Raw genomic sequence first — 57,671 nt, forward strand, 5'->3', positions numbered from 1 at the left:
AGCCGGCTGCTCGGTGGCGGGCGGCTCCTCGACGGCAGCCGGGGTGGCCTTCTTGCGCCTGGTCCGGGTCACCTTGACCGGCGGGACCACCTCGGTCGAGGCCGCCTCCGCGGAGGCGGCGACCAACGGCTCCTCGGCGGTGGTCTCGACGGGGGTGGCCTTGCGGCGGCGCCGGGGGGTCTTCGGTGCGACGTCCTGGTCACCGGAGACCGGGGCGAAGACCTCCGCCTGCGGCGACTCGACGCTGCCGGACCCACCCGTGGACGCCTCGATCGGCGCGTCGGTCTGCTCCGGCTGATTGAGCGGGGCGGCCCGACGACGGGTCGCCCTCGCACGCCGTACCGGCGCGGCAGGCTCAGCCGTCTCCGCGCCTGCCGGTTCGACCGAGGCCGAGCCGACGGCCGTGGTAGGGGTCGCGACGGCGGCGCCGTCGGTCGTGGTGCTCTCGTCGGCGGTTTCACCGGCCGGCTGTGAACCGGTCCGTTCGCCGCCCTCGGGCTCGTTCTCGAGCATGGACGTTCTCCAGTTCTGGCTAGCCCGGGCGCGGGTGAGCGCTGCCACGCAGGGTCGCCGCAAAAGTGTTTCCGCCGGGCGCGCGTGGTGCGCGACCGCCGAAGTCTGCCTGCCAGAACACCGACCGTCGGTCAGTGCCCAACGATGGCTGCCCCGTCGCGGTCCGCATCCAACGGATCCACGATCGCACCCTGCGCGGTCAACGTGCCCTGAGCCAGCCGGGTCACCCTCGGCGAAACCGGCGGCTCCAGGTCGGCCACCACGCGGAGGCCGGAAAGGACGTCATCGGGCCGTACGGACGGGGTGACCTGCCGCACGACCAGTTCGAGTATCGCACACGGTACGGCCGGCGCCCCGGAAGGCGTCGGTGCCGACGCCGGGACATCGATGGATATCACGGCAGCACGGGCGTCGAACGTGCGTCGGCCCTGCTTGGTCATCCGCTCCACCAGCACCTCGTCGGCCGCGACGAAGGCGTCCACCGCCGCACGCAGCACCGCCGGGTCGACCTCGGGCATCTCGATGTACCAGCGCGACGCCTCGATCCGGTCCGGGAGACTGCCCCCCTCGGCGATCACGGCGTCCAGGACGTCCAGCCCCGGTGAGAGCGCGGCGTCCAACGCGGCGCGCAGCGCCTCCGGGTCGACCTCCGACTGGAGGGCGATCTCCAGGTATTCCGCCTCGCTCGCCACCCCGGTGGGGGCGGCGCTGGCGTAGGAGATCTTCGGGTGCGGGTGGAAACCCTGGGAGAAGGCGATCGGCACGGCGGCCCGGCGCAGCGCGCGTTCGAAGGCGCGGGCGAAGTCCCGGTGCGAGGTGAACCGCAGCGGGCCGCGCTTGGCGTATCGGATGCGGACGCGCTGGACGACCGGTGCCTGGCCGCCCTCGGGTTGAGGCTTCTTGGCGATCGTGGGCTCCTCGGGGGTACCTGCGTGTGCACCCATCCTGGCGCAGTGTCCGTGACGGTACGCAGCCGGGGCTGTCGCCTCGCCCCGACGAACCGGGTGGAAACGGTCGACACGGCCATGATCACTCGCCGAAGACGCCGATGGCCGGCCGGTGACGCGTAGGTCACCCGGCCGGCCATCGGCGATCAGGACCGGTTGTCGTGCCCCGGTGGAGCCGACGGGCCCCCGCCAGGCGGGCCGTAGCCCGGCGGCTGCGGCGCGTACCCGGACGGTGGGGCGTACCCGGACGGTGGGGCGTAGCCCGGGGGTGCGGGGTAACCGGGTGGCGGGGCGTAACCAGCACCCGGTGGGGCGTACCCGTCGGTGGCCGCCTGGTCGAGCAGGTCGTCCGGCAGGTCGGCCGCCAGGGCCGCCTCACGGCGGTACCGACGTCGGTTCCAGATCAGGAACACCGCCAACCCCAGTAGCAGCACCAGCACCACGGCGATGCCGATGACGACCACCATGACCTGCTGGTCGGTGGGGCCACCGCGGTCGCCGTGCTGGGTGACGTCGAACTCCTCGACCGCGTCCGCTGTCCGCGTGGGTGCCGGGTTGGCCGCGGCAGCCGGGTCGAGCAGCGGATTGGCGCTGACCGGCGGCACGTTCGCGCTCAGCGCGGTCACCGGGTCGATCAGGCCGAACCCGTACTGCGGATCCCGGCCGGCGGGGCCGGCGTCCCGGGCGGTCCGGATGATCCGATTGATCACATTGGCGGCGTCGAGGTTCGGGTACTTCGATCGGATCAACGCGGCCACACCGGAGACGATCGCCGTGGAGTCGGAGGTGCCGTCACCCCAGCCGTAGCCCTTGTTGCGGCCGGCGTTGTAGATGTCATCGCCGGGTGCGGCGACCACCGCCTCGGGGCCCTGGACCGAGCCGGACCAGAAGCTGCCGCCCCGGGTCGTCCCGGTCACGGCGATCACGCCGGGGACGTTGGCGGGAGCATTGACCCTGACGCTGCCCTTGGCGGTGTTACCGGTGGCGACCACCACGACGACGTCGCGCTCCAGGGCGTACTGGATGGCGCTGACCTCTTCGGGGGTGACGGCCGACGGCTTGCCCAGTGACACGTTGATCACCTTGGCGCCACCGTCGACGGCCATCCGGATGCCGCGGCTGACCGTCACTTCGTCGTACGGCGCGTCATCCGCAGAGGCGTCGAGTCTGATGGGCAGGATCTTCGCGCCGGGGGCGATGCCGTCCACGCCGTCGGGGCTGGCGTTCGTGGCCGCGATGATGCCGGCCATGTGCGTGCCGTGCCCCTGCGCGTCGACTCGTCCATCTCCGCTGCCGCCGTCGCTGCGGCCACCGGCCAGCACCTGGCCCTTGAGATCCGGGTGATTCGCGTCGACGCCGCTGTCCACCACTGCCACAATCACGCCCCGCCCGGTGGACAGCTTGTGCGCCTGCGCGATCCGGAGCTCATCCAGATACCACTGCTCGGCCCGCCGAGGCGCGGCGGCCGCCGGTTGGGCGGCCCCCACCACCAGGAGACCCGCCAGCAGGCAGGCAGTCACCGGCCGGAGCGCTGCAGCATTCACCCTCATCCGTCCGTCCTCATCGAAGGACGCCCGGGGACGCCCCGTCGCCAGGGCCCCACGGATCGTCATCCTCAGTCAACCACGACGAGTGTTCGGAGCCGGTGCCACCGCCGTGCCCGGCACCGCCCGCGCCGCCCATCATGCCGCCGCCCATCATCCCGGCGCCGCCCATCCCGGTGCCTCCACGCGCGCCGCCCGGCATGCCGGCGCCACCGGCACCCGCGCCAGCGGCGGTACGCAGGGCGTTGGCCGCGCTCGTCACCGGCGGAATCTTTCCGTTGCCGCCACCCACCATGCCGGGGATACCGCCGACACCGATCCCGCTGGCGGCACCCAGACCACCGCCGGATCCGAGCCCGCCCGCGCCGCCGCCGACGCCGCCACCGAAACCACCGCCGGCTCCACCGAGACCGGCGCTGCCGACCCCGGCGCTGCCGAGGCCACCACCCACGCCACCGATGGTGGTGGGCGCGGCGCCGGCCAGGCCGGTGCTGTAGCCGCCGTCGCCGTCCGGATAGCCGGAACCGGTGGTCGGCGGCGCGAATGGGCCGGAGCCTTCGAACGAGGGGCCGCCACCGGGGCCACCGGACGTCGTCGGGTCGAACGGGGCCACCGCGGACGTGGGGCCTCCGTTGATGTCGCTGATGCCGGGCGGCCTGCTGCCGATGGACGGGCCACCGCCACCACCGCCACCACCAACGCCGCCGGTCTCAGGCAGCCCCTTCGGGGGCACCCGATCGTCGGGTCGGTAGTCGTCGAGAGAGCGTCCTGGTGGTGGTGGTGGCCGGTCCATCGGACCGGTGACCACCAACTTTGGACGCTCGGTGTACACCGCCGGGGGCAACGGTGACATCGCCGTGTTCGCCGCCTGCTGATTGTCCCGGTACCAGTTGTCCAGATGGGCCTTGGTGTCCCAGAAGCCGCCCCGCTTCTGGTCACCGGCCTGGCCGTCGACCTTCATGGTCGCCTCGAGGTCGTCGGCCTTGTCGCGGAACGCCCCGTCGGCGTACGACGCGGGGTTGCTCTGGTAGTCCGCGCGCAGCGCGGCGAGGAAGCCCGACGAGCTCTCGCCGTCGCGGGCGTCATCCAGCTCGGTGCCGTTGGGCAGGCTCCACTCGTTCCACCCGAAATCGTCCCCCAACGGGATCGGGATCGTGGCCACCACCTTGCGGATGTCGCCCTCGATCCGCGACAACGCGCCGCTGACGTTGCTCGCTTCGGTGATCAGATCCTCGATCTGCTTGCCGACCTTGCCGAGGTGCTCGCGGTACGCGTCACCGCCGCTGCCCTTCCAGCCGGCGAGCATGCCGGGCAGACCACCCACGTGCGGGCGCTCCTGACCCGTCGCGATCGGGCCGACGAACGACCGACCGACGAGCGCGTCCCGCAGATGGCCCAGACCGGCGGAGAGGTTGCTCCACCCCATCCCGACCGAGCCGACCGTTTCCGGGTCCGCGGAGAGCGTCACCTCGCGGACGCACCGCTCCCAGGTTCCTCCAGCCATGACGTCCCCCTCAGGCCGTGTACGGGTAGGTGGGCGTGCCGCCGGCAGGGGGCGGCGGAGCCGCCGACTCCAGCAGCCGCTCGATCTCCTTGCCGTTGGCGCCGTTGCGCGCCTCGGCGTCACGGAACGCCTTGGCGATGTCCTCGGTGCCCTGCTTCAGCGCGGCGAGCTTCTGGGAGAGCGTCTTGAGGTGTGCCTCCATGTTGGCCGTGGAGGTCTCGAGCGTCCGCCACTGCAGGCGGGCGTCCTCGAACGCGCCGAAGGGCGTGCCGTTCGGAACGGCCTGGGCGTTGTTGCTGTCGCCCTTCATCCGCTCCTTGATGCGCTCCATCTCGTAGCTGAGAGTGTCCTCGACATACTGCTTCAGCCGTTCGACGTACGCGGCTGCGGCGTCCAGGTCCTCGACGCTGACGTGCAGATCGCCGGTGTTCGGCGGCGGCAAGCTCCCCATGCGGTTCCTCCCCCGTTTCCGACCCTCGGGGTCGGTCCATGTCAGACGCAGCGTATCGAAGTCTGACCACGTCGGGGCAGCCCTGGTCGCCGTCCGAACGAACCGACAGTTGTCGATGTCGCGTGCGGGGGGCGTCAGGAAGCCCGACCAACACCAACGGGTCCGCGAGGAGCGGACCCGTTGGGTGATGTCGGAAGTGGAGAGTAGTGGGTCAACGCCGCCCGGCGCTGCCCCGGAGGCGCCTCAGTGTGAGTGGCCGGCTGCCGGCACGTTCATACCGTTGCCACCCAGCGGGGTCAGCGGCAGCAGCTTCTTACCGGTCGGGCCGATCTGGATCTCGGTGTCCATGGACGGGCAGACGCCGCAGTCGAAGCAGGGCGTCCACCGGCAGTCGTCCTGCTCGAACTCGCTGACCGAGTCCTGCCAGTCCTGCCAGAGCCAGTCCTTGTCCAGGCCCGAGTCCAGGTGGTCCCAGGGCAGGACCTCCAGCTCCTCGCGCTGCCGGGTGGTGTACCAGTCGAGGTCCACCCCGAACGCCGGCAGCGTCTCGGCAGCCGCGTCCACCCAGCGCTGGTACGAGAAGTGCTCGCTCCAACCGTCGAACCGGCCGCCGCCCTCCCAGACCTTGCGGATCACCGAGCCGACCCGGCGGTCACCCCGGGAGAGCAGTCCCTCGATCAGCGACGGCTCGCCGTCGTGGTAGCGGTAGCCGATGGCGCGGCCCAGAGACCGGTCCGAGTTGATGGCCTGCTTGAGGATCTTGAGCCGGTGGTCGATGACCTCCGGACGCTCCATCGAGGCCCACTGGAACGGGGTGTGCGGCTTCGGCACGAACCCGCCGATCGAGACCGTGCACCGGATGTCCTTGGAACCGGTGGCGGCCCGACCGGCCCTGATCACCTCGTGGGCCATCTCCGCGATCTCGAGGACGTCCTCGTCGGTCTCGGTGGGCAGGCCGCACATGAAGTAGAGCTTCACCTGCCGCCAGCCGTTGGTGTACGCCGTGACGACGGTGCGGATCAGGTCTTCCTTCGTCACCATCTTGTTGATGACCTTGCGGATCCGCTCCGACCCGCCCTCCGGGGCGAAGGTCAGGCCGGTCCGCCGCCCGTTGCGCGACAACTCCTGGGCGAGGTCGATGTTGAAGGCGTCCACCCGGGTCGACGGCAGCGACAGCGACACGTTGGTGCCCTCGTACTGCTGGGCGAGGCCCGAGCACATGTCGCCGATCTCGGAGTGGTCGGCCGAGGAGAGCGACAGCAGGCCCACCTCGTTGAAGCCGGAGAACTCCAGGCCGTCGCGGACCATCTGCCCGACCGTGGTGATCGACCGTTCCCGGACCGGACGGGTGATCATGCCCGCCTGGCAGAACCGGCAGCCCCGGGTGCAACCCCGGAAGATCTCCACCGCGTACCGCTCGTGCACCGTCTCGGCCAGCGGCACGAGGGGCTTCTTCGGGTACGGCCAGGCGTCCAGGTCCATCGTCGTGCGCTTGTGCACCCGGAACGGCACGTCCGCCCGGTTCGGCACGACCCGCTGGATGCGCCCGTCCGGGAGGTAGTCGACGTCGTAGAAGCGCGGCACGTAGACGCTCTCGGTGCGGGCCAGCCGCAGCAGCAGTTCGTCGCGGCCGCCCGGGGAGCCCTCGGCCTTCCACTCCCGGACGATCGCGGTGATCTCCAGGACCGCCTCCTCGCCGTCGCCGAGCACTGCGGCGTCGATGAAGTCGGCGATCGGCTCCGGGTTGAACGCGGCGTGCCCGCCGGCCACGATCACCGGGTCGGCGTCGGTGCGGTCGGCGGCCAGCATCGGGATGCCGGCCAGGTCGATCGCGGTGAGCATGTTGGTGTAACCCAGCTCGGTGGAGAAGGAGATGCCGAACACGTCGAAGCCGCGTACCGCCCGGTGCGCGTCGACCGTGAACTGCGGCACGCCGTGCGTGCGCATCAGGTTCTCCAGGTCCGGCCAGACCGCGTACGTCCGCTCGGCGAGGGTGTCGGGCAGCTCGTTCAGCACCTCGTAGAGGATCTGCACGCCCTGGTTGGGCAGGCCCACCTCGTACGCGTCGGGATACATCAACGCCCAGCGCACGGCTGCGGCATCCCAGTCCTTGGTCACCGCACCCAGCTCGCCCCCGACGTACTGGATGGGCTTGGAGACCTGGGGCAGCAGTGGCTCGAGCTGGGACCAGACCGAATTGGTCGCGGCCGCGCGCGGCGTCGTGGACGGGGCACTCATGATGGCCAAGGGTACGCGCCCGTCCGACGGTGGCGACGCGGTACTAACCTCGGACCGGCGCGAGAGGAGATTGCCGCGATGCCCGAGCCCCAGACGGGAGCAGGGCCGGCCGACGGGAACACCCCGGGCGCGGAGCCGGACCGGGATCCGGCGGCCGCCGACGAGCCGAGCTCCCCACCCGTACCATCGGACCAGCCTGAGCCCTCGGCGCAGCCCACGGCTGCGGACCAACCCGAGCCGTCGGGCCAGCCCGAGTCGACCGCCACCGCCGGCGTTCCGGCGCCCCGGTGGAGCGGCTCGGCCCCGGTGCCGCCTCCGTCGCCGCGCCGACCCGCCTGGGGCGAGTCGGCCGAGCCGACGCCGCCGCAGGCCGTGCCCGTCGGGCCGCCGGAGCACCAGACCCCGGTCGACCCGTGGGCCGGCGTGGACACCGGCGGCTGGGACCTGCCGTCCGCCGAGCTGCCCCCGCTGCCTCCGACGTTGCCCTACCCGTCTCCGCCGTCGACCCGGCAGTGGTCCGGTCCGCCCGCTCCCCCGGTCGGCCCGCACCCGCTGCCGCCGCAGGCCGTCCCGGTGCCGCCACAGGCCGCGAGGCCCACGATGCCGAGTCGGCCGATGTCGCCGCCCGCAGCTCCCCCGACGCCGGTCCGACCGCCGAAGCAGCGTCGCGGCCGGCGGTCCGACCCGCCGCCACCGGCGCCACCGCCGGACTGGCAGGCCCCCAAGGGGTACGTTCCGGTGCCGGTCCGTCGACGCCGCCGCTGGCCGTGGCTGCTGCTGCTCACCCTGGCCTGCTGCTGCGGGTGCCCCGCCTACTACGGGTTCCCGGTCTCGGCCCAGTACCCGGCCCGCGTGGCACTGCCCGTCCAGATCGAGGACCTCAGCCTGCGTCAGGACAGCCGCAGCGCGGAGACCGCCAAGCAGTTGGAGAACGAGGTACGCCAGGAGCACTGGCTGGCCGAGGACACGTTCGCCGGCGTCTACTCCACGAACAGCGGCAAGCGGGTGACGGTCTTCGGCGGCACCGGCTTCCGGCTGAGCCCGGAGTCGGACGCGGAGGCCGAGATCAGCCGGCTCACCGACCGCTACGCGCTGAACGCCCCGGAGACGGTGGACACCGGCGTACGCGGCCGGCACGAGCGCTGCGCGGTCGGCCGGGCGGACGGCAGCGACGTGGTGGTCTGCACCTCTGTCGACCACGGCAGCATCGCCACCGGAGTGTTCACCCGGCTCTCCGTCGGTGACAGCGCCACCCTGCTGAACACGCTGCGCGCCCAGATCGTCCAACCCGAGCGGGGCTGAGTGCCGACCCACCCAGGTTGATCAAGAGGTTTCGGTCAGGATCAGCCCCGCGAACGACGCAAACTTCTTGATCAACCGGGGGTGGGCGGGTCAGGCCGGGGGGTGGGGCGGGTCAGGCTTCGCGGGTCGGGTCCGGGTGGGCGCGCGGCGGGGCGTAGCGGGGCACGTACTCCTGGCCGGTGAGCTTCTGGATCTCGCTCATCAGCTCGTCGGTCATCTGCCGCAGCGAGGTGCGGTCGTCCGGCCGGCCGGTGAAGTCCAGCGGCTTGCCGAACCGGACGGTGATCTTGGCGGTGCCGGGACGCGGCACCCGGGCACCGATCGGCTGCGCCTTGTCCGTGCCGATCATGCCGACCGGGATGATCGGCACGCCGGCGGAGATCGCCAGTCGGGCCGCCCCGGTCCGCCCTCGATAGAGCTTGCCGTCCGGCGAGCGGGTGCCCTCCGGGTAGACCACCACCAGGTCACCGCCCTTGAGCGCCGGGATCGCCGCGTCGAACGCGGACAGCGCGGCCCGACCGCCGGCCCGCTCGACCGGAATGGCGCCCAGACCGGTGAGCACGAACTTGGAGATCGCACCCTTCACACCGGCGCCCTTGAAATACTCCGACTTGGCCCAGAACGCGAGGTGGCGGGGCACGACCGTGCCGAGGAACAGCTCGTCGGCCACGGAGAGGTGGTTGCCGGCGAAGACCGCGCCGCCGGTCGCCGGCACGTGTTCCAGCCCCTCCACGGTCGGGCGGAACGCCAACCGCAGCGTGGGCGCCACGGTGAGCTTGCCGATGGTGTAGAGCAGGGGCACTGGTCCTCCGGCAGATGAGGTGCGAACAGGCGGTGTCACCGTAGCGGACGCCTCCACACTCCGCCGACGGAGGTGTGGAGGCGTCCGTACCGTGCCTACGAACGGCGGACGGCGACCGTCACCCGCTCGCCGTCGCCGACCTCACCGGCGAAGCCGTCGATGCCCTCGGCGAAGTCCACCGAGTCGGCCAGCACCTCCCGGGAGACGAAGTCGACGTACGCCGCCACTGCCGCACGCACCTCGTCGGACGCCGACACCGACACCACGATCCGGTCGGAGACGTCCAGGTCGGCGTCACGGCGGGCCTGCTGCACCACCCGCACCACGTCGCGGGCCAGCCCCTCGGCGGCCAACTCCGGGGTCACGTCGGTGTCCAGCACCACCACGCCCTCGCCGCCGGGCAGTGGCGCCGAGTGTTCGGCGTCGGCGGCGACCAGGCGCAGCTCGTACTCACCCTCGGCGAGGGTGACGCCGGCAGCCACCGGGGCGCCGTCGACCAGCTCCCAGTCCCCCGCCTTGACCGCCTTGATCACCTGCTGCACCTGCTTGCCGACCCGCGGGCCGAGCGCCCGGGGCACCACGGTCAACACCTGCTCGCAGTACGCGGACAGCTCCGCGCTGAACTCCACGGCCTTCACGTTGACCTCGTCGGTGACCAGGTCGGCGAACGGCCGCAACTGTTCCGCCACCGGCGAGGCCACTGTCAGCTTCGACAGCGGCAGCCGCACCCGCAGACCCTTGGCCTTGCGCAGCGACAGCGCCGCCGAGGCGACCGCCCGGGTGGCGTCCATCGCGGCGACCAGGTCGTGGTCGGCCGGGAACTCGGTCGCCTCCGGCCAGTCGGTCAGGTGCACCGACCGCTCCCCGGTCAGGCCACGCCAGATCTCCTCCGCGGTCAACGGCGCGAGCGGCGCCACCACCCGGCAGAGCGTCTCCAGCACGGTCCAGAGCGTGTCGAACGCGTCGGCGTCCCCGGACCAGAACCGGTCCCGGGAGCGGCGCACGTACCAGTTGGTCAGCGCGTCGAGGTAGGACCGGACGGTGGCGCAGGCGCCGGAGATGTCGTACGCGTCCATCTGCGCGCCGACGGTGGCCACCAGCTCGTTCGTCTTCGCCAGCACGTACCGGTCTAGCAGGTGAGTCGAGTCGGTACGTCGACGCGCCTGGTGCCCGTCGGCGTTGGCGTAGAGCGTGAAGAAGTACCAGACGTTCCACAGCGGCAGCAGCACCTGCCGGACGGCGTCACGGATGCCCGCCTCGGTGACCGCCATGTCACCGCCGCGCAGCACCGGCGAGGACATCAGCATCCACCGCATCGCGTCCGAGCCGTACGCGTCGAAGACGTGGTAGACGTCCGGGTAGTTGCGCAGGCTCTTGGACATCTTGCGCCCGTCCGAGCCCAGCAGGATGCCGTGGCTCAGGCAGTTGCGGAACGCCGGCCGGTCGAACAGCGCGGTGGCCAGCACGTGCATCGTGTAGAACCAGCCGCGGGTCTGCCCGATGTACTCGACGATGAAGTCACCCGGGTAGTGGTGCTCGAACCAGTCCGCGTTCTCGAACGGGTAGTGCACCTGGGCGAACGGCATCGAACCGGACTCGAACCAGCAGTCCAGCACCTCCGGCACCCGGCGCATCATCGACTGACCGGTCGGGTCGTCCGGGTTCGGGCGGACCAGGTCGTCCACCGCCGGCCGGTGCAGGTCGGTGAGGCGTACGCCGAAGTCACGCTCGATGTCGGCGAGCGAACCGTAGACGTCGAGCCGGGGGTAGTTCGGGTCGTCGGACTTCCACGCCGGGATCGGCGAACCCCAGAACCGGTTCCGGCTGATCGACCAGTCCCGGGCGTTGGCCAGCCACTTGCCGAACGAGCCGTCCTTGATGTGGCCGGGCGTCCAGTTGATCTCCTGGTTCAGCTCGACCATCCGGTCCCGGAACTGCGTCACGGCGACGAACCACGACGACACCGCCTTGTAGACCAGCGGGGTGTCGCAGCGCCAGCAGTGCGGGTACGAGTGGGTGTAGGTGTCCTGCTTGAGCACCACCCCCCGCTCCTTCAGCTCCCGGATCACCGGCTTGTTGACGTCGAAGACCTGCTCACCCTGATACGGCGGGACCAGCGCCGTGAACCGGGTGTGGTCGTCGACCGTGACGATGGTCGGGATGCCGGCGGCGTTGCAGACGTTCTGGTCGTCCTCACCGAAGGCCGGGGCGAGGTGCACGATCCCGGTGCCGTCCTCGGTGGTGACGAACTCGGCGCCGAGCACCTGGTAGGCGTTCTCCCCGGCCTGCTCGACGAGGAAGTCGAACAGCGGCGTGTAGCGGCGTCCGACCAGGTCACGGCCGTACACCGTGCCGACCTGCTCGAAACCGTCCAGCTCCTTGGCGTACGCGGCCAGCCGCGCCGCGCCGACCACGAACCGCTCCCCGTCGCGTTCCAGCACCGCGTACTCGATGTCGGGGCCGACGGCGAGCGCCAGGTTCGACGGCAGGGTCCACGGCGTGGTCGTCCAGACGCCCAGCTTGACCGGCCCGCGCAGCAGCTCCGGCGCGGACTCGTCGGCGGTCAGCCCGAACCACACCGACAGCGTGGGGTCGTGCCGGTCCCGGTAGACGTCGTCCATCCGGGTCTCGGTGTTCGACAGCGGCGTCTCGCAGCGCCAGCAGTACGCCAGCACCCGGAAACCCTCGTAGATCAGACCCTTGTCGTGCAGGGTCTTGAAGGCCCACATGACGCTTTCCATGTAGTCCAGGTCGAGGGTCTTGTAGTCGTTGGCGAAGTCGACCCAGCGGGCCTGCCGGTTGATGTACCGCTCCCAGTCCTGGGCGAACTCCAGCACCGAGGCACGACAGGCGTCGTTGAACCGGGCCACGCCCAGGTCGATGATCTCCGCCTTGCTGGTGATGCCGAGCTGCTTCTCGGCCACCACCTCGGCGGGCAGGCCGTGGCAGTCCCAGCCGAAGCGCCGCTCGACGTGCCGCCCGCGCATGGTCTGGTAGCGCGGCACCACGTCCTTGACGTACCCGGTGAACAGGTGGCCGTAGTGCGGCAGGCCGTTGGCGAACGGCGGGCCGTCGTAGAAGACGTACTCGTTCTTACCGTCGTCGCCGGCCGGGCGGGCCTCGACGCTGGCCTCGAAGGTCTTGTCGGCCGTCCAGTGCTCCAGGACCCGGCGCTCGACCGCGGGCAGGTCCGGGCTCGCCGGGACACCGGCGGCGGTCGGGTCGTGCAACGGATAGGCCATCGGGGGTCGCTCTCCTCATGCAGCTCACTCAACGTGGGTCTGCGAGGACGAACCGTCCGGGGTACGCCTCGAACGGCGCTCCCGGGTGGTCCGCGGTACCACCCCGCTTGGCGGTCAGGATCGACCGCCCGCTCATTGCCGGCTGTGACGGGCCGCACCCGTCCGGTTCTACTGGGTCGGTTGCCCGACTGTTCTTCCGGAGGCTCACCGGTGATGGCCGGGTCATCGCCTTACAGCGCTCAACGATACAAGACCCAGCCGCCACCCCGCCGCCGAGTAAACGCGCGAACGCACCGGCGCTTGACGCGGGTGGGGCGCTCACGCCAACTTCGCCGGTGCGTTCGCTTCGGTACGACGAGTTCCAGGCGATGCGCCGGTTCCCCGCCCTGGACGGGCTGCGGGCGGTGGCCGCGCGGCTGAGCCACCCGGCGCCACCCGCATGACCCGGATCACAGCCAGGGCTGTCACGGTTGGCCCCGGTCGGTCCGTCGTCACGGTGTCGGAACCGATCAGGGAGGTAGTCAGTCATGCAACGGATGAACACCGCCGAGGTCATGCCGCAGGGATACCGGGCCGTGCTGGGCCTGGAGAAGTACGTCCAGTCGAACGTCGACAGCACCGTCCTGGAGCTGGTGAAGCTGCGCGCGTCGATGCTGAACGGCTGTTCCTACTGCGTCGACATGCACAGCCGGGACGCGCTCGGCGCCGGCGAGTCGAGCCGTCGGCTCTTCGCGGTGGCCGCCTGGCGGGAGGCGCCCTTCTTCGACGAGCGGGAGCGGGCCGCGCTGGCGCTCACCGACGCGGTGACCCGCCTCGGCGACCACGGCGTACCGGACGACGTCTGGGACGCCGCCGCGAAGGTGTGGTCGGAGAAGGAGCTTGCCGACCTCGTACTCGCTATTGCCACAATCAACGTGTGGAACCGACTGGCGATCACCACTCGCACGGAGCCCCCGGCGCAGGTGTGACCACCGAGGCGGCGCAGGCGGCCGGTGCGCTCCAGGCGCACCGGCCGATGCTGCTCGGGCTGGCGTACCGCCTGCTCGGCAGCCGGCACGACGCCGAGGACGTGCTCCAGGAGGCATACCTGCGGTGGCTGGGTGTGGACCGCTCGACGGTGGCCGAGCCGCGCCGCTACCTGTCCCGGGTCGTCACCCGGCTGGCCCTGGACCGGCTGCGGGCCAGGCAGGCGACCCGGGAGACGTACGTCGGGCCGTGGCTGCCCGAGCCGGTGCCCACCGAGCCCTCGCCGTTCGGGCCGTTGGACCGCGCGGAGCTGCGCGACTCGCTGTCCACCGCCCTGCTGCACGTGCTGGAGCGCCTCACCCCGCCGGAGCGGGCGGTCTACGTCCTGCACACCGCGTTCGACCTGCCGTACGCCGAGATCGCCGAGATCCTGGACCGGACCCCCGAGGACTGTCGGCAGCTGCACCACCGGGCGGCCGCCCGGGTACGCCAGGAGCAACGACGCTTCACCGCCACCCGCTCGGAGCGGGAACGGTTGCTGGACGCGTTCCTCGCCGCCGCCCGCGACGGTGACCTGGCGACGCTGACCGGGCTGGTCGCCAAGGACGCCACGGCGTGGAACGACGGCGGCGGCCGGGCGCGGGCCGCCCGCAACCCGGTCACCGGGGCGGACCGGATCGCCCGCTTCTTCGCCGGGATCTACGGTCCGGGAAGCCGGAGCTGGACCCTGCGTCGGCTGGAGTTGAACGGCGAACCCGGCGCCCTGCTCGTCCGCGCGGACGGCAGCCGCTACACGTTGACCGTCACGGCGGCCGACGGCCGGATCACCGGGGTCTACGTGGTGGGTAACCCGGCGAAGCTGCCGTCGGTCGACTGACCCCGCCGCCCGCCAGCCCCGTGTCGACGACCCCTGGTCAGCCGAGCTCGGGGAACCAGAGCGCGATCTCGCGCTTGGCGCTGTCCGTCGAGTCGGAGGCGTGCACCAGGTTCTCCCGGTTGGACAGCGACAGGTCACCCCGGATGGTGCCGGCGACGGCCTTGCGCCCGTCGGTGGCGCCGACCAGACCGCGGACCACGTCGATGACCTGGTCGCCGGAGAGGACCAGGGCGACCAGCGGACCGCCGGTCATGAAGTCCTTCAGCGGCGGGTAGAACGCCTTGTCGACGTGCTCGGCGTAGTGCTCGTCGGCGAGCGCCGCGTCCATCGTCCGGTGCGCCATCGCGTCGATCCGCAGCCCCTTGCGCTCGAAGCGGGAGAGAACCTCGCCGACCAGGCCGCGGCGGACCGCGTCGGGCTTGATCAGAACGAGGCTGCGCTCATCCGGGCTGTTGCTGGACACGCTGGGTTCCTCCTGTACGCGTTGAACGCTCGAGATCGGTACGGTCAGCGTAGCGACCCGGTCCCGGCGCCGGCGCGGCGGCCGGTCTTTCCCCCGGTGGCCGATCCGGCCTAGCCTGGCCCTGACCCCCGGGAGGTCCACTGTGGCGAATGGCGGGAGCCGGCCCATCGCGCCGGTACGCAAACTGATCGGCACGGTGCTGGGCACCGTGGCCACGTTCGTCGTCCTCTTCGGGCTGGGCATGACCAGTTGGGCCATCGTGGCCCTCGGCGTCGCCCTGCTGGTGCTGGCGATCGCGCTGGCGACCGTGCGCGGCGGCGGGCGCACCTGGGTGGTCGGCGTCGGGCACGTGCACAGCGCCTCCGAACCACCCACCCAGTACGCGTTCGGCCGCTGCGAGCTCCAACTGGTGATCGACGCCCCCGGCCTGCCACCGCGATCCAAGAAGATCATCGAACCACGGGTGCCGGTCTCGAAGTGGCCGTCGCTGGGCCAGACCCTGCCGATCCGGGTCGCGCTCGACGACCAGCGGCACGTCAAGGTCCTCTGGGACGAGGTGCCGACCCACGCCGAGACGGCCGCCGCCGTCGCCGACCTCCCGCCGGAGTTCGCCGACGTCGACGCGGTGGACGAGGTGTTGATCCAGCAGGACGCCCCGCCGTGGGCCGACCGTGGGCCGGACGACGATTTCCGGGACGACCTCCGCGACCCGCTCGGCGACCCGTTCCGCGACCCGCTCGGCCCCGACCCGGTACGCAGCGATCACCTGCGCACCGACCCCCTGCACGACGATCCGCTGCGCGACGACCCGGGCGTCGTGCCCGAGGAGCGCGAGCCGGTGGTGATGCACCAGAGCCCGGGCGGCCCGGTGGTGTTGGAGGGCGTCCTCGTCGAGCAGCAGGCCAGTGGTGGGCTGCCCCGACGGGCCACCCCGGCGCCACGCTCACCCGTGGAGGAGCGCTTCGACGAGCCCGACGCCAACCGGTTCGACCTGCCGGAGGACGACCGGGCGACCCCACCCCCCGCTGACCCCGTCGACCCGCCCAGGGCGCAACGCGCCGACCCGCCGCCCGCGCAACGCTCCGGGCCGGGCGCGACCGACCCACTGGACCCCCTCGATCTCCCGCTGGACGACCCCACCCCGGCCGGGGCGGGCCGCGAGACGGTCACCGACGAGGAGTTGGACCAGGCGATCTTCGGGTTCGACTCGGACGCGGCCGCGGATCCGACCGCGCCGATCAGCGGGGTGGGTCTCACCCTGCTGGTGACCGACCTGTCCCGCTCGCTCGGCTTCTACCGCGACGTGCTCGGCTTCACCGAGGTCGACCAGGGCGCCCACAACGCCGTCCTCGCCTCCGGCACGACCCGGCTCGTCCTGCGCGAGGTGACCGGGGCGGCGCCGATCAGCCGCCGACTGGTGCACGTCAACCTCGAGGTGAACGACATCGAAGCGGCGTACGAGCGGCTACGCGGGTCGGGCGTCCGCTTCACGTACGCGCCCCGGGTGGTCAACCGCGGCACGAAGCTGGAGGTGTGGGCGGCGGCGTTCCGTGACCCGGACGGCCATGGCATCGCCCTCACCCAGTGGCGTGAACGCGCCGACGCCTGACCCGTCCCGTCGCGCCTCGGGCTGACGGCTGACGGCGGCCGTCAGCCGAGGATGACCCGGCGGACGTGCAGCGCGTACGCCCAGACCAGGGCGAAGATGATGCCCAGTCCGAGCAGCGACCAGTGCAGCAGACCGCCCAGCATCAGCAGTCCCTGGAGCACGGTGCCGGCATTCCACGCCCACGGGCGGCGCATCATGCCGGCGAGCACGATGGCAGCCACCGCCAGTGCCACCACGACACCGATCGCGGCGCCGCTCAGGTCACCGCCGACCACCCGGACCGGCTGGATCGCCAGCAACAGCACCAGCGCCTCCAACCCGAGGGTTCCCGCACCCAGGCCGCGTACCGCCGCCTCCGGGTTACGCAACCCGGAGCGTCGTGGCTGCCCGGCGACGGGCTCATCCTCGGGTCGATCGGCCGGCGAGCCGGGTACGGCCTGACCAGCCGGGACGCCGGCCGCGGCCCGATCAGCCGGCGAGCCGGCCGGGGCCTGGTCGGTGGGGTCGTCGGTGACGTGCGGGTCCCGCTCCGGGCCGCTCATCGCTTCAGCAGCCGGCGGGCGTCGGCGACCGTCACCACCGAACCGGTAACCAGCACCCCGACCCCGCTGAGCTCACCGGGGACGTCCTCCTCTGCCAGCGCCACCGCCAGCTCGATCGCGTCCGGCATCTCCTCGGCCGTCGACACCCGCTCCTCACCGAAGATCTCGGCGGCCAGCGCGGCGAGGTCGTCTGTGGGCATCGCCCGTGGCGAGCTGTTGCGGGTGACCACCAGCTGATCGATTACCGGCTCCAGCAGCTCCAACAGCCCTTCCGCGTCCTTGTCGGCGAGGACGCCGACGACCGCCACCAACTTGCTGAATGCGAACTCCTCCTGGAGCGCGGTGACGGTGGCGGCCATGCCGTGCGGGTTGTGCGCACCGTCGAGCAGGATGGTCGGGGCGTTGCGCACCCGCTCCAGCCGACCCGGGGAGCTGGTCGAGGAGAAGCCTTCCCGGACCGTCTCGACGTCGAGCTGCCGGCGACTCCCGGCGCCCAGGAACGCCTCCACGGCGGCGAGCGCCACAGCGGCGTTCTGTGCCTGGTGGGCCCCGTGCAGCGGAATGAACACGTCGTCGTAGACGCCGCCCAGTCCCTGGAGGCTGAGCACCTGGCCGCCGACGGCGACCGCCCGGCTCAGTACGCCGAACTCGCCGCCCTCCCGCGCGATGGTGGCCCCGACCTCGGCGCACCGATCGAGGAGGGGGCCTGCCGCCTCCTCGTCCTGCGCTGCCGCGATGACGGTGGCGCCCGGGTGGATGATGCCGGCCTTGGCCAGCGCGATGTCCTGAATGGTGTCGCCGAGCCACTCGGTGTGGTCCAGGCCGATCGGGGTGATCACGCAGACCCCCGCCTGGATGACGTTGGTGGCGTCCTCGGCACCGCCGAGGCCCACCTCGACCACCGCGATGTCGACCGGCGCGTCGGCGAACGTGGCGAACGCCAGCGCGGTGGTCATGTCGAAGTACGTCAACGGCTCGTCGGACCGCGCGTCGATCAGCTCGGCCAGTGGCTTGATTTCCCGGTACACCGACGTGAACCGCTCCTCGCTGACCGGCTCACCGTCCAGGCTGATCCGCTCCCGGACGGTCTCCAGGTGCGGGCTGGTGTACCGCCCGGTGTGCAGCCCGTGCGCCCGCAACAGCGAGTCGATCATCCGCGCGGTGGAGGTCTTGCCGTTGGTGCCGGTCAGGTGGATCGCCGGGTAGGCCCGCTGAGGGCTGCCGAGCAGGTCGAGCAGTGACTCGATCCGGTCCAGCTCGAAGACCATGCGGGTGAAGCCGCGAGCGTTCAGCTCGGCCTCGACAGCGGCGAATTCGGTACGGTCGGTCACGAGGAAAGTGTCTCCAGAGCAGCGTCGATCCGGACCAGGTCGGCCTCGGCGGTGGCGAGCCGGTCGCGGATCTTCGCGACCACCGGCTCGGGGGCCTTGCCGATGAAGGCGGGGTTGTCGAGCTTCGCCCGGGCCTGCGCGACCTCCTTCTCGGCGGCGGCGCGGTCCTTCGTCAGCCGGGCCCGCTCGGCGGCCAGGTCGATCGACCCCCGGGTGTCCAACGCGACACCGACCGCGCCGGGCATGGCCAGCGTGGCGCTGGCCTGGAAGTCGTCCCCGGCCGGGTCCAGCCGGACCAGCGAACGGATCAGCGGCTCGTGGGCGGCGATGCCCGCCCCGGTCAGCCCGTCCAGCCGGGCGGCCACCCGCTGCGTCGGGCGCAGCCCCTGGTCGGAACGGAACCGGCGGATCTCGGTGACCACCCGCTGCACACTGATCAGCTCGGCCTCGGCGGCGTCGTCGATCAGCGCACGGTCGGCCACCGGCCAGGCGGCGTTCTGCACCGTCTCGCCGCCGGTCAGCGCGAGCCACAGCTCCTCGGTGACGAACGGGATGACCGGGTGCAGCAGCCGCAGCAGCTGGTCCAGCACGTGCCCGAGCACCCGGCGGCTCGCCTCGGCCCGCTCACCGCCCTCACCGAGCACCGGCTTGCTCAGCTCGACGTACCAGTCGCAGACGTCGTCCCAGGCGAAGTGGTAGAGCAGGTCACACACCTTGGCGAACTCGTACGCCTCGAACTGCTCGTCGACCTCGGCGGTGACGTGCGCCAGCCGGGACAGGATCCACCGGTCGACGGTGGAGAGCTGCTCGGCGGGCGGCAGGTCGCCAGTGGTGTGCGCACCGTTCATCAGGGCGAAGCGGGTGGCGTTCCAGAGCTTGTTGCAGAAGTTGCGCGAGCCCTGGCACCACTCCTCGCTGACCGGGACGTCCTGCCCGGGGTTGGCGCCACGAGCCAGCGTGAACCGGGTGGCGTCGGCACCGAACCGGTCGATCCAGTCCAACGGGTCGACGACGTTGCCGAACGACTTGGACATCTTCTTGCCGTGCTCGTCGCGGACCATGCCGTGCAGGGCCACCACGTCGAACGGCTGTTTGCCGTCCATCGCGTACAGGCCGAACATCATCATCCGGGCGACCCAGAAGAAGAGGATGTCGTAGCCGGTGACCAGGACGCTGGTCGGGTAGAACTTGGCGAGGTCCGGGGTCTGCTCCGGCCAGCCGAGAGTGGAGAACGGCCAGAGCGCACTGGAGAACCAGGTGTCCAGGACGTCCTCGTCCTGCCGCCAGCCGTCGCCGGTCGGCGGCTGCTCGTCCGGGCCGACGCAGACGATCTCGCCCTGCGGGCCGTACCAGACCGGGATCCGGTGCCCCCACCAGAGCTGGCGGGAGATGCACCAGTCGTGCATGTTGTCTACCCAGGCGAAGTAGCGCTTGGACAGCTCGGCCGGCTCGATGCGCACCCGACCGTCGCGCACCGCGTCACCGGCGGCCTGGGCCAGCGGGGCGGTGTTGACGAACCACTGCAGCGACAGCCGCGGCTCGACTGTCGTCTTGCACCGCGAGCAGTGCCCGACCGCGTGCACGTACGGCCGCTTCTCGGCGACGATCCGGCCCTGCTCGCGCAGTGCGGCCACGATCGCGGGCCGCGCCTCGAACCGGTCCAGCCCCTCGAACGGGCCGGGCACGGTGATCACCCCACGCTCGTCCATCACGGTGAGCGCGGGCAGGTCGTGGCGCTGGCCGATCTCGAAGTCGTTGGGGTCGTGTGCCGGGGTCACCTTGACCATGCCGGTGCCGAACGACGGGTCGACGTGCGCGTCGGCGACGATCGGGATGCGACGGCCGGTGAGCGGCAGCTCGACCTCGGTGCCGATCAGGTGCTGGTAGCGCTCGTCGTCCGGGTGCACCGCCACGGCGGTGTCGCCCAGCATCGTCTCGGCCCGGGTGGTGGCCACCACGACCTCGTCGCTGTAGCGGATCGAGATCAGCTCACCGTCGTCGTCGGTGTGCTCGACCTCGATGTCGGAGAGGGCGGTGAGGCAGCGTGGGCACCAGTTGATGATCCGGTTGGCCCGGTAGATGAGCCCCTCGTCGAAGAGCTTCTTGAAGATCGTCTGGACGGCGCGGGTCAGCCCCTCGTCCATGGTGAAGCGCTCACGGTCCCAGTCGACGGAGTCGCCGAGACGCCGCATCTGCCCGAGGATCGCCCCACCGGACTCGGCCTTCCACTGCCAGACCCGCTCGACGAACTTTTCCCGGCCGAGGTCGTGCCGGGACAGGCCCTCGGCGGCGAGCTGGCGCTCCACCAGGTTCTGGGTGGCGATGCCAGCGTGGTCCATGCCGGGCAGCCACAGCGCCTCGAAGCCCTGCATCCGCTTACGCCGGGTCAAGGCGTCCATCAGCGTGTGCTCGAACGCGTGGCCCATGTGCAGCGAGCCGGTGACGTTCGGCGGCGGGATGACGATCGTGAAGGGGGGCTTGTCGCTGTCGGCGGACGCCCGGAAGTGCCCGTCGGCTACCCACTGCTCGTACCGTCGCTGCTCTACCTCGCCGGGCTGGTACTGGCCGGCAAGGGTCGGGGCTGCGGGGCGGTGGGCATCCAGTCTCTCGGTCACCTGACAAGTCTACGGAGGGCTTCCGCAGACCTGACGTGCGCCACCTGTGGTTCGCGTACGGTGTCGGCTATGTCCGACGCACATCTCACCGAGCGTTCGCTCGACGGCGGTCGCGAGCCGGTCGAGCTGACCGAAGAACCGATCCAGCTGAGCACCCGCGACTCCGGTGGCGACCCGGACGAGCGGTCGGGTGGCTGGTCCCGCCGGCGCAAGATCGCTTGGACTGCCGCCCTGGTGGTCGGCCTCGCCGGCGCCGGGGTGCTGGGTGTCGGTGGGTGGCGGATCGCGCAGCAGAAGGACACCCAACTGACGTCGCCGGACCAGGTGGCGGGTCTGACCCGCGACGACAGTGAACGGGCGAAGAGCACCGCCGACTACCTGCGCAGCGGCCTGGCGGCGGACATCGAACTGGACCGCAGCTTCGGCACCGTCTACCGGGACCCGGCCGACGACAAGCGCTCGGTCCTCATCTTCGGAGGCACCACGCTGCTGTGGCAGCCGGAACGGGACCTGGACAGTCTCTTCCGCCTCATGTCGGATGAGACCGGTGCGGTGAGCGGCCTCCGCGAGGTGCCCGCCGGTGACCTGGGCGGCGTGATGAAGTGCGGCAGCACCAGCGGCGAGGGCGGCGACTTCGCGGTCTGCGGCTGGGCCGACCACGGCAGCGTGGTGATGGCGATGTTCCCGGGACGGTCGGTCGGCGACGCCGGCGGCCTGCTGCGTAACCTCCGCAACGGCATGCAGACCCGGGGCTGACGCGGCCCACCGGCCACCCCATCGGTTTTCCTGATATCGGGCTATGGAGTGGCCGCGGATACCATACCACGGTCTTCTGGGGAAACGCAGAAAGGGCCACCCGATACGGGTGACCCTTTCTGGAAAGATTGTCCGGCGGCGTCCTACTCTCCCACACCCTCACGAGTGCAGTACCATCGGCGCTGGAGGGCTTAGCTTCCGGGTTCGGAATGTAACCGGGCGTTTCCCCTCCGCCATGACCGCCGTAACTCTATCGACATGTCAAACAACACCAACACCAACATGTGTGGTCTGTTGTTCGTTTATCGAGAGTTGCACAGTGGACGCGTAGCAGCTTAGTAGTCAAGTCCTCGGCCTATTAGTACCGGTCAACTGAACCCGTTACCGGGCTTACATTTCCGGCCTATCAACCCAGTCGTCTAGCTGGGGGCCTTACCCCCACAAAGTGGGGTGGGATACCTCATCTTGAAGCAGGCTTCCCGCTTAGATGCTTTCAGCGGTTATCCCTTCCGAACGTAGCTAACCAGCCGTGCCCTTGGCAGGACAACTGGCACACCAGAGGTTCGTCCGTCCCGGTCCTCTCGTACTAGGGACAGCCCTTCTCAAGTATCCTACGCGCACGGCGGATAGGGACCGAACTGTCTCACGACGTTCTAAACCCAGCTCGCGTACCGCTTTAATGGGCGAACAGCCCAACCCTTGGGACCTGCTACAGCCCCAGGATGCGACGAGCCGACATCGAGGTGCCAAACCATCCCGTCGATATGGACTCTTGGGGAAGATCAGCCTGTTATCCCCGGGGTACCTTTTATCCGTTGAGCGACACCGCTTCCACTCGCAAGTGCCGGATCACTAGTCCCGACTTTCGTCCCTGCTCGACCTGTCAGTCTCACAGTCAAGCTCCCTTGTGTACTTGCACTCAACACCTGATTGCCAACCAGGCTGAGGGAACCTTTGGGCGCCTCCGTTACCTTTTAGGAGGCAACCGCCCCAGTTAAACTACCCACCAGACACTGTCCCTGAACCGGATAACGGTCCGAAGTTAGATACCCAAATCAACCAGAGTGGTATTTCAAGATTGCCTCCACCCATACTGGCGTATGGACTTCACCGGCTCCCACCTATCCTACACAAACTAATTCGAGTACCAATGTCAAGCTATAGTAAAGGTCCCGGGGTCTTTCCGTCCTGCCGCGCGTAACGAGCATCTTTACTCGTACTGCAATTTCGCCGGGCCTGTGGTTGAGACAGTGGGGAAGTCGTTACGCCATTCGTGCAGGTCGGAACTTACCCGACAAGGAATTTCGCTACCTTAGGATGGTTATAGTTACCACCGCCGTTTACTGGCGCTTAAGTTCTCCGCTTCGCCCCGAAGAGCTAACAGGTCCCCTTAACGTTCCAGCACCGGGCAGGCGTCAGTCCATATACATCGAATTACTTCTTCGCATGGACCTGTGTTTTTAGTAAACAGTCGCTTCCCCCTGCTCTCTGCGGCCATACAACGCTCCACCCGCGCGGGGCTTCACGTCTCCGGCCCCCCTTCTCCCTAAGTTACGGGGGCAATTTGCCGAGTTCCTTAACCACAGTTCGCCCGATCGCCTCGGTATTCTCTACCTGACCACCTGTGTCGGTTTGGGGTACGGGCCGCTAAGAACTCGCTAGAGGCTTTTCTCGGCAGCATAGGATCACTGACTTCACCTGAATCGGCTCGGCATCACGTCTCAGCCTTAAATGTGTTGCGGATTTGCCTACAACACGGCCTACACGCTTACCCCGGCACAACCACCGGCCGGGCTCAGCTACCTTCCTGCGTCACCCCATCGCTTGACTACTACCCATCAGGTTCCCAGCCTCCCCAACATCCGTCCGAAGACATCAGTCAGTTCAGGTGGTTAGCACAACGAGGTTCATCAGGGACGCTCTTTCGCGGGTACGGGAATATCAACCCGTTGTCCATCGACTACGCCTCTCGGCCTCGCCTTAGGTCCCGACTCACCCAGGGCGGATTAGCCTGGCCCTGGAACCCTTGGTCATCCGGCGGAAGGGTTTCTCACCCTTCTTTCGCTACTCATGCCTGCATTCTCACTCGTGCCGCGTCCACAACTGGGTCACCCCGCTGCTTCACTCGCGGCACGACGCTCCCCTACCCATCCACACACCTGCACAAGGAATCAAGTCCAAGCGAGGTTAAAATGTGAATGCCACAGCTTCGGCGGTGTGCTTGAGCCCCGCTACATTGTCGGCGCGGAACCACTTGACCAGTGAGCTATTACGCACTCTTTAAAGGGTGGCTGCTTCTAAGCCAACCTCCTGGTTGTCTATGCGACCCCACATCCTTTTCCACTTAGCACACGCTTAGGGGCCTTAGCTGGTGATCTGGGCTGTTTCCCTCTCGACTACGAAGCTTATCCCCCGCAGTCTCACTGCCGCGCTCTCACTTACCGGCATTCGGAGTTTGGCTGATTTCGGTAAGCTTGTGGGCCCCCTAGACCATCCAGTGCTCTACCTCCGGCAAGAAACACGCGACGCTGCACCTAAATGCATTTCGGGGAGAACCAGCTATCACGGAGTTTGATTGGCCTTTCACCCCTAACCACAGGTCATCCCCCAATTTTTCAACATTGGTGGGTTCGGCCCTCCACGCGGTCTTACCCGCGCTTCAGCCTGCCCATGGCTAGATCACTCCGCTTCGGGTCTAGGACACGCGACTGAATCGCCCTATTCAGACTCGCTTTCGCTACGGCTCCCCCACACGGGTTAACCTCGCCACATGCCACTAACTCGCAGGCTCATTCTTCAAAAGGCACGCCGTCACCCCGCAAGGCTCCGACGGATTGTAGGCGAACGGTTTCAGGTACTATTTCACTCCCCTCCCGGGGTACTTTTCACCATTCCCTCACGGTACTTGTCCGCTATCGGTCACCAGGAAGTATTTAGGCTTACCAGGTGGTCCTGGCAGATTCACGGCAGATTTCAGGGGTCCGCCGCTACTCGGGAACACCCACAGAAGGTCAGCAACTTTCACCTACCGGACTTTCACCGTCTACGGTCAGCCATTCCAGACTGTTCGACTAGCCACTAACTTTGTAACTTCTCGAACAAGTGTCAGCTTGTTCAGCAGGGTCCCACAACCCCGACCACGCAACCCCTGACAGGTATCACACGCAGCCGGTTTAGCCTCGATCCGCTTTCGCTCGCCACTACTCACGGAATCACTAAATTGTTTTCTCTTCCTACGGGTACTGAGATGTTTCACTTCCCCGCGTTCCCTCCACACACCCTATGTGTTCAGGTGTGGGTGACACCACATGACTGGTGCCAGGTTTCCCCATTCGGACACCCTGGGATCACAGCTTGGTTGACAGCTCCCCCAGGCCTATCGCGGCCTCCCACGTCCTTCATCGGCTCCTGGTGCCAAGGCATTCACCGTTCGCCCTTGACAACTTGACCACAAAGATGCTCGCGTCCACTGTGCAATTCTCAACAAACGACCAACCCACAACCCGATCCGCCCCACACCAAACCCAGTCCAACGACCAGCGGTATGTGGGGCCAGGCCATGCCTGGCAGACTCCCAGCCCCCACACCGGAGGGCTGGCCAAGTCTCTGAAACAACAACCACATGGTTGTTCCTTCAGGACCCAACAGGGTGCTCACATTTCTTCTCAGCCGCACCAGGGACTTCGTTCCCACCACCCGAAAGCAGCTGTACTAGAAGGAACCCGGCCGTTGCCGAGGAAAAACTTGCCAGTGTCTCCGCCATCTGAGCACCCCACCACCACAGACGGGCGGTGCGGGCTCCTTACCGACTTTCGTCGGAAGGTGCTCCTTAGAAAGGAGGTGATCCAGCCGCACCTTCCGGTACGGCTACCTTGTTACGACTTCGTCCCAATCGCCAGCCCCACCTTCGACGGCTCCCTCCCACAAGGGGTTGGGCCACCGGCTTCGGGTGTTGCCGACTTTCGTGACGTGACGGGCGGTGTGTACAAGGCCCGGGAACGTATTCACCGCAGCGTTGCTGATCTGCGATTACTAGCGACTCCGACTTCACGGGGTCGAGTTGCAGACCCCGATCCGAACTGAGACCGGCTTTTTGGGATTCGCTCCACCTCGCGGTATCGCAGCCCATTGTACCGGCCATTGTAGCATGCGTGAAGCCCTGGACATAAGGGGCATGATGACTTGACGTCATCCCCACCTTCCTCCGAGTTGACCCCGGCAGTCTTCGATGAGTCCCCGCCATAACGCGCTGGCAACATCGAACGAGGGTTGCGCTCGTTGCGGGACTTAACCCAACATCTCACGACACGAGCTGACGACAGCCATGCACCACCTGTGACCGCCCCCGAAGGACCTCACATCTCTGTGAGTTTTGCGGCCATGTCAAACCCAGGTAAGGTTCTTCGCGTTGCATCGAATTAATCCGCATGCTCCGCCGCTTGTGCGGGCCCCCGTCAATTCCTTTGAGTTTTAGCCTTGCGGCCGTACTCCCCAGGCGGGGCGCTTAATGCGTTAGCTGCGGCACAGGAAACCGGAGAGGTCCCCCACACCTAGCGCCCAACGTTTACAGCGTGGACTACCAGGGTATCTAATCCTGTTCGCTCCCCACGCTTTCGCTCCTCAGCGTCAGTATCGGCCCAGAGACCCGCCTTCGCCACCGGTGTTCCTCCTGATATCTGCGCATTTCACCGCTACACCAGGAATTCCAGTCTCCCCTACCGAACTCTAGCCTGCCCGTATCGACCGCAGGCTTGGGGTTGAGCCCCAAGTTTTCACGGTCGACGCGACAAGCCGCCTACGAGCTCTTTACGCCCAATAAATCCGGACAACGCTCGCACCCTACGTCTTACCGCGGCTGCTGGCACGTAGTTGGCCGGTGCTTCTTCTGCAGGTACCGTCACTCTCGCTTCGTCCCTGCTGAAAGAGGTTTACAACCCGAAGGCCGTCATCCCTCACGCGGCGTCGCTGCATCAGGCTTCCGCCCATTGTGCAATATTCCCCACTGCTGCCTCCCGTAGGAGTCTGGGCCGTGTCTCAGTCCCAGTGTGGCCGGTCGCCCTCTCAGGCCGGCTACCCGTCGTCGCCTTGGTAGGCCATCACCCCACCAACAAGCTGATAGGCCGCGAGCCCATCCCAAGCCGAAAAACTTTCCACCCCCAGCCATGCGGCCGGAAGTCCTATTCGGTATTAGCCCCCGTTTCCGAGGGTTATCCCAAAGCTTGGGGCAGGTTGCTCACGTGTTACTCACCCGTTCGCCGCTCGAGTACCCCGAAGGGCCTTTCCGCTCGACTTGCATGTGTTAAGCACGCCGCCAGCGTTCGTCCTGAGCCAGGATCAAACTCTCCAACAAAAAATTAGTTGAACAGCATCCTGACAACAAACAAATGTTGCCAAAGGAATCCCAACCAGCCAGCAAAAACTGGCCAGTCCGGGGTATAAATCATAATTGGCACTGGCTTTACAAGCACCCTGTTGAGTTCTCAAAGAACAACCACACACCGACCAGAAGCCCCACCTCAGTGGAACCCCGTCTCGGGGCAACCCCTCAAACATACTTGGTCGAACTTTGGTTGTCAACCTCGTATCCGAGGCGATCAACTTGGTTCGTCCGGATCCACGATGACGCACGCCGTGACCGGCGGTCGTTACTGTCGTGGGAAGCCGCAGACCGGCCGATCGCCGCTTCGCGGCTCTCCGCCCGGCTCCTGCCGGCTTCAAAACTCTACCCGGTCGGCTTCGCGTTCGCAACCCCGTATCCGGAGTGTTTCGCACCGCCCGATCCTCGGTCTCGCTCGGCGTTCCCGCCACGAGCCCGGTGCCCGTTCTCCGCCGGTTTGTCCGGCGTTCCCCGTGCAGAGAGAAAGTTACGCGGACGGCCCGGAGAAGGCAAATCAGGGTTCATCACTGGTTCGACCGACCGGGGCGCGACGGCACCCGGCGCAGCCTCGGGACGCGGGCTGTCCCGACGTGCCAGAGTGTCAGACATGGATGAGTCCGGGCTGGGCACCAGGGTGTTCGCCGAGGAGGCACTACTGGGCCTCCTCCTGCCGTTCTGGCAGGTGGTGATCGGTGCAGTCGTGCTGGTCGTCCTGGTGCTCTCGGTGGGACGGCTGGCCCGACGGGGCAAATCCCGGATGACCACGGCGCTGCTGGTCACCGCCGCGGCCATCGCCGGGTTCGCGGTGATCGGCGTTCTGTTGGAAGGCTGAGACTGCCAGGGCCTGGCATCAGAGCCGGCGGTTGGCCAGGCTGGGCAGCTCGGCCCGGATCGCGGCAAGGCGGTCGAGGTCCAGGTCGACGACGGACACACCCGGGCCGTCCGGCACCTGGGCGAGGACCGTCCCCCACGGGTCGACCACCATGCTGCGCCCGAAGCAGGTGCGACCTGGCTCGTGGTCGCCGGTCTGGCCAGCCGCCGCCACGAAGCACTGGTTCTCGATTGCCCGGGCCCGCAGCAGGACCTCCCAGTGGTCCCGCCCGGTGTGCATCATGAACGCTGCGGGGACCACCAGCAGTTGTGCGCCGCCATCGGTGGCGAGCAGCCGGTAAAGCTCCGGGAAGCGCAGGTCGTAGCAGATCGACAGGCCGACCCGCAGGCCCTCGACGTCCACCACCACCGGTTGCACACCCGGCGCCACGCTCGCGGACTCCAGGTAGGAGACCCGACCGGGGATCTCCACGTCGTACAGATGGATCTTGCGGTAGCTCGCTGCCAGGGCGCCGGTGCGGTCGAAGACCAGCGACGTGTTCCAGGTGTGCTCCGGGTCCGGACCGGCCTCGTGGAACGAGCCGGCCACCACCCAGATGCCGAGCCGTCGGGCGATCCCGGCGAAGAAGCTGCCGACCTCCCCGTCCACCGGCTCCGGCTCCGGCAGTCCGGCAGCGGGGCCGAGGTAGTCGACGTACTCCGGCAGGACGGCAAGGTCCGCGCCGCCGGCGGCGGCGCGTTCCAGCAGGACCTCGGCGGCGGCCAGGTTGGCCTTGCGGTCGTCCCGGGCGTTCAGCTGGCAGACGGCGACACGCATGACCACAGGGTACGGCGGGAGGTGCCGGCGTGGACAGCGTCAGCGGCGGTCGGGGGCCAGGGCACCGACAGCACCTGTACGACCGGCAGCGGGACGCTGGGGAGCCGCGACACCGTGGACAGGGCGATCGAGTCGGCGCGACGGAACGCTTCCCGTCGGACCCAGCCGCGGTAAGCGTGACGACAGCGGCGAAGCGGCCCGGCTGATGATGGTGGCGGTCCCCCGGTCGGGCGAACGGGATCGCCGAACGCGATCACGCCGGCCGCGTCAGGACTGAGCGGCCGGCGTGACACGGGGAGGATCAGGCCGACTTCTCCTCGCGGTCCCGCCGGGCACGGCGCCCGGTGAACTCGCGCGGAACGATCGTCGGGTTGACGTTTTCCAGGACCACCTCGCGGGTGATCAACACCCGGGCGGCGTCGGGGTTGCTGGGCACCTCGAACATCGCGGAGAGCAGAACCTCCTCGATGATGGCGCGCAGACCACGGGCACCGGTGCCCCGCAGCATCGCCTGATCGGCGATCGCCTCCAGTGCCGGCTCGTCGAACTCCAGCTCGACCCCGTCCAGCTCGAACAGGCGCTGGTATTGCCGGACCAGCGCGTTGCGCGGCTCGGTGAGGATGCGAACCAGGGCGCTGCGGTCAAGGCTGCGCACGTTGGTGATCACCGGCAGCCGGCCCACGAACTCGGGGATCAACCCGAACTTGAGCATGTCTTCCGGCATGACCTGGCTGAAGATGTCGTCGGTCGACCGATCGGACACCGACCGGAGCCGGGCACCGAAGCCGGTGCCGCCCTGCCCGGTGCGGGACTCGATGATCTGATCCAGGCCGGCGAACGCACCGCCACAGATGAACAGCACGTTGGTGGTGTCGATCTGGATGAACTCCTGGTGCGGGTGCTTACGACCACCCTGCGGCGGGACGTTCGCCACCGTGCCCTCGAGCATCTTGAGCAGAGCCTGCTGCACGCCCTCGCCGGAGACGTCGCGCGTGATCGACGGATTCTCCGACTTGCGGGCGATCTTGTCGACCTCGTCGATGTAGATGATGCCGGTCTCGGCGCGCTTGATGTCGTAGTCCGCGGCCTGGATCAGCTTGAGGAGGATGTTTTCCACGTCCTCGCCGACGTAACCCGCCTCGGTCAGCGCCGTGGCGTCGGCGATGGCGAACGGGACGTTCAACATCCGGGCGAGGGTCTGTGCCAGGTGGGTCTTGCCGCACCCCGTCGGACCGAGCAGCAGGATGTTGGACTTCGCCAGCTCGACGGCATCATTGCCGGAGCCTGGCGCGTTGGCCGCCTCGGCCTGGATCCGCTTGTAGTGGTTGTAGACCGCGACCGCGAGCGCCTTCTTGGCCTGATCCTGCCCCACGACGTAGTTGTCGAGGAACTGGCAGATCTCCATCGGCTTGGGAAGCTCTTCCCACTTCACCTCGCCGGACTCGGCCAGCTCCTCTTCGATGATCTCGTTACAGAGATCGATGCACTCGTCGCAGATGTAGACCCCTGGGCCCGCGATGAGCTTCTTGACCTGCTTCTGCGACTTGCCGCAGAAGGAGCATTTCAGTAGGTCGCCGCCGTCACCGATCCGTGCCACCTACGTTCTCCCTGCACTCATCGGCCGGAGACCCGGCCCTGACCTGCGGACGCTGCGCGCCGTCCGGCTTGGTTCGCCCCGCCGATCGACCGGCGAAGCGGTACGGACCCGACGTTACCCGCTGGCGGGGCATTCTCCGACCCCCAAAACGGGTGTGTCAGAGGTCGGCCGGGAACGAAAGCCCCGGCCAACCTCTGACCCGGTACTGCTCAGCTAGCGGCCTGGGCGGCCAGCAAGCCCTTCTTGCGGCTGGTCAGGATCGTGTCGACCAGCCCGTACTCCTTGGACTCCTCGGCCGTCATGATCTTGTCACGGTCGATGTCCTTGCGAACCTGCTCGATCGGGCGGTTGCAGTGGCGGGACAGCATGTCCTCCAGCTGCGTACGCATCCGCAGGATCTCCCGGGCCTGGATCTCGATGTCCGAGCCCTGCCCGTAGCCGCCCTCGGTGGCCGGCTGGTGGATGATGATCCGCGAGTTCGGAAGAGCCATCCGCTTACCGGCGGTGCCCGCGGACAGCAGCACCGCAGCCGCGCTGGCGGCCTGGCCGAGGCAGACCGTCTGGATGTCCGGACGGACGTACTGCATGGTGTCGTAGATCGCCGTCATCGCGGTGAACGAGCCACCCGGCGAGTTGATGTACATGATGATGTCGCGGTCCGGATCGGTGCCCTCGAGCGTCAGCAGCTGGGCCATCACGTCGTTGGCCGACGCGTCGTCCACCTGGACACCGAGGAAGATGATCCGGTCCTCGAAGAGCTTGTTGTACGGGTTCGACTCCTTGACCCCGTACGACGTGCGCTCGACGAACGACGGCAGCACGTAGCGGTTGTGCACGGCCGCGAACTGGGGCGGCAGGCTCAGATCGGTCATCGTCAGCTCCTCAGCTCAGGGTCCCGGCGCCATCCGGAACCTGTGCGGCCCCGATGATCACCTTGTCGATGAAGCCGTAGTCCATGGCCTCCTGGGCGGTGAACCAACGGTCCCGGTCCGAGTCCGCCTCGATCTGCGACTGGTCTTGGCCGGTGTGGTGCGCGACCCGCTCCTGGAACATCCGCTTCGTGTAGAGCATCTGCTCCGCCTGGATGGCGATGTCGGACGCCGTGCCGCCCAGGCCACCGGACGGCTGGTGCATCATGATCCGGGCGTGGGGCAGGGCGTAGCGCTTGCCCTTGGTGCCCGCGCAGAGCAGCAGCTGACCCATCGAGGCAGCCATGCCCATCGCCACGGTCGACACGTCGTTGTCGATGAACTGCATGGTGTCGTAGATCGCCATGCCGGAGTAGACCGAGCCACCCGGCGAGTTGATCCACAGGTTGATGTCGCGGTCCGGGTCCTCCGCGGCGAGCAGCAGCAGCTGCGCGCAGATGCGGTTGGCGACCTGGTCGGTCACCTCACTGCCCAGGAAGATGATGCGCTCCTTGAGCAACCGGTTGTAGACCGAGTCGTCGAGGTTGCCAATGGAGTCGCCACCGCGCGCTTCAATCGCCCGGAGCGACTTCTTGGGGATGTGCATGTCGGTCATGGCAGCCCTTCGCTCTCCGTACCGTCTTTCCCGACACTAACCGCTGTGCGGGGCGGCAGAGTCCCGGTCGGGGCACTGTTCGCTCTCAGCGCAGCTGTGTCGGGCGTACCCGCGGCGCGGGCTTCCGGGCCGTACCCCGGAAAGGGAAACGGCCGCCATCCACCGCGCAGCGGCGGACGGCGGCCGCACCCGACGATCAGTGGTTGTGCTCGGCCTCGTTGGCGGCGCGCAGCGCGTCGAGGCTGACGGGGTTGCCGGCCTCGTCCTTGATCGTGATGCGCTCCATGACAGCGGCGAGCGCCTTGCCCCGCCGCACGTCGCCGAAGACCGCAGCGGCCGCGCCGGAGCGCACCAGCTGGTCGTAGTACTGCTGGGGAGCCATCCCGGCGCGCTGCGCCCGGTGCACGATCTCGTGACCGAACTCGTCGTCGGAGACCTGGACGTCCTCGGCGTCGGCCAGCGTGTCCAGCAGGAGCTGGACCTTGACGCCCTCGGTCGCCGCCTCGGTCAGCTCGGCGTCGATCTGCTCCTCGGTCTTGTCCTCGGCCGCGAGGTATTCCTCCATGGAGGCGCCGATCCGCTCGAGCTGGTCGACCATCGCCTGCTTGCGGCTCTCGACCTCCTCGCGGACGACACCCTCCGGGGCCGGGATCTCGGCGGCCTCGACGAGCTGCGCCAGGGCCTTGTCCCGAGCGGCGTAGATCTGCTCGACCTGCTTGCCCTGGGTGACCCGCGCCCGCAGGTCGCCGCGCAGCTCCTCGATGGTGTCGAACTCGCTCGCCATCTGGGCGAACTCGTCATTCAGCTCGGGCAGCTCCTTCTCCTTGACCGTGCGAACGGTCACCGCCACGTCGGCGTCGCGACCGGCGAAGTCGCCGCCGACCAGCTGCGTGGTGAAGGTGGTTTCCTCACCGGCGGAGAGGCCGACCACTGCCTCGTCCAGGCCCGGCAGGAGCTGCTTGCTGCCCACCTCGTGGGAGATGTTGCTCGCCTGGCCGCCCGGCACGTCCTCGCCGTCGACGGTGGCGTTCAGGTCGATCTGGACGAAGTCACCCTCGGCGGCGGCCCGCTCGACGGTCTTGAGGGTCGCGAAGCGCTCGCGCAGGTTCTTCACCTGCTCGTCGATCTCGCTGTCGTCGATCTGCAGCTCGTCGACGGTCACCTCGATGGTGCTCGTGTCCGGGATGGTGATCTCGGGCCGGACGTCGACCTCGGCGGTGAAGTTCAGCGAGTCACCGTCGTTGAACTCGGTGATCTCGACCTCGGGGCGCCCCAGCGTCTTGAGGTCGTGCTCACGCACGGCGGCGAGGATGTTCTCCGGGATGGCTTCCTGGACCGCCTCGTTGAGGACGGTGCCCCGGCCCACCCGCTGGTCGATCACCGCGGTCGGCACCTTGCCCCGGCGGAAGCCCGGGACCTGGACCTGCGAACCGATCTCCCGGTACGCCTTCTTGAGGCTCGGCTCGAGCTCGACGAACGGCACCTCGATGGCGAGCCGCACGCGCGTCGGGCTCAGAGTCTCGACGGTGCTCTTCACAGGCGTACTCCTTGACGGATCTCAGTTGAGTCTGGGCGTGATTCAGCCCATCGAGTGTAGGCGAGCCGGCCTGACGCTCCGGCATCGCCCGGGGACCGCACTGGGCGGCACCCGGGGCGGCCCGGCCGCGGACGACAGTCGGGGTGGCGGGATTTGAACCCACGGCCCCTCGCTCCCAAAGCGAGTGCGCTACCAAGCTGCGCCACACCCCGTGGCGACGAGCAGTCTATGCCGTCGCCGCGCCTCAGGCGGTGCCGGGGCATCCCCCACCCGGACACATCCCCCAAACCCGCCGAATCGCCCACTCTGCCGAGCACGGACGTGCCCGCCGCCCGGCCGTCGCCCAAGATCCGCACAACTTCCGGGTTGTAGTGGCCTCAGGGCGTGCGGAGACCACAACATCCCTGATGTTGTGCGGATCTTCGGGCTGCCACGCGGCGCCGGGACGATGCGGCACCGTCGGGCGGTGGCGTGGCTACGCGCCGGGCACAGCCATTGGGTACGCTGTCGGCGCGACCCACTCAGGTGGGTGCACGCGGGCGTAGCTCAATGGTAGAGCTTCAGTCTTCCAAACTGACTACGCGGGTTCGATTCCCGTCGCCCGCTCCACCAGCCTCCGGCCCAGGCCAGAGCCCACCTCACCGCTCACCGGCCCGTACCCCAGGCGTTCGATGTCCGCCGATACGGCTCCTGCGCGACCGGTGGCGGATGGCCGAGACTGTGGCGATGTCGCACAAGGGTGAGGGCGCTCCGCGCAGGCAGGTCGTTCTTGCCGCTCTGCTCGTCGTCGCCGGCGTGCTCGTCCTCTTCGTCCCGGCGGGCGACGAGGGCAGGGTCCTCGTCGCCCTCGGCGAAGGTCATGGACTGACGGCCGTGGACGTGGTCGGCGCGGCGCTGCTGACGGTGGGCGGCACCTGGCTGGAGGTGCTCGTGGTACGACGCCTGCCGCACCTCGCCCTGCCCCCACGGGCCCTGTTCGCACTCGGCCTGCTGGCCGGCCTCGGCGTGGGACTCCTGATCGCCTCGGTCTTCTCGGGGTTCTTCTGGTGGTGGGCCGTCGGCGCCAGCACGCTTGGCGTCGCCCTCGCCGTCCTCGTGCCCCTAACGGCGCGCCGGTGAGGCCGGCGCGCCCCGGATCACCCCGTACGCGTCACGAGGCGCGCGGCAACGCGAGCCAGTCCTGCCAGGCGATGTCGCGGCCCAGATAACGGGGCTGCCGGAAGGGCCAGTCCGCGGCGATCCACTGCGGCACCAGCGCGTCGAGTGCGCGCTCCGCCTCGCCGCCGACGAGGTCGTCCACCACCCACCAGGAAACCTCGCCGTCCGAGCCGGTGCGCTCGGGCGGATCGACGTAGACGCAGCCCAGGATCGCCGTCTCGTCCGCGTCCAGCAGCGCGTAGTTGAACGACTGGTGCGCGGCGATCTCGACCTCGTGTCGCAGCAGGTCGATGCGGTCCTCTTCGTAGGTCATCTTCTCGTTCGGCCACGCCCAGGCCGGACCGAAGATCTCCCACAGGCGCTCCCGGGAGCCCATCACCGCGGGGTAGTCGAGCGCCGTGTCCGCCTCCCGGATCGGCCGCAGGTGAAGCGTGGTGCCGGGCACGGGCACGTGGACGGGGTGGACGAAATCGTCGGGCAGCCAGCTCATGGGCGCTGACGCTACAACCGCACGACACCGGATGATCCCGGCGGCGGGCCTTGACGCACAGCCAGGCCCAGGTGAGCCACACGGTCGCGGCACCTGGACCCACTCGGCTCAGCCGAGTTGCCGTGTCACTTCAGGTGGAACCGTTCGTCGACGGCGAGGGCCGCCAGCTGCGGCACGGAGAACGGCAGCTTCGTCAACGCCGGCCGACTCTCGTCGAGCGTCACGCCCTGCGCCACGAAGACCACCACGCCATCCGGGTGCCGGTACGCCGACCACTGGTCGAGCCGCTCGTCGCTGCCCGGCCGGACCACCACGCCGACCTGCGCCGCTCCCACCGTCTCGACCTGGCACTCGCCCTGCATGCCCCAGAAGTTCCGGGCCAGGGCGCACGGCTCGGTCGGCATCGGGTTGCCGGCGTCGTGCACCTCGACGATCACGCGCCCGGTGCCCTTGCCCTGGGCCACGGCCACGGAGGACGAGTAGCTCCACACGTCGACGCCGTTCACCTTGTCCTCGAACTGCGCCTGGTGGGTCCGCAGCGTCCGCTCCTCAGCGGACTGGCTCGGCGGGTCCTCCGGCGTGGTGTAGCCGGAGGGTATGACCGAGACAGCCTCGTTGAGCAGGTGAACTCCCTGGTCGTGCTTGGACCCGGCTCGCGCGGTCCGGTCCTCCTGCGGTCGACCGTCGGGCCCGGTCGGCCACGCCTGCTTGGTGTCCCCCGACGCGTCCGGAGATGCCAGTGGCCCGTTGCCCGCCGGCTGGTAGAGGCGGCCGTCCGGAGTGGTGACGGCCGCGAAGCCGGCGACCGCCAGCACGACAGCCGCCGATGCGAGGGACGCCCACACCGCTCGGCGGCGGAAGTGCGTCCGCCGGGCCGCGCCGAGCGCTGCTCCCGTACTCAATGGTGGTGGCGGGGTAATGCCCGCCATCTCGCTGCGCAGGCCCTCGCGCAACTGTTCCTCGTTCATCGCTCCCCCATCTCGATCCCGCTGTACGTGGGTGCCAGGAGGCCGCGCAACGTGTCGAGCCCGCGTGCCGCCTGGCTCTTCACCGTCCCTGGAGAACACTCCAGCAGCGCCGCGACATCCTCGACGGACAGGTCCTCCCAGTAGCGCAGAACCAGCACGGCCCGCTGGCGCGGTGCCACGCGGGCCAGCGCCTGGAGCAGCACCAGTCGGCTCTCCGCCGAGTCGGGCGGGGCCACCTGGTCGGTGTCCTCGCCACCCACCCGTTCACGCCGCCACCAGCCGCGACGGCGCTCGTCGAGGAATGTCCGGATCAGGATCTGGCGCACGTAGCTGTCGAGCACCTCGTGCCGGGAGATCCGGTTCCAGACCCGGTAGAGCTTGACGAACGCGGTCTGGACCAGGTCTTCGGCGCGGTGCCAGTCGCCGCACAGCAGGTACGCGGTGCCGCGCATGGCACCGGACCGTGCCGCGAAGTACTCGGCGAACGCCTTGTCGCGATCGCTCATTCAGGCCTCCGATCCCCGTTTCGAGGTAGTCACGCGGGGTCTGGCCCGCCGGGTTGCTCCGAACTCGCGGACATGTCACCCGATCAACGCCGAACGACGTCCGGAGGCTACAACCGATGCCGCATCACCTTGACAGGTGTCGATCTATGCACTGGTGTAAGGGCCAGGTACATCGATGTCCGTCAGGAGGGCACATGATCGTCCGACGACGGTGGACAGCTGCCGCCACCACAGCGATCCTGTTCAGCGCAGTGCTGTCCCACCCCGCTCCGGGAACCGCGGCACCCGCCGATCCCGCACCACCGATCACCCTGAGCGCCACCGAGACCGCCCTGGTCCGGGTGCAGCTACGTGACCAGGCACAGCTCGACCGGCTCGTCGCCACCGGCGCGGACCTCGCCAACCGGCCCCGGGCGCGGGACGGGCGGATCCTCGCCGACCTCGTGCTCAGCGGCACGCAGCTCGCCGAGCTGACCGCCCAGGGTGCGAAGGCCGTACAGGTCGTGCAGCGTGCCGGGGACGGCAGCCGGCACCATGCCGAGAGCGTTCGCGCGGCGCAGGCCCGCACCGCCGCCGGGCTGCGCGCTCCGGCCGACGGCCAGCGGACCACCGCCGCCGCGGCCGTGGACACCCTCCAGGTGCAGCAGGCGTACTGGTGGACCACGAGCGGCCAGACGTTCCTCCAGGCCCAGGTGGCCACCACCGCCACCGACGACCCGGACGTCGAGATCACCGTCAGTTGGCGAACGGCGGACGGCGCCACCGGGTCGTTCCCGCTGTACCGGTTCGAGGACTCCGGCGAGTACCAGTACCACTACAACCTTCCCCAGCCGGTGCCGAACCGGCCGGTCCAGTTGACCGCCAGCTCCAGCCTCGGCGGGGCCAGCCGCGTGATCACGCCGACGTTCTGGCCCAACGCCACCCCGCCGCCCCTGCCGGCCGGTTACCAGAAGGACTTCATCGACGCGTACCTGACGCCGACCGACATCCAGGCTCGGATCAAGCGGCTGGCCCGCCAGTACCGGGATCTGGTGGACGTCATCGACCTGCCGAACAAGACCCAGGGATACCGGCGCAACGCCGTCGCGTACCTGGGTGACCCGGCCGTGGCGGCTGTGGTGGTCGAGTCGGTCCGCTTCGGCGACCAGGGCATGAACGGCGTGCAGGTGCGGACGGTCGACCCGGGCCGGCGGAACCGACCGCTGACCGTCCGTTACCGCGATCGCGTGCTGACCGTGTCGCTGGCCACCGACACCGCCGGCAAGGCGGTGAGCACCACCGACGAGGTCGCCGCGGCGATCAACGCCCGCCAACCGAACCGCTTCCGGGCCACCGTCGAGGACGGCTCGACCGGGCTGCCCATGCCGGTCGCCGGTCCGGCCCGGCTCGACGACGGGTTGCAGGGCACCGAGGTGCCGGCGCGGCCGTGGACGGTGCAGGCGCTGCGCCTCGGCGTACACCGTGACGGCTCCCGGGTCGGCGTGCTCGCCTACTCCCAGGAACACGCCCGGGAGTGGGCCACGCCGCTGGTGACGCTGGAGTTCGCCGAGCGGATGCTGGCCAACGCCCGGACCGACCGGGCCACCCGCGAGCTGCTGGAGCAGGTCGACATCTTCGTCATCCCGACGGTCAACCCGGACGGCGCGAACTACTCGTTCAACGACTTCAACATGCAGCGCAAGAACCTGGTCAACCACTGCACCGGGGCGGCCCGCGACCCGAAGTACCGCACCTCGTGGGGCGTCGACATCAACCGCAACTACACCGTCGGGTCGTACTTCGACGGCTACGTGGGCGCCAGCGCCAACTGCCTCTCCGGCACCTACGCGGGCACCGCCGAGCTGTCCGAGGCGGAGAGCAGCAACGTGATCGCGCTCGCCAAGGCCCACTCGAACATCAAGTTCGCGATGAACGTGCACTCCTACGGCGGGTACTTCATGTGGCCGCCGGGGGCGTACCGGGCCGACGGCCGGGTCACCCTGCCGCGACCGTCGATCGACGAGTCGACGCTGTTCCTCAACAGCGCCCGGCGGATCGTCGGCGCCATCGCGCAGGAACGCGGCACCGTCACCTGGCCGTCGCAGACCGGGCCGGTCGCCGACGTGCTCTACTCCGCCGCCGGCAACTCGGCGGACCAGCTCTACTACGAGCTGGGCATCTTCGCCTGGGACTTCGAGGTCGGCAACGACCGGTGGAACCCGGCGACCAACCAGTGGGAGGGCGTCGGCTTCCAGCCGCCGTTCGACGAGGCACACGGCGAATCCCAGGAGTACGCCGGCGGACTGGTGGAAATGGTCCGGGTGGCCCGCGACTACGCGGCGGCCCAGCCCGCCGCCTGATCTCCCGGGCGGTGCCGTGCCCACGCGCCGGGCACGGCACCGCCCACCGACATTTCATCCGTTTCCCCCCAGCGGCTCGCGGGTAGGGCTTGTTCATGGACACGAACACCACGGCCCACCTGATTGGCGGCCCCCGCGACGGCAGCACCCACGACACCGGCGGCGAAGCCCTCGTCGAGCTGGAGATCGACGGCATGATGCACCGCTACATCAAGACCACCAAGCAGCACGACGACGGCCAGCCGCTCTACAACTACGACGGGATGGTGGCCCCTGACGGCGGCGAGCCCGGCGTCGAGGACCCAGCCGCCCGGGTCGCCTCGCCCCGCGCCGACGCCGAGGGGCACGGCGGCACCCACTGACCGCCACAACCAGCGGATCGAGCCGCCCCGAACGGGGCACCAGTCGAACCGGCCGGCCACGGATGAACCGTGGCCGGCCGGGTAAGCAGCAGCCTTGCCTGGTGGGGAGACGACCGGCGTCGCGGCGTGCCGCGACCGGGCGTACGGGCGGGCGGCGCAGAGCCGACCCGCCCGTACGCGCCCGCGATCAGTTCGAGGAGATCCAGTTCCAGGCCGAGACGACCCACTCGGTCTGCTGGAGCCAGGCCACGCCGAGGCCGACGAGGAACACCGCCGTCGCCAGGTGGGCGCCGCGAGCGCCGCGCCGGACCCGACCGAGCTGCCGCTCCAGCACCACCCGGCCGACCAACCGGAACAAGGCGAACAGGCCGACCGCCACCAGCAGGCTGAGCACCAGCACCAGCAGCGGACCGCTCAGGTCACCCTGGCCGGAGAGCGCCCAGATCCCCCAGCAGACGAACGCGAACAGCCCGGCCGCCGCGCTCCACTCACCGCCACGCCGGAGCTGCGACATCCGCGAGCTCAGCGACCGGCGCGGGACCGGCTCGCCGGGCCAACCGGTGCCGGTCGGCTCCTGCTCCACCACCGGGAACGGCTCGGTCCGCGGGATGCGGGGCTGGCCCACCGGGGCCACACCCCGGCGGAACCCGTCGCGCTGCGGCGGCACCCCGACGCCGGCCTGCGGTGGCACCTCCACGGTCCGCTCCGCCCACGGCTGCGTCTGGTCTGCCATCTTGTCCTCCCCCTGACCGACGGCAACAACACCGCCTCATTCCGAGGGTAGCCAGCCGGCAAACCGGTCGCCGACCCCGCCCGAGACGCCGGCCGACGCGACAGTGTCGAATCCCACCCCGGGCAGGGTACGGTCGGCTGATGGGTGACCCCGACCGACGACGGCGACGGCTACGCCACCACCCCGACTCGGAGCCGGCCGGGCGCAGTGCCGACAGCCCGACGGTCAGCACCCCCGGGGTGCATGACGGTGACGACCCACCGCCGCGCCGCCGAGGCCCGGGTGGCGACGAGCGCGACGGCGAGCGGGGGCTGCGGGGGCTGGTCGGCTCCGGCTCGTCCCAGGTGGGCCTGAGCGCCGCGCTGCGGGCCCGGGACGCCGCCCGGCCCACCGACGAGGATCTGGCCGAGGCGGAAGCCCGGATGGTTGTCGTCCGCCGAAACTGGGTGCCCCGCGAGGAGTTGCCCCGCTCGCCGCGCTGACCTCAGGGCAGGACGGGCAGCTGCCGGGTCCGCTCATACTCGGCGACCTGGTTGATCCGACGGGCATGCCGCTCGTTGCCGGAGAACGGCGTGTTCAGGAACGCCTCGACGATGCCGGTGGCCTCGTCCAACGTGTGCTGGCGGGCACCGATCGCGACGACGTTCGCATCGTTGTGCTGGCGCGCCAACTGAGCGGTCTCGACGCTCCAGGCCAGCGCGGCGCGGACGCCGGCGACCTTGTTCGCGGCGATCTGCTCGCCGTTGCCCGACCCACCGATGACCACTGCCAGACCTGTCTCGTCGGCCACCACCTGGTCGCCGGTGTGCAGGCAGAACGTCGGGTAGTCGTCGTCCGGGTCGTAGCTGTGCGGGCCGACGTCAACGACGTCGTACCCCTGCTTGGCCAGGTGGTTGGCCAGGTGCACCTTCAACTCGAAACCGGCGTGGTCGGATCCCAGGTAGACGCGCATACCGGGCAGTCTGTCAGGCCGCGCTCTCCGACGTCGCGGGGGCGGCGTCGGAGAGCCGGGTTCGTCACACGGTCGTGCCGGGGAACGCTCAGCGCGGCAGCTCGGCGACGACCAGACCGCCACGCGCCTTCGGGGTGAACCAGGTGCTCTTGCGGGGCATCTTCTCCCGAGCGAGGTTCACCGCAACGAAGTCGGCAACGGTCACCGGCGCGATGAGGATGGCCAGCTCGGCCCGCCCGGCGTCGACCTCACCGGTGAGCCAGCTCGCCGGGTAGTCACCGCCGACGTAGGTGATCCTCTTGTCGCCCGGGTCCAGGCCGAGCGCGTCGCGCAGCAGCAGCCGCTCGACCAGAGCGTGGTCCAGGTTTTCCAGGCGGGCGGAGGCCGTCGCCGGCAGGCGCACCGCGTACCCCTGGCCGTCGAGGCGGAGGTGCACGGTGCCGCCACCCTGCGGGACCTCGACCGGGCCCTCGATCGGCTCGACCTCGGCGCCCGCGGCCCGCAGCCGGTCGAGCAGCTCCGCCGGTGTGGTGGTCAGCTCGCTGACCAGTCGGTTGTACGGCTGGATGGCCACCGACGCGGGGGTGGTGACCACGGCCAGGAAGCGCGACAGCCCGCCGGTCTGGGCAGCCAGGCTGCGGTGGTTGCCGTCCGCGACGACCAGCTCCCCGCCGCCGGCGAGGGCAGTCAACGCGGCCTGCTCCGGCCCGGGGCCGAGCAGCCAGATGGCGTGCGTGCGCCCCGCCTGGTCGGTGTCCGTCGCGGCGGGCGCGCCGGACATCTCGGTCGCCGAAGCGAGCGCGGCGTGCAGCTCGTCGCCGCGCCCGGTCTGGAGCAGCAGTACGGGTGAGAGCAGGTGACCGAGCGCCTCGGCGAGTGCCACCCGCTCGCGCACCTTGGCGATGAAGACGTCCTCGTTGCGGATGACCAGACCGGGCTCGTCGGCCCGGGTGGAGATCTGGTCGGTGTCCACCATCGCGAACAGCCCGTACGCGGGCTCCTCGCCGGGTGCGGTGATCCGGTAGAGCACCACCACCTGCTCGGCGGGGGTGTAGCTGCCGTCCGCCTTGGCCTCGGCGAAGCGAGCGACCGCGTCCGGCAAGGCGTCCAGGAACGACCTGCCCAGGCTCTGCGGAGCGCGGTGCGGCATCTCGATGCCGAGGGCACTGTGCGGGTTCGCCTCGATGATCGCGGTGATTTCCGCGTCGTCGGCGAACTCGTCGTAGTTCTGCGCGCCGGTGCCACCAGTGGTGACCCACGCCCGGGAGATCGGATGCACGACCGTCATACCCACTGACGCTACCGGCGACGGTGTCGCCGTCGACGGGGGACCCGCAGGGGTCCACCAGATGAAAGCGCCAGGCCGGCGGAGTGGTCAGCCGGTGCGGTCGGACGCGCCCCGCCGGTGCCTGCCTGCGGTTGCCGGCCCGCCGTTGCCCCGCCGGCCGGTGCCGACCGGCCCGGTGTTTACGGCTCGACGGGGTGACGCGGGCGGCCCCGGCACGGGCCGCTCGGGCGGCGGCGACGGGACGGGTCGCGGGCTCAGCGGCGGCGTGGGCACCGGACGCGAGGGGGCGGGCGCCGGCGGAGGCGGCGCGGGTTGGGCCGGTGCCGCCGCCGACGGGACGGGCGGCGTCGCGACGGGCGGCGCCGGGACCGGCAGCGCCGGCACGGGCGACGCCGCGGTGGACGCCACGAGGTCGGTCGGGCCGGAGTCGACGGCCGACGTCAGAGGGTCGGCCGACGAGGGCGGTGTGAGCCGGGAGGTCACCGGAACCCGGGCCACGCCCACCACGATGGGCGGCGCGAGCAGGTCGACCAGGTGGGCGGGTAGGTCCGGACGGACCGCCGGCCAGCGGGAGTCGTCAACGGACCAGTAGGCCGCACCGGGAGTGTCGATCACCCCCTGCCGGGTCAGCTGATCGTCACCGGACGCACGGTGCTTGGCCATCGGGATTGCCTCCACGAACTGCGGGGTGCGGCCCTGCGGGTCGCTGCGGCGGACATGCAGGCCAACGAGCGCGGCGGTCTCCCGGTGACGGGGCGGGCATCGCCACGACGCGACACGCCGAGCGGGACGCGCTGCGGAGGTGGTCGGCGATGGAAAGGGCCCCCGATCGACGCCGGGCGTCGACCGGGGCCCCTGAGCACACCTCAGTCGAAGATCGGGCCCTGCTCCCGGGTGCGCTTGAGCTCGTAGAAGCCCGGCGTGCCGGCGACCAGCAGGACGCCGTCCCAGAGCCGGCCCGCGGCCTCCCCCTTCGGAGCCGGGGTGATCACCGGGCCGAAGAACGCGACAGGGGTGCCGTCCGGACCGGGCGCGTGGACGACCGGCGTGCCGACGTCCTGCCCGACCGGGCGCATCCCGGCCTCGTGGCTGGCCCGCAGCGCCTCGTCGTGGTCGGTGCTGTCGGCGGCCGCGGCCAGCGCCGGGTCCAGACCGGCGTCGGTCAGCGCGGCGACGTACAGCTCGTGACCCCGCTCCTCCTTGCCGAGGTGGATCCGGGTGCCGAGCGCGGTGTAGAGGGGACGCAGGGCGTCGTTGCCGTACCGCTGCTCGGCGGCGATGCAGACCCGCACCGGGCCCCACGCGGTCTTCAGGAACTCCTTGTATTCCTCGGGCAGCTCGTCCCGGCCATCGTTGAGCACGGCGAGGCTCATCACGTGGAAACGGATGTCCACGTCACGGACCTGCTCGACCTCAAGCAGCCAGCGGGATGTGATCCACGCCCACGGGCAGGCCGGGTCGAACCACATGTCGGCGGTGACACGTTCGGTCACGGTGAGGTCCCTTCGCGACGGGGGCGCCGGCAGTCCGGCGTCTCAGGGGAATCTTCACCCCGCAGCCCGTCGAGCGGCACCCGAATGAGAGCGTGACCTCGGCCACCGCGGGCTGCTCGTACATGGAAGACTCGGTTCGGGCCGGCCGCCACGAGCGGTTGGCAGACGGGCGCCGCCGGGCGTACGGCGAGATGTTGGGATGGAGACGAACAGTGCCGGGAGTGCGCAACCTGACGCAGGTCGAGGCGACCGAGCGGGCCCGCCTGCTCAATGTGACGGGGTACGACATCAGTCTGGACCTGTCCACCGCCGTGCTGGCGGCGGACGGCCGCACGTTCCGGTCCACGACCGAGGTGCGTTTCCGCTGCTCGGAGCCGGGTGCGAGCACGTTCATCGAGCTGGCCGCCGAGTCGGTGCGTTCCGCGACGCTGAACGGCTCCCCCGTCGACCTCTCCGACTGGTCGGCCGAGAAGGGCCTGGTGCTGTCCTCCCTGGACAGCGACAACACGCTGGTCGTCGACGCCGACTTCGGTTACTCCAACAGCGGCCAGGGTCTGCACCGCACTGTCGACCCGGTGGACGGCGAGACGTACCTCTACAGCCAGTTCGAGACGGCCGACGCGCAGCGGGTGTTCGCCTGCTTCGACCAGCCCGACCTGAAGAGCGTCTACACCTGGCACGCCACAGTGCCGGCGCACTGGCGGGCCGTGTCCAACATGCCCGTGCAGCGCGAGGAGCCGGCGGGTGAGGGGCTCAAGACCCTGCACTTCACCGTGTCGCCCCGGATGAGCACCTACATCACCGCGATGTGCGCCGGCCCGTACCACGAGGTGCGGGACAGCCACGACGGCATCGACCTGGGGGTGTTCTGCCGCGCGTCGATGGCGCGCTACCTGGACGCCGACGACCTGTTCCTGATCACCAAGCAGGGCTTCGACTTCTTCCACGAGAAGTTCGGCGTGCGCTACCCGCTGCCGAAGTACGACCAGCTCTGGGTGCCCGACTTCAACGCCGGCGCGATGGAGAACTTCGGCTGCGTCACGCACGCCGAGTCGCACTACCTGTTCCGCTCGCAGGTCACCGACTTCGAGTACGAGCAGCGGGCCAACACGATCCTGCACGAGCTGGCCCACATGTGGTTCGGCGACCTGGTCACCATGCGCTGGTGGAACGACCTGTGGCTCAACGAGTCGTTCGCCGAGTGGGCCAGCCACTGGTGCAACACCCACGCCACCCGGTTCACCGAGGCGTGGACGACGTTCCTGTCCATCCGCAAGAACTGGGGCTACCGGCAGGACCAGCTCTCCTCCACGCACCCGGTCTACACCGAGATGCCGGACATGGAGGCTGTCGAGGTCAACTTCGACGGCATCACCTACGCCAAGGGCGCGAGCGTCCTCAAGCAGCTCGTCGCGTACGTGGGTGAGGAGCCGTTCGTCGCCGGGCTGCGGGCCTACTTCGGCAAGCACGCCTGGGGCAACGCCACCTTCGACGACCTGCTCACCGAGCTGGAGGCGGCCTCCGGCCGGGAGCTGCGCAAGTTCGCGGCGCAGTGGCTGGAGACCGCACAGGTCAACACGCTCCGCCCGGAGGTGACCATCGGCGCGGACGGCACCTACGAGCAGGTGGCCGTCCTCCAGGAGGCGCCGACGGCATACCCGACGCTGCGGACGCACCGGATCGGCGTGGGCCTGTACGACCTCACCGACGGGCGGCTGGTCCGTCGCGAGCGCTACGAGGTGGACGTGACCGGCGAGCGGACCGACCTCGCCGAGCTGCGCGGTGTCCGGGCGGCCGACGTGCTGCTGCTCAACGACGACGACCTGAGCTACACCAAGCTGCGCCTCGACGACCGGTCGATGGCCAACGTGGTGCAGCACATCGGTGGCTTCGAGTCGTCGCTGGCCCGGGCGCTGTGCTGGACCGCCGCGTGGGACATGATCCGCGACGCCGAGCTGTCGGCCCGTGACTACGTGGCGCTCACGCTGAGCGGGCTGCCCGCCGAGACCGACATCAACCTGGTCACCGCCACCCTGCGACAGGCGACCACCGCGCTCACCCTGTACGCCGACCCGGCCTGGGCGCCGACCGGCTGGGCCGACCTGGCCCGTACCGCCCGGGACGCGCTCGCCAGCGCCGAGCCCGGCAGCGGCTTCCAGCTGGCCTGGGCCCGCGCGTTCGCCTCGGCGGCCCGCTCCGACGAGGACCTGGCGACCCTGCGCGGTTGGCTGGACGACACCGGCATTCCGGCCGGGCTGACCGTGGACACCGAGCTGCGCTGGTCGGTCCTCGCCGCGCTGGTGGCCAACGGCGCGGCCGGTGCCGCCGAGATCGAGGCGGAGCTGGCCGGCGACCGCACCGCGAGCGGTGAGCGGGAGGCCGCGTACGCCCAGGCGTTGTTGCCGACGGCAGAGAACAAGGCCGCCCTGTGGGCGCTGCTGACCGGCCCCGACGCGCTGCCCAACTGGCGGCACCGGGCGCTGTTGCAGGGCTTCGCGCACCCGACCCAGGTGGAGCTGATCGCGCCGTACCGGGAGCGGTACTTCGAGACGGTGGCGCAGGTGTGGGCCACCCGGGACAGCGAGCCGGCGCAGGAGTTCGCCCAGTTGGCATACCCGGCCTACCTGGTGGAGGACGACACGGTGACGGCCACCGACGCGTGGCTGGCCGGCGACGGGCACCCCGGCCCGCTGCGCCGGCTGGTCGCCGAGGGCCGCGACGGCGTGCTGCGGGCGCTCAAGGCCCGCGCGAAGGACGCCGAGCAGAGCTGATCAGGAGTACGCGGCCCGTGCCGGCGTGGGCGGGAGCCGACGCTGGCACGGGCCGTTATGGTTGCGAAAGGAGGTGGACGTGATGGCACAGCCGATCTACGAGTGGCGACCCCCTGCGCGCGAGTGGCGCGAGCAGGACCTGTTCAACCTTCCCGAGGATGGGAACCACTACGAGATCATCGACGGGAGCCTGCACGTGACCCCACCACCGGGTTTCGGCCACCAGGAACTGGCCGATGAGCTACGGGCAGCCCTGCGAGCGGCGACGCCGACCGGATGGCGGGTGATCCGGGAGGCGGGGCTTCGTGCCGCCGGCAGCAATCTCATTCCTGATGTCACCGTGCTGAAGCCGACGGCCCCTGCGGACGGCACCTGGATCGAAGCAGCGGATGTGGCGCTTGTCGTCGAGGTGGAATCACCGAGCAGCCGTCGGCATGACCGGTTCACCAAGCCTGCGCTCTACGCTGAGGTCGGCATTCCCGCCTACTGGCGGGTCGAGCGCGGCGACTTCGGCCCCGTGATATATCGCTACGAGCTGGTGAAGGGCGTTCACTACAACCTGCTCGGCACGGTCGGCCCAGACGACCCGGTGCAGATCGACGAGCCGTGGCCGATGCGCCTCGACCCCTCCGCCTGGCCCCGTTAAGGTCCGAAAGCCCGGCCCGCTGTTCGCGGGCCGGGCTTCGTCGTACGAGGAGAGGCTCAGCCCTTGCCGGCGTGGCTGGAGAGCTGGTCGAGGCCGTTGATGATGCCGCCGGCCAGGTCACCGCCGCTGAACGCGCCGGCCATCGAGAGCGCGGCCAGCTTGGCGTACGTGTCGGGGATGCGCTTGCGCGCGTACCGGCCGGTGATGATCTCCAGCTGACGCTGGTTGGGCGACACGGCGATCAGCACCGACTTGTCCGGGTCGGCGAGCTGACGGTGCAGCCGCTGGGCGTGCTCCCGGACGGGCTCGTCGAGACCGCCGACGAAGACCGAGAAGACCAGGCCGGTGCCCTGGTCGGCAAGGCGCAACGCCTCGTCGATGCGCAGCAGCTGGCGGGTCGAGAAGGGCCCGTCCAGCACCTCGGGCGGATTTTCCGACCCGGCGTGCTTTTCACCAACGGTCACTTGCGCCTCCGGTTCCACCGGCCGGCGCCTCGACGCTGGCCTTCTCAAGCTTGTGGCTGGTCAGCGCGGGCGCCTGCGCCCCCGCCGTCAGCGCGGTGCCGGCCGAGTCGGCCAGCTGCTCCGGGCGGCCCAGGAACCAGACCGGAGTGAAGTCGAAGGGCCGGCCCGGGCGGTAGCGCTTGGCACCACGGCCACCGCCGGTGGCACCACCGCTGCTACCGGCATAGGTGAGGCCGGCGATGACCAGCACCGCGGCCAGCGGGATGCCGACGAAGACCAGCAACGTCTCGGTAACAGACAATCCCAACGCCCCCAGGCGGAAGAAGGACGACCTCGAACAAGCGGGTCGGATGGATGATCATGATGCTGGCCACCCGACGCCGTCACCATTCACGTTAGCGGAGTCGACGGCCCGCCAGATTGCGGGGTGCCGATCCCATCCGTCACTGGAGTTCTCCAGTTGCGCAGCGGTCGCGATGAGCCGCGCGTCGTCGCCGTACCGGCCGGTGAGCAGCACCCCGACGGGCAGGCCGTCGGTGGTGGTGCCGACCGGCAGGGAGACGGAGGGATCGCCAGTGACGTTGAAGATGGCGCAGTAGGGCGAGAAGCGGCGTTGCCGGTCGAAGTCGGCCGCCGGGTCACCATCGGCGGTGAACCAGCCGACGGGCGCCTGCGGCGCGGCCAGGGTGGGACAGAGCAGCAGGTCGACCCCGGCGGTGCGACGGGCGCCGAGGCGGACCTGAGCCTGCAACTCGCCGAGGGTGGCGGCCAGCGTGCCGGCGGAGATCGCCGCGCCCCGGGCGCGCATCAGCCGGGTCAACGGCAGCAGCTCCGCCTCCCGCTGCGGCGGCACCGGGGCGAGCGCCAGCACGTACCAGAGGATCTCGAACAGCGGCCACACCGCCGGCCCGAGCGGCGGCGGCACCTCGACCACCTCGTGGCCGGCCGCGGTGAGCAGTGCGGCGGCCCGGTCCACGGCGGCCACGCAGTCGGGGTGCACCGGCTCGTCGGCGAGCATCGGCGTGGTGAACCGGCCGATGCGCAGCGGGCCGGGCTCGGCCCGGCGTGCCACGGCCAGATATCCGCCGGGCGGCGCGGGCGGCGACAGGTAGGGCTCCCCGGGGACCGGCACGGCCATCACGTCGAGCAGCGCGGCGACGTCGGCGACGGTCCGCCCGAGCGGGCCGCTGGTGGGCAGGCCGAACGCGCCGGAGCCGAGCGGCCCGCCGGAGACCACGCCCCGGCTGGGCTTGTAGCCGACCAGGCCGCAGAGCGACGCCGGGATGCGCAGCGAGCCACCGCCGTCGGACCCCTGGGCGACCGGGACCAGCCCGGCAGCCACCGCCGCCGCGGCGCCGCCGCTGGACCCACCAGCGGTGTACGCCAGCTGCCACGGATTGCGGGCCGGCGGCGCGACCCGGCCCTCGGAGTAGAGCGAGCAGCCCAGCTCGGAGGTGGTCGTCTTACCGAGGCTGACCAGCCCGGCGGCCTTGATGAACCGGACCACGTCGGCGTCGACCGGCGGGACGAAGTCGACGAAGGCGGCCGAACCGAAGGTGGTGCGCACGCCGGCGGTGAGAGTCAGGTCCTTGATCGCGGTCGGCACACCGTGCAGCGGGCCGCGCGCCTCGACCGGCACCGCGTCGGCGGCGCGTGCGGCCTGCCGGGCGAGGTCCTCGGTGACGGTGACGAACGCGCCCACGGTGTCGCCGAGCGCGGCCACCCGGCCCAGGCAATGCTCGACCAGGTCGACGCTGGTCAGCTCGCCGCGGGCGATCGCGGCGGCCTGTTCCAACGCGGTCAGGTCGTGCGGCTCGGCCATCCCCTCATCCTGCCCGCTGGGACGGGCCCCACGCGTCCGACACACGCCGGACTCCCCACCCACTCGGCCCACCGGCCCACAGATGCGCTCAGCCGCGCAGGAAGCGCTGGGCGTTGGTGGAGAGGAGCTTGTCGCGCTGGGCGTCGGTGAGGAAGTCGGCGTCGCGGACCACCGCGCCGGCCGGGCGTTCCCCCAACGGGTACGGGTAGTCGCTGCCGACCAGCACCCGGTCCTCCCCCATCGTGTCGACCAGCAGCCGCAGCGCGGGTGCCGCGAAGACCACCGAGTCGACACTGAACCGGTCGACGTAGCTGCTGGGCGGGGCGACGGACGCGCCACGGACCAGGTCGCCACGGCGGTGCCAGGCGTTGTCGGCGCGGCCCAGCCAGAACGGGAAGCTGCCACCACCGTGTGCGAAGCAGATCCGCAACGTCTCGGGCACCCGGTCGAAGACGCCGCCCAGGATCATCGCCAGCACCGACAGGTGCGTCTCGGCGGGCATCCCGGCGAGCCACCGAGCCATCCAGCGGTCCAGGCGCGGGCCGTCCGGCATGTCCCACGGGTGGACGAAGACGGGTGCGCCCACCTCGGCACAGTGCTGGAGGAAGGTGACCACCCCTGCGTCGTCCAGGTCCCGGTCGCCGACGTGGTTGCCGATCTCCACACCCACGTGCCCGGCGGCCAGGCTGCGATCCAGCTCGGCGCACGCGGCGTCCGGGTCCTGGAGGGGCACCTGGCAGAACGGCACCAGTCGGTCGCCACCCGCGGCGGTGACCTCCAGGGTCAGGTCGTTGAAGATCCGGGCGACCTTCACCGCCTGGTCGGCCGGGCGGTCATAGCTGAAGAAGACCGGGGTGGGCGAGACCACCTGTACGTCCACGCCGTCGGCGTCCATGTCGGCCAGCCGGCGCGACGCGTCCCAGCACTCGGCTCCGACCGGGCGGAACTCCCTCTCCCCCACCATGATCATGGCGGCTCGCTCGGAGTCGACCCGCAGCCACGGCCAGCCGGACCCACCGCACGCCGCGCCGAGGTCCGGCCACCCCTTCGGTACGACGTGCGTGTGCACGTCGACGACGCCTGCGGGCATCAGCCCTTGCCCGGGTGCAGGGTGCCGCAGTTGGCGCAGGTGCGTGCCTGCTCGTCGGCGTAGAACGCCTGGAACACCGGCGGTAGGTCGGCGGCGATGTCGCGGACCTGCAACTCCACCTCGTGCACCTTGTTGCCGCACTCCGGGCAGTACCACTGGAACGTCTCCAGCGTGCCCTCCTCACGGACCCGCTCGACGACCATGCCGATCGAGCCGGCCTCCGGTCGCTGCGGCGAGTGCGGGGTGTTGCGCGGCAGCATCCACATCTGACCCTCGCGCACGTGCACCGTACGCGGCCCCTCGGGGGTGACCAGGTTGATGTGCATGTTGCCCTTGACCTGGTAGAAGAACTCCTCGTACGGGTCCACGTGGAAGTCGGTGCGCTGGTTGGGCCCGCCCACCACCATCACGATGAAGTCGTCCCCGCCGGGGAACATCTCCTTGTTGCCCACCGGCGGCTTCAACAGGTGCTGGTTGTCCGCGATCCACCCGGGAAAGCTGAACGGTTCGGCGATCTCACTCACGACTGACCTCCCGAGGGAAGAAGGGCCACGGCCTGGATCTCGATGAGCAGGTGTGGATGGGGCAACTGGTGCACGGCCACCGTGGTGCGGGTCGGCCCGGACGCGTCGAAGAACTCCGCCCACACCTCGTTGTAACCACCGAAGTCGTTCATGTTGACCAGGTACGACGTCACCTGGACGAGGTCGCTGAGGTCCGCGCCGACCGAGCGCAGCAGATCGCCGATGTTCTCGATCACGGCTCGCGTCTGCACCCGGATGTCGAGGTTGGTCGTGCCGAACTCGTCCACCGACACACCAGCGAAGCTGTTGTCCGGCCGCCGCGACGACGTACCCGAGACGAAGACGAACCCACCCGCCACCTTGACGTGCGGAAAAGCCCCCCGAGGCACAGCCTTGCCGGCCACCACCCGCGCGGTCACGACGACGCCCGCAGCGACGCGGTGCCGAGCTTCTCCACGACCGCACGGACGTGCGCGCCGGGACGCAGCGGCACAGCCGCGGTGGCGGCGCCGGCCAGGAAGACCCACCCGGACTCCAGCCGCACACCGTGCCGGCCGGCCAGCCGGATGCCCTCGTCGAGGGCCCGGCGTGGATCGCCGAGGATCGCCGCCGTCGAACCGACCTGCGCCACCCGCCCGTCGACCTCCAGCAGCACACCCAGGTTGTCCAGCCCCGCCGGCACCGGCGACCACGGCCCGATCACGAACGCGGCGGCCGAGGTGTTGTCGGCGATCACGTCCGGCAGCGAGAAGCGGAAGTCCGCGTACCGGGAGTCGATCAGCTCGATGGCCGGGGCGACCGCGCGAACGGCGCTGGCGAAGTCGCCGACCGGCTCACCCGGCTCGGGCAGCCGGTCCAGCAGGAACGCCACCTCCGGCTCGACCCGGGGATGGATGTACGCGGCGCGGTCCACCACGCCACCGTCGGGGACCCGCATCGTGTTGGTGAGCCGCCCCCAGATCACCTCGTCCACGCCGACCTGGGCCATCTTCGCCCTGCTGGTCAGCCCCATCTTCAGCCCGACGAGCCGCTCACCGGCGTCCACCCGGCGCTGGAGCAGTGCGGCCTGCACGCCGTACGCGGCATCCACGTCGAGGCCGGTCTCGGCGGCGAGTTGCGGGATCGCGGTGGCCGTGGCCGCTGCCACGCCCAGCTTCTCGGCGATCCCGGCGATGTCCGGTCCGATCATGAGGGCTCCTTGCCGGCCAGGTCGAGTGCGACGTCCACGATCATGTCCTCCTGGCCGCCGACCATCCGGCGCCGGCCCAGCTCGACCAGGATCGACCGGACGTCCACGCCGTACCTGGTGGAGGCCCGCTCGGCGTGCCGCAGGAAGCTGGAGTAGACCCCCGCGTACCCCAGGGAGAGCGTTTCCCGATCCACCTGGACCGGTCGGTCCTGCAACGGGCGGACGATGTCGTCGGCCGCGTCCATCAGCGCGAACACGTCGCAGCCGTGCTTCCAGCCGTGCAACTCGGCGACCGCCACGAAGACCTCCAGCGGCGCGTTGCCGGCGCCCGCGCCCATGCCGGCGAGGGAGGCGTCGACGCGGACGGTCCGGCCGTGGGGTGCGTCCGGGCCGACCGGCGCAGACCCGGTGACCCGACCGTGTTCGACGGCGAGCACGCTGTTGGCGACCCCGAGCGACAGGTTGTGGTGCGCGTGGATGCCGATCTGCGTCTCCGGGGCGAGGACCTGCCGGTACGCGTCGACGCGCTGCGCCACGTCGGACATCAGCAGCCGGCCACCGGAGTCGGTGACGTAGACGCAGTGCGCGCCGTAGGACTCCATGAGCTTGGCCTGAGCGGCGAGCCCGGCCGGATCGTTCATGTGCGACATCATCAGGAACCCGGCGACGTCCATGCCGTTCTCCCGAGCCCAGGAGATGTGCTGGGCGGAGATGTCCGCCTCGGTGCAGTGGGTGGCGATCCGGACGCTTGTCACCCCGAGCGCCTTCGCGGCCTTCAGGTCGGCGATCGTGCCGATGCCCGGCAGCAGCAGCGTGGTCAGCTTCGCCGTGGTGAGCACCTCGGCTGCTGCGGAGATCCACTCAGCGTCGCTGGCCGCGCCGTGGCCGTAGTTGACGCTGGAACCGGCGAGCCCGTCCCCGTGCGCCACCTCGATCGCGGCCACCCCGGCGGCGTCCAGCGCGGCGGCGATGGCGCGGACCTGCTCGACGCTGTACTGGTGGGCGATGGCGTGCATGCCGTCGCGCAACGTCACGTCCTGGATGTACAGGTCGGTCATGGCGCGGCCACCTCCGAAGAACGCAGGGCGATCAGCCGCTCCGCGGTACGCAGAGCGGCAGAGGTCATGATGTCCAGGTTCCCGGCGTACGCCGGCAGGTAGTGCCCGGCACCGGAGACCTCCAGGAAGACCGACACCTGCAACGCGGTGAGCTGCCGCCCGAGCGTCGGCACGTACGCCCGCACCCGGTCGAACTGCACGTCCTGCTTGAGCCGGTAGCCGGGGACGTACTCCTGCACCGCCGCCACCATGTCCGCCACCGAGGCGGCGATGGCGTCGGTGTCGGCGTCGGCGTCCGGGCAGAGGCAGTAGACGGTGTCCCGCATGAGCAGTGGCGGGTCCGCCGGGTTCAGCACGATGATCGCCTTGCCCCGCTCGGCCCCACCGACCACCTCGATGGCCCGAGCGGTGGTCTCGGTGAACTCGTCGATGTTGGCCCGGGTGCCCGGCCCGGCCGACCGGGAGGCGATCGAGGCGACGATCTCCCCGTACGCCACCGGGGTGACCCGGCGCACCGCGGCGACGATCGGCACTGTCGCCTGCCCGCCGCAGGTCACCATGTTGACGTTCGACTCGTGCAGGTGCTCGTCGAGGTTGACCGGCGGCACGACGTACGGGCCGAGCGCGGCCGGGGTCAGGTCGACCACCGTGCGGCCGTGCGCGCGAAGCACCTCGTCGTGGTGTCGGTGCGCTCCCGCCGAGGTGGCGTCGAAGACCAGCTCGACGTCGGCGAACTCGGGCATCGCGACCAGCCCGTCCACTCCGTCGGCGGTGGTGGCGACGCCGAGCCGGCGAGCGCGCGCCAGGCCGTCGGAGGCCGGGTCGATTCCGGCCATCGCCACCATGCGCAGGCTGTCGCTCAGCCGCAACACTTTGATCATCAGATCGGTGCCGATGTTTCCGGACCCGAGCACCGCCACACCGGTCACTGGTTGTCTCCCTTGCTGAAACTCGTACGAACCGAGCCGAGCCCGGAGATCCGTGCCTCGTACGCGGCTCCCGGGGTGACCGGGACCATCGGGCCGAGCGCCCCGGAGAGCACCACGTCCCCGGCGCGCAGCGGGTCACCGGCGCGGGCGAGCGTGCTGGCCAACCAGTGCAGGGCGTGCAGCGGATTGCCCAGGCAGGCCGCGCCGGCGCCGACCGAGACCGGCTCGCCGGCGTGTTCCAGCACCATTCCGCACAGCCGCAGGTCGACGTCGGCGAGGCGGCGAGGCGTGGTGCCGAGCACGAAGAGCCCGCTGGAGGCGTTGTCGGCGACGGTGTCCACGATGGAGATGTCCCACCCGGCGATCCGCGAGTCGACGATCTCGATCGCCGGCAGCACGTAGTCCACCGCGCGGATCAGGTCGATAGTGGTGATCTGCGGGCCGGCGAGATCCTTGTCGAGCACGAACGCGATCTCCGCTTCGACCCGCGGCTGGAGCAGCCGCTCGATGGGCACCTCGACCCCGTCGCCGACCGCCATGGCGTCGGTCAGCATGCCGAAGTCCGGTTGGAACACCCCGAAGGTCTCCTGCACCGCCCGGGAGGTCAGCCCGATCTTCGCGCCGACCCGGCGTTCGCCGCGGCCCTGCCAGGCTCGCGCCTGGAGTTGCTGCACGTGGTACGCGGACTCGACGTCGCCCTCCGGCAGCAGCCGGCCCCGAAGTGGTGCACACGGCTTGCCGGTGCTGCGGGCGTCGGCCAGCTCCCGGTTGGCGGCCTCGATGTCAGCTTCCATGCCCGCTCCCTCGCTACGGCTCACGACAGGTCCACGCTCGCCACGGCTCACGACAGGTCCACGCAGACGTTGGTGAGTTCGGAGTAGAAGTTCAGCGAGTGCACGCCGCCCTCCCGGCCGATGCCGGACGCCTTCACCCCGCCGAACGGGGTGCGCAGGTCACGCAGGAACCACGTGTTGACCCACACGATGCCGGCGTCGAGCCGGGCGCCGGCCCGGTGCGCGACGCCCACGTCTCGGGTCCAGACGGTCGCCGCGAGGCCGTACTCGGTGCCGTTGGCCAGCGCGTATGCCTCATCCTCAGTGTCGAACGGCGCGACGTGCACCACCGGCCCGAAGATCTCCTCGCGGTTGGTGCGCGCCTGCGGGCCGAGCCCGGTGAGCACTGTCGGCTGCACGTACGACCCGCCGTCGCGGGTGTCACCGAAGGTGGGCGTGCCGCCACCGGTGAGCACCTCGGCGCCCTCGGCCCGGGCCAGCTCGTACGCGCCGAGCACCTTCGACCGGTGCTGGTGGGAGATCAGCGGCATGGTGGCGGTGGCCTCGTCGGTCGGCCAGCCGTACGCCAGCTCACCGGCCCGCTTCGCCAGCCGGGCCGTGAACTCCTCGAAGACCGGGCGCTGCACGTAGATGCGTTCGGTGCAGAGGCACACCTGCCCGCCGTTGGTGAAGCTGGACCGCACCGAGCCGGCCACGGCGGCGTCCAGGTCGGCGTCGGCGAAGACCAGGCCGGCGTTCTTGCCGCCCAGCTCGAAGCTGACCGCCTTCACGCCGTCGGCGGCGGCCCGCATGATCGCGCCGCCGGTGGCCGACTCGCCGGTGAAGGTGATCGCGTCCACGCCGGGGTGGCGGGTGAGGAACTCGCCCGCCGAGTCCGGCCCGAACCCGTGCACCAGGTTGAACACCCCGGCCGGTACGCCCGCGGCGGCCATCACCTCGGCGAGCACCGTCGCCGAGGCGGGTGTTTCCTCGCTGGGCTTGACCACCACGGCGTTGCCGCAGGCCAGCGCCGGGGCGACCTTCCAGGTGAGCAGCAGCAGCGGCAGGTTCCACGGCACGATGACCGCGACCACGCCGACCGGCTTGCGCAGCGCGTAGTTGAGCGCCCGGCCACCGGTCGGGGTGACCGTCGTGAACGACTCGGTGGGCGCGGTCGCCACGATCTCCGCGAACGCCCGGAAGTTCGCCGCACCACGAGGAATGTCCAGCGTGCGGGCCTGGGCGATGGACTTGCCGGTGTCGGCGACCTCGGCGGTGACCAGGTCGTCGAAGCGGCGCTCCAACTCGTCGGCGACCCGGCGCAGCACCTCGGCGCGTTCCCGTTCGCCCATCCGGCCCCACGGCCCGCGCAGCGCCGCCCGGGCGGCGGCCACCGCGTCGTCCACAGTCGACTGCGACGCCTCGTCCACCTCGAAGACCTGGTCCCCGGTGACCGGGCTGGCCTTGGTGAACGTCGACCCGCCGTCGACGAACTCGCCGGCGACGAAGTTGCGCAACCGGTGCGGGCCACCTGGCGCATGGCCGGCCATCAGTCGCGGGTCCCACAGGCCGGTCATTCCTGCCTCCCTCGGCTCAGTGCCGCGCCGATCGCGCCGACCAGCAGCACCGCGGCCCCGCCGACGACCGCCCCCAGCACCCGGTGCTGTCGGCGCACCCGGCGGCGCACCTCCGCGTACGGGGTGGTGGAGAACGACACCAGCTCGTACTGCGAAACGTACCGGCCGGGGAGGGCTCGCTCCAGGGCGTGCTCCACCCGCCGCCGTGTCTGGAAGACCGGGGAGGCGACCTTGTCCCGCATCTCCACGAAGTTGGTCAGCGCCATCGTGGCGATGGCCTCGGCGTTCTCCTGCCGGCGTCGCTGGAATAGGGGCAGCGCCGCAAGCCAGTCGTCGGCGCACTCGTCCAGGCAGCGGTCCAACTCGACCACGTCCTCGAAGGCGCAGTTCGCGCCCTGCCCGTAGAAGGGCACGATCGCGTGCGCCGCGTCACCGAGCAGGCCGACGCTCCCGTTGACCTGCCAGGGCGTGCAGCGAACAGTGCCGAGCACGCCCACCGGGTTGTGCTGGTAGTCGTCGACGAGGTTCGGTGCCAGCGGGATGACGTCCGGGTAGTGCTCGGCGAAGTGCCGCTCGATTTCGGCCGGGCTGGTCAGCGAGGCGAAGCTGCCGGCGCCGTCGTTGGGCCAGAACAACGTGCAGGTGAAGGAGCGGTCCGGGTTCGGCAGCGCGATCATCATCGAGGTGCCGCGCGGCCAGATGTGCAGGGCGTCCGGGTCCAGGGCGAAGTCCCCGCCCAGCGGCGGGATCGTCAACTCCTTGTAGCCGTAGTCGAGGAAGTCCACGCTCTCGTTCAGCAACCCGTACGCCAGCAACTGCCCCCGCACCGCGGAGCCGGCGCCGTCGGCACCCAGCACGACCGACGCCTTGGCTGCGACAGTGCCCTGCGGTGTCTCGAAGCTCAGCGAGCCGTCGGTCGGGTCCAGCCCGACCAACCGGTGATTGAAGACGACCCGCACCCCGGGCAGCGCGGTGGCCTCGTCCAGCAGGGCGTTGTTCAGCGCGCCCCGACTGATCGAGTTGATCGCCCGGTCGCCGGCCGCGCTGTACGACTGGAACTGCTGCTCCCCCTCGACCGGGTGGATCATCCGGCCCCGCATCGGCAGCGCGTCGGTCATCACCTGGTCGGCGAGCCCGATCCGGCGCAACGCGTC

General features: G+C 69.9%; 49 protein-coding genes, 2 tRNA genes and 3 rRNA genes (2 of these 54 only partly in view). 13 read left to right on the forward strand and 41 right to left on the reverse strand.

Annotated features, from left to right (window positions below; genetic code table 11):
• From FBZ33_RS24335 to FBZ33_RS24360, 6 genes are all read right to left on the reverse strand, one after another.
• Positions 1-513: the 5' end (the start) of an Rne/Rng family ribonuclease gene (locus FBZ33_RS24335; RefSeq protein WP_141910808.1), read on the reverse strand. The gene continues 2,586 nt to the left of window position 1, outside the view; only the first 513 of its 3,099 coding nucleotides appear in the window; its start codon is at positions 511-513; its stop codon lies beyond the left edge, outside the window.
• A 131-nt stretch (positions 514-644) separates the two neighbouring features.
• Positions 645-1,457 (reverse strand): TIGR03936 family radical SAM-associated protein, encoded by an 813-nt coding sequence (locus FBZ33_RS24340; RefSeq protein ID WP_141910809.1) that lies wholly within the window; start codon positions 1,455-1,457, stop codon positions 645-647.
• 149 nt (positions 1,458-1,606) lie between these two features.
• A complete protein-coding gene (gene mycP / locus FBZ33_RS24345; protein ID WP_141910810.1) occupies positions 1,607-3,010 on the reverse strand; it encodes a type VII secretion-associated serine protease mycosin in 1,404 nt (467 codons plus the stop codon).
• Between the two features lie 10 nt (positions 3,011-3,020).
• Complete coding sequence (locus tag FBZ33_RS24350) at positions 3,021-4,508, reverse strand: hypothetical protein (protein WP_141910811.1); 1,488 nt, start codon at positions 4,506-4,508, stop codon at positions 3,021-3,023.
• A 10-nt stretch (positions 4,509-4,518) separates the two neighbouring features.
• Complete coding sequence (locus tag FBZ33_RS24355) at positions 4,519-4,959, reverse strand: hypothetical protein (protein WP_141910812.1); 441 nt, start codon at positions 4,957-4,959, stop codon at positions 4,519-4,521.
• 243 nt (positions 4,960-5,202) lie between these two features.
• A complete protein-coding gene (locus FBZ33_RS24360; RefSeq protein ID WP_141910813.1) occupies positions 5,203-7,197 on the reverse strand; it encodes a TIGR03960 family B12-binding radical SAM protein in 1,995 nt (664 codons plus the stop codon).
• Between the two features lie 78 nt (positions 7,198-7,275).
• On the opposite strand from FBZ33_RS24360, the gene FBZ33_RS33525 reads away from it, so the two are divergent.
• Complete coding sequence (locus FBZ33_RS33525; protein WP_255509037.1) at positions 7,276-8,499, forward strand: hypothetical protein; 1,224 nt, start codon at positions 7,276-7,278, stop codon at positions 8,497-8,499.
• A gap of 112 nt (positions 8,500-8,611) precedes the next feature.
• On the opposite strand, the gene FBZ33_RS24370 is transcribed toward FBZ33_RS33525, so the two are convergent.
• The gene (locus FBZ33_RS24370) at positions 8,612-9,301 is read right to left on the reverse strand and encodes a 1-acyl-sn-glycerol-3-phosphate acyltransferase (RefSeq protein ID WP_141910814.1); all 690 of its coding nucleotides are present in this window, start codon (positions 9,299-9,301) and stop codon (positions 8,612-8,614) included.
• Positions 9,302-9,396: 95 nt separating this feature from the next.
• Positions 9,397-12,543: an isoleucine--tRNA ligase gene (gene ileS / locus FBZ33_RS24375; protein ID WP_141910815.1), complete on the reverse strand. Its 3,147-nt coding sequence runs from the start codon at positions 12,541-12,543 to the stop codon at positions 9,397-9,399.
• Positions 12,544-13,070: 527 nt separating this feature from the next.
• Between ileS and FBZ33_RS24385 the strand changes: the two genes are divergently transcribed.
• Entirely contained in the window at positions 13,071-13,511 is a 441-nt protein-coding gene (locus FBZ33_RS24385; protein ID WP_141910816.1) for a carboxymuconolactone decarboxylase family protein, read from the forward strand.
• The gene (sigJ, locus tag FBZ33_RS24390; protein WP_088949742.1) at positions 13,508-14,386 is read left to right on the forward strand and encodes an RNA polymerase sigma factor SigJ; all 879 of its coding nucleotides are present in this window, start codon (positions 13,508-13,510) and stop codon (positions 14,384-14,386) included. Before FBZ33_RS24385 ends, sigJ begins: the two co-directional genes overlap by 4 nt.
• A gap of 37 nt (positions 14,387-14,423) precedes the next feature.
• On the opposite strand, the gene ndk is transcribed toward sigJ, so the two are convergent.
• Positions 14,424-14,849, reverse strand: a complete 426-nt coding sequence (gene ndk / locus FBZ33_RS24395; protein ID WP_141910817.1) for a nucleoside-diphosphate kinase — start codon at positions 14,847-14,849, stop codon at positions 14,424-14,426.
• A 142-nt stretch (positions 14,850-14,991) separates the two neighbouring features.
• Here ndk and FBZ33_RS24400 point away from each other — a divergent pair, with 142 nt between their 5' ends.
• Positions 14,992-16,458, forward strand: a complete 1,467-nt coding sequence (locus tag FBZ33_RS24400) for a VOC family protein (protein ID WP_141910818.1) — start codon at positions 14,992-14,994, stop codon at positions 16,456-16,458.
• 41 nt (positions 16,459-16,499) lie between these two features.
• Here the strand turns inward: FBZ33_RS24400 and FBZ33_RS24405 are convergent, their stop codons facing one another.
• The 3 genes from FBZ33_RS24405 to FBZ33_RS24415 are packed head-to-tail and all read right to left on the reverse strand — an operon-like array spanning position 16,500 to position 20,946.
• Positions 16,500-17,000: a DUF4233 domain-containing protein gene (locus FBZ33_RS24405; protein WP_141910819.1), complete on the reverse strand. Its 501-nt coding sequence runs from the start codon at positions 16,998-17,000 to the stop codon at positions 16,500-16,502.
• A complete protein-coding gene (locus FBZ33_RS24410) occupies positions 16,997-18,331 on the reverse strand; it encodes a folylpolyglutamate synthase/dihydrofolate synthase family protein (protein WP_088949745.1) in 1,335 nt (444 codons plus the stop codon). Before FBZ33_RS24410 ends, FBZ33_RS24405 begins: the two co-directional genes overlap by 4 nt.
• Entirely contained in the window at positions 18,328-20,946 is a 2,619-nt protein-coding gene (locus FBZ33_RS24415; protein WP_088949746.1) for a valine--tRNA ligase, read from the reverse strand. Before FBZ33_RS24415 ends, FBZ33_RS24410 begins: the two co-directional genes overlap by 4 nt.
• Positions 20,947-21,015: 69 nt before the next feature.
• Between FBZ33_RS24415 and FBZ33_RS24420 the strand changes: the two genes are divergently transcribed.
• On the forward strand, positions 21,016-21,702 hold the full coding sequence (locus FBZ33_RS24420) for a hypothetical protein (protein WP_099856636.1): 687 nt from the start codon (positions 21,016-21,018) through the stop codon (positions 21,700-21,702).
• 130 nt (positions 21,703-21,832) lie between these two features.
• On the opposite strand, the gene rrf is transcribed toward FBZ33_RS24420, so the two are convergent.
• The 3 genes from rrf to FBZ33_RS24435 form a co-directional block, all read right to left on the reverse strand.
• Positions 21,833-21,949 (reverse strand): 5S ribosomal RNA (rrf, locus tag FBZ33_RS24425).
• A 91-nt stretch (positions 21,950-22,040) separates the two neighbouring features.
• Positions 22,041-25,152, reverse strand: a 23S ribosomal RNA gene (locus tag FBZ33_RS24430).
• Between the two features lie 383 nt (positions 25,153-25,535).
• Positions 25,536-27,052, reverse strand: a 16S ribosomal RNA gene (locus FBZ33_RS24435).
• The 16S, 23S and 5S rRNA genes sit together here, the layout of an rRNA operon.
• 634 nt (positions 27,053-27,686) lie before the next feature.
• On the opposite strand from FBZ33_RS24435, the gene FBZ33_RS24440 reads away from it, so the two are divergent.
• Entirely contained in the window at positions 27,687-27,911 is a 225-nt protein-coding gene (locus FBZ33_RS24440; RefSeq protein WP_088949748.1) for a hypothetical protein, read from the forward strand.
• 18 nt (positions 27,912-27,929) lie between these two features.
• On the opposite strand, the gene FBZ33_RS24445 is transcribed toward FBZ33_RS24440, so the two are convergent.
• From FBZ33_RS24445 to FBZ33_RS24475, 6 genes are all read right to left on the reverse strand, one after another.
• The gene (locus FBZ33_RS24445) at positions 27,930-28,727 is read right to left on the reverse strand and encodes a carbon-nitrogen hydrolase family protein (RefSeq protein WP_141910820.1); all 798 of its coding nucleotides are present in this window, start codon (positions 28,725-28,727) and stop codon (positions 27,930-27,932) included.
• Between the two features lie 301 nt (positions 28,728-29,028).
• Entirely contained in the window at positions 29,029-30,324 is a 1,296-nt protein-coding gene (gene clpX, locus FBZ33_RS24455) for an ATP-dependent Clp protease ATP-binding subunit ClpX (RefSeq protein ID WP_088949750.1), read from the reverse strand.
• 209 nt (positions 30,325-30,533) lie between these two features.
• Positions 30,534-31,196, reverse strand: coding sequence for an ATP-dependent Clp protease proteolytic subunit (locus FBZ33_RS24460; RefSeq protein WP_088949751.1), 663 nt, complete (start codon positions 31,194-31,196; stop codon positions 30,534-30,536).
• Positions 31,197-31,206: 10 nt separating this feature from the next.
• On the reverse strand, positions 31,207-31,848 hold the full coding sequence (locus tag FBZ33_RS24465; RefSeq protein ID WP_088949752.1) for an ATP-dependent Clp protease proteolytic subunit: 642 nt from the start codon (positions 31,846-31,848) through the stop codon (positions 31,207-31,209).
• 196 nt (positions 31,849-32,044) lie between these two features.
• The gene (gene tig, locus FBZ33_RS24470) at positions 32,045-33,385 is read right to left on the reverse strand and encodes a trigger factor (RefSeq protein ID WP_099847954.1); all 1,341 of its coding nucleotides are present in this window, start codon (positions 33,383-33,385) and stop codon (positions 32,045-32,047) included.
• Positions 33,386-33,523: 138 nt separating this feature from the next.
• Positions 33,524-33,597: transfer RNA gene (locus FBZ33_RS24475), tRNA-Pro, on the reverse strand.
• Positions 33,598-33,920: 323 nt separating this feature from the next.
• On the opposite strand from FBZ33_RS24475, the gene FBZ33_RS24480 reads away from it, so the two are divergent.
• Positions 33,921-33,994, forward strand: a tRNA-Gly gene (locus tag FBZ33_RS24480).
• A 99-nt stretch (positions 33,995-34,093) separates the two neighbouring features.
• Entirely contained in the window at positions 34,094-34,504 is a 411-nt protein-coding gene (locus FBZ33_RS24485; protein WP_141910821.1) for a hypothetical protein, read from the forward strand.
• Between the two features lie 31 nt (positions 34,505-34,535).
• Here FBZ33_RS24485 and FBZ33_RS24490 read toward each other — a convergent pair whose 3' ends face one another.
• The 3 genes from FBZ33_RS24490 to FBZ33_RS24500 form a co-directional block, all read right to left on the reverse strand.
• A complete protein-coding gene (locus FBZ33_RS24490; protein WP_099847958.1) occupies positions 34,536-35,033 on the reverse strand; it encodes a GNAT family N-acetyltransferase in 498 nt (165 codons plus the stop codon).
• A 125-nt stretch (positions 35,034-35,158) separates the two neighbouring features.
• Complete coding sequence (locus tag FBZ33_RS24495) at positions 35,159-36,001, reverse strand: hypothetical protein (RefSeq protein WP_141910822.1); 843 nt, start codon at positions 35,999-36,001, stop codon at positions 35,159-35,161.
• Entirely contained in the window at positions 35,998-36,507 is a 510-nt protein-coding gene (locus tag FBZ33_RS24500; RefSeq protein WP_088949757.1) for a SigE family RNA polymerase sigma factor, read from the reverse strand. The genes FBZ33_RS24495 and FBZ33_RS24500 overlap by 4 nt, the downstream gene beginning before the upstream one ends.
• Positions 36,508-36,701: 194 nt before the next feature.
• On the opposite strand from FBZ33_RS24500, the gene FBZ33_RS24505 reads away from it, so the two are divergent.
• Both FBZ33_RS24505 and FBZ33_RS24510 read left to right on the forward strand, forming a co-directional pair.
• On the forward strand, positions 36,702-38,846 hold the full coding sequence (locus FBZ33_RS24505) for a M14 family zinc carboxypeptidase (protein ID WP_141910823.1): 2,145 nt from the start codon (positions 36,702-36,704) through the stop codon (positions 38,844-38,846).
• Positions 38,847-38,941: 95 nt separating this feature from the next.
• Positions 38,942-39,208, forward strand: coding sequence for a hypothetical protein (locus FBZ33_RS24510; protein ID WP_141910824.1), 267 nt, complete (start codon positions 38,942-38,944; stop codon positions 39,206-39,208).
• Positions 39,209-39,395: 187 nt separating this feature from the next.
• On the opposite strand, the gene FBZ33_RS24515 is transcribed toward FBZ33_RS24510, so the two are convergent.
• A complete protein-coding gene (locus FBZ33_RS24515) occupies positions 39,396-39,941 on the reverse strand; it encodes a hypothetical protein (RefSeq protein WP_141910825.1) in 546 nt (181 codons plus the stop codon).
• 140 nt (positions 39,942-40,081) lie between these two features.
• On the opposite strand from FBZ33_RS24515, the gene FBZ33_RS24520 reads away from it, so the two are divergent.
• Positions 40,082-40,423 (forward strand): hypothetical protein, encoded by a 342-nt coding sequence (locus FBZ33_RS24520; protein WP_141910826.1) that lies wholly within the window; start codon positions 40,082-40,084, stop codon positions 40,421-40,423.
• Between the two features lie 2 nt (positions 40,424-40,425).
• Here the strand turns inward: FBZ33_RS24520 and FBZ33_RS24525 are convergent, their stop codons facing one another.
• The 4 genes from FBZ33_RS24525 to FBZ33_RS24540 all read right to left on the reverse strand — a co-directional run bounded on the left by FBZ33_RS24525 (position 40,426) and on the right by FBZ33_RS24540 (position 43,674).
• The gene (locus FBZ33_RS24525; RefSeq protein WP_099847969.1) at positions 40,426-40,893 is read right to left on the reverse strand and encodes a ribose-5-phosphate isomerase; all 468 of its coding nucleotides are present in this window, start codon (positions 40,891-40,893) and stop codon (positions 40,426-40,428) included.
• A gap of 88 nt (positions 40,894-40,981) precedes the next feature.
• The gene (locus FBZ33_RS24530) at positions 40,982-42,181 is read right to left on the reverse strand and encodes a DUF1015 family protein (protein WP_141910827.1); all 1,200 of its coding nucleotides are present in this window, start codon (positions 42,179-42,181) and stop codon (positions 40,982-40,984) included.
• 87 nt (positions 42,182-42,268) lie between these two features.
• The gene (locus FBZ33_RS24535; RefSeq protein ID WP_141910828.1) at positions 42,269-42,844 is read right to left on the reverse strand and encodes a hypothetical protein; all 576 of its coding nucleotides are present in this window, start codon (positions 42,842-42,844) and stop codon (positions 42,269-42,271) included.
• 203 nt (positions 42,845-43,047) lie between these two features.
• Complete coding sequence (locus FBZ33_RS24540; RefSeq protein WP_141910829.1) at positions 43,048-43,674, reverse strand: disulfide bond formation protein DsbA; 627 nt, start codon at positions 43,672-43,674, stop codon at positions 43,048-43,050.
• 221 nt (positions 43,675-43,895) lie between these two features.
• On the opposite strand from FBZ33_RS24540, the gene pepN reads away from it, so the two are divergent.
• Together pepN and FBZ33_RS24550 are read left to right on the forward strand one after the other, a co-directional pair.
• On the forward strand, positions 43,896-46,445 hold the full coding sequence (gene pepN / locus FBZ33_RS24545; RefSeq protein WP_141910830.1) for an aminopeptidase N: 2,550 nt from the start codon (positions 43,896-43,898) through the stop codon (positions 46,443-46,445).
• Between the two features lie 82 nt (positions 46,446-46,527).
• Entirely contained in the window at positions 46,528-47,091 is a 564-nt protein-coding gene (locus FBZ33_RS24550) for a Uma2 family endonuclease (RefSeq protein ID WP_185755400.1), read from the forward strand.
• 56 nt (positions 47,092-47,147) lie between these two features.
• On the opposite strand, the gene FBZ33_RS24555 is transcribed toward FBZ33_RS24550, so the two are convergent.
• From FBZ33_RS24555 to FBZ33_RS24610, 12 genes are all read right to left on the reverse strand, one after another.
• Positions 47,148-47,555 (reverse strand): DUF5130 family protein, encoded by a 408-nt coding sequence (locus FBZ33_RS24555; protein WP_088949767.1) that lies wholly within the window; start codon positions 47,553-47,555, stop codon positions 47,148-47,150.
• On the reverse strand, positions 47,542-47,838 hold the full coding sequence (locus tag FBZ33_RS24560; RefSeq protein ID WP_141912922.1) for a hypothetical protein: 297 nt from the start codon (positions 47,836-47,838) through the stop codon (positions 47,542-47,544). Before FBZ33_RS24560 ends, FBZ33_RS24555 begins: the two co-directional genes overlap by 14 nt.
• A 75-nt stretch (positions 47,839-47,913) precedes the next feature.
• Positions 47,914-49,377: an amidase gene (locus FBZ33_RS24565; protein ID WP_141910832.1), complete on the reverse strand. Its 1,464-nt coding sequence runs from the start codon at positions 49,375-49,377 to the stop codon at positions 47,914-47,916.
• An 88-nt stretch (positions 49,378-49,465) separates the two neighbouring features.
• Positions 49,466-50,467, reverse strand: coding sequence for an amidohydrolase family protein (locus FBZ33_RS24570; RefSeq protein ID WP_141910833.1), 1,002 nt, complete (start codon positions 50,465-50,467; stop codon positions 49,466-49,468).
• Positions 50,467-50,991 (reverse strand): 3-hydroxyanthranilate 3,4-dioxygenase, encoded by a 525-nt coding sequence (locus FBZ33_RS24575; protein ID WP_088949771.1) that lies wholly within the window; start codon positions 50,989-50,991, stop codon positions 50,467-50,469. The genes FBZ33_RS24570 and FBZ33_RS24575 overlap by 1 nt, the downstream gene beginning before the upstream one ends.
• On the reverse strand, positions 50,988-51,410 hold the full coding sequence (locus tag FBZ33_RS24580) for a RidA family protein (RefSeq protein WP_141910834.1): 423 nt from the start codon (positions 51,408-51,410) through the stop codon (positions 50,988-50,990). The genes FBZ33_RS24575 and FBZ33_RS24580 overlap by 4 nt, the downstream gene beginning before the upstream one ends.
• Positions 51,407-52,180, reverse strand: a complete 774-nt coding sequence (locus FBZ33_RS24585; RefSeq protein ID WP_088949773.1) for a 2-keto-4-pentenoate hydratase — start codon at positions 52,178-52,180, stop codon at positions 51,407-51,409. The genes FBZ33_RS24580 and FBZ33_RS24585 overlap by 4 nt, the downstream gene beginning before the upstream one ends.
• On the reverse strand, positions 52,177-53,238 hold the full coding sequence (dmpG, locus tag FBZ33_RS24590; RefSeq protein ID WP_141910835.1) for a 4-hydroxy-2-oxovalerate aldolase: 1,062 nt from the start codon (positions 53,236-53,238) through the stop codon (positions 52,177-52,179). The genes FBZ33_RS24585 and dmpG overlap by 4 nt, the downstream gene beginning before the upstream one ends.
• Positions 53,235-54,167, reverse strand: coding sequence for an acetaldehyde dehydrogenase (acetylating) (locus FBZ33_RS24595; RefSeq protein ID WP_255509038.1), 933 nt, complete (start codon positions 54,165-54,167; stop codon positions 53,235-53,237). The genes dmpG and FBZ33_RS24595 overlap by 4 nt, the downstream gene beginning before the upstream one ends.
• Entirely contained in the window at positions 54,164-54,961 is a 798-nt protein-coding gene (locus FBZ33_RS24600; protein WP_141910836.1) for a 2-keto-4-pentenoate hydratase, read from the reverse strand. Before FBZ33_RS24600 ends, FBZ33_RS24595 begins: the two co-directional genes overlap by 4 nt.
• A gap of 47 nt (positions 54,962-55,008) precedes the next feature.
• A complete protein-coding gene (locus FBZ33_RS24605) occupies positions 55,009-56,490 on the reverse strand; it encodes a 2-hydroxymuconic semialdehyde dehydrogenase (protein ID WP_141912926.1) in 1,482 nt (493 codons plus the stop codon).
• Between the two features lie 23 nt (positions 56,491-56,513).
• A protein-coding gene (locus FBZ33_RS24610) for an NAD(P)/FAD-dependent oxidoreductase (RefSeq protein WP_141910837.1) crosses the window boundary here: on the reverse strand, positions 56,514-57,671 show its 3' portion. The gene runs 180 nt beyond the window's last position; only the last 1,158 of its 1,338 coding nucleotides appear in the window; its start codon lies beyond the right edge, outside the window; its stop codon occupies positions 56,514-56,516.

This window comes from Micromonospora sp. A202 (assembly GCF_006715105.1).
GTDB classification, from domain to species: Bacteria; Actinomycetota; Actinomycetes; order Mycobacteriales; family Micromonosporaceae; genus Micromonospora; species Micromonospora zamorensis.

Bases quoted from the DNA above. Each gene is read 5' to 3' on its own strand.
- FBZ33_RS24340 (WP_141910809.1), bottom strand. From the start codon at position 1,457: ATGGGTGCACACGCAGGTACCCCCGAGGAGCCCACGATCGCCAAGAAG.
- mycP (WP_141910810.1), bottom strand. From the start codon at position 3,010: ATGAGGGTGAATGCTGCAGCGCTCCGGCCGGTGACTGCCTGCCTGCTG.
- FBZ33_RS24350 (WP_141910811.1), bottom strand. From the start codon at position 4,508: ATGGCTGGAGGAACCTGGGAGCGGTGCGTCCGCGAGGTGACGCTCTCC.
- FBZ33_RS24355 (WP_141910812.1), bottom strand. From the start codon at position 4,959: ATGGGGAGCTTGCCGCCGCCGAACACCGGCGATCTGCACGTCAGCGTC.
- FBZ33_RS24360 (WP_141910813.1), bottom strand. From the start codon at position 7,197: ATGAGTGCCCCGTCCACGACGCCGCGCGCGGCCGCGACCAATTCGGTC.
- FBZ33_RS33525 (WP_255509037.1), top strand. From the start codon at position 7,276: ATGCCCGAGCCCCAGACGGGAGCAGGGCCGGCCGACGGGAACACCCCG.
- ileS (WP_141910815.1), bottom strand. From the start codon at position 12,543: ATGGCCTATCCGTTGCACGACCCGACCGCCGCCGGTGTCCCGGCGAGC.
- FBZ33_RS24385 (WP_141910816.1), top strand. From the start codon at position 13,071: ATGCAACGGATGAACACCGCCGAGGTCATGCCGCAGGGATACCGGGCC.
- FBZ33_RS24405 (WP_141910819.1), bottom strand. From the start codon at position 17,000: ATGAGCGGCCCGGAGCGGGACCCGCACGTCACCGACGACCCCACCGAC.
- FBZ33_RS24420 (WP_099856636.1), top strand. From the start codon at position 21,016: ATGTCCGACGCACATCTCACCGAGCGTTCGCTCGACGGCGGTCGCGAG.
- FBZ33_RS24440 (WP_088949748.1), top strand. From the start codon at position 27,687: ATGGATGAGTCCGGGCTGGGCACCAGGGTGTTCGCCGAGGAGGCACTA.
- FBZ33_RS24445 (WP_141910820.1), bottom strand. From the start codon at position 28,727: ATGCGTGTCGCCGTCTGCCAGCTGAACGCCCGGGACGACCGCAAGGCC.
- FBZ33_RS24460 (WP_088949751.1), bottom strand. From the start codon at position 31,196: ATGACCGATCTGAGCCTGCCGCCCCAGTTCGCGGCCGTGCACAACCGC.
- FBZ33_RS24465 (WP_088949752.1), bottom strand. From the start codon at position 31,848: ATGACCGACATGCACATCCCCAAGAAGTCGCTCCGGGCGATTGAAGCG.
- FBZ33_RS24485 (WP_141910821.1), top strand. From the start codon at position 34,094: ATGGCCGAGACTGTGGCGATGTCGCACAAGGGTGAGGGCGCTCCGCGC.
- FBZ33_RS24490 (WP_099847958.1), bottom strand. From the start codon at position 35,033: ATGAGCTGGCTGCCCGACGATTTCGTCCACCCCGTCCACGTGCCCGTG.
- FBZ33_RS24495 (WP_141910822.1), bottom strand. From the start codon at position 36,001: ATGAACGAGGAACAGTTGCGCGAGGGCCTGCGCAGCGAGATGGCGGGC.
- FBZ33_RS24500 (WP_088949757.1), bottom strand. From the start codon at position 36,507: ATGAGCGATCGCGACAAGGCGTTCGCCGAGTACTTCGCGGCACGGTCC.
- FBZ33_RS24505 (WP_141910823.1), top strand. From the start codon at position 36,702: ATGATCGTCCGACGACGGTGGACAGCTGCCGCCACCACAGCGATCCTG.
- FBZ33_RS24510 (WP_141910824.1), top strand. From the start codon at position 38,942: ATGGACACGAACACCACGGCCCACCTGATTGGCGGCCCCCGCGACGGC.
- FBZ33_RS24515 (WP_141910825.1), bottom strand. From the start codon at position 39,941: ATGGCAGACCAGACGCAGCCGTGGGCGGAGCGGACCGTGGAGGTGCCA.
- FBZ33_RS24520 (WP_141910826.1), top strand. From the start codon at position 40,082: ATGGGTGACCCCGACCGACGACGGCGACGGCTACGCCACCACCCCGAC.
- FBZ33_RS24525 (WP_099847969.1), bottom strand. From the start codon at position 40,893: ATGCGCGTCTACCTGGGATCCGACCACGCCGGTTTCGAGTTGAAGGTG.
- FBZ33_RS24530 (WP_141910827.1), bottom strand. From the start codon at position 42,181: ATGACGGTCGTGCATCCGATCTCCCGGGCGTGGGTCACCACTGGTGGC.
- FBZ33_RS24535 (WP_141910828.1), bottom strand. From the start codon at position 42,844: ATGGCCAAGCACCGTGCGTCCGGTGACGATCAGCTGACCCGGCAGGGG.
- FBZ33_RS24550 (WP_185755400.1), top strand. From the start codon at position 46,528: ATGGCACAGCCGATCTACGAGTGGCGACCCCCTGCGCGCGAGTGGCGC.
- FBZ33_RS24565 (WP_141910832.1), bottom strand. From the start codon at position 49,377: ATGGCCGAGCCGCACGACCTGACCGCGTTGGAACAGGCCGCCGCGATC.
- FBZ33_RS24570 (WP_141910833.1), bottom strand. From the start codon at position 50,467: ATGCCCGCAGGCGTCGTCGACGTGCACACGCACGTCGTACCGAAGGGG.
- FBZ33_RS24585 (WP_088949773.1), bottom strand. From the start codon at position 52,180: ATGATCGGACCGGACATCGCCGGGATCGCCGAGAAGCTGGGCGTGGCA.
- dmpG (WP_141910835.1), bottom strand. From the start codon at position 53,238: ATGACCGACCTGTACATCCAGGACGTGACGTTGCGCGACGGCATGCAC.
- FBZ33_RS24600 (WP_141910836.1), bottom strand. From the start codon at position 54,961: ATGGAAGCTGACATCGAGGCCGCCAACCGGGAGCTGGCCGACGCCCGC.
- FBZ33_RS24605 (WP_141912926.1), bottom strand. From the start codon at position 56,490: ATGGCCGGCCATGCGCCAGGTGGCCCGCACCGGTTGCGCAACTTCGTC.